The organism is Pseudomonas sp. NPDC088444, from assembly GCF_044900175.1.
Classification (GTDB): Bacteria; Pseudomonadota; Gammaproteobacteria; order Pseudomonadales; family Pseudomonadaceae; genus Aquipseudomonas.
On the sequence record NZ_JBJDNK010000002.1, the window covers coordinates 509,260 to 557,975 of the forward strand.

Below are 48,716 nucleotides of genomic sequence, written 5' to 3' on the forward strand. Positions count from 1 at the left end.
CGGCACGACTGCGCCTTTAGCAAATACCCACTTGGCCATGGTGCTCTGACCATTGTGAATGGTCTGGCGGGTAATACCGGTCCCCATCTGCTCGACCGGTATCTGATTGAAGTCGTAGAGGTCGGGAAGTGTATGGCGGAACGGCGAAATCGTAGCCTGCTCGCCCTTACCAGAGGCATTGGTGACGGGGGATTCAGCCGCGACTGATGCGCCGCTTGCCAGCATTACGCAGGCGAAAAGAGGGAGGATAAATGCTTTCATGGAAGACCTCGTTCAGAGTTGAATGACCTTCAGTATCCCTACCGGTCTGCGTCGTCAGAAAGCGGTTTATCCCCTTAACTCTTTCTCTGAAACCCTGAAAATGAAACCTCGTTCTTAGCGGTGCGCTCCCAGGAGTGAACAGCGAAATGGCCCTTCCGATGCCCGTTCGCCTCAGGCCTCACGCGTTCTCAGCAGCCCCAGCATTGCGAGAACAGCCAGCCCCATGATCACCACCCCAAAGACCTGCGCGGTCACTACGATGTCAGCGCCATTTGCCACTTCGTAGCCCGCTGCGATTGCTGGAACACCCATTCCCAAATAGCAGCAGAGGAAGGAAACCGACAGCACACCTGCCAGTTCCGCCGGGCGAGCGAGCGCCACGACCAGGCGAATGCCCCCCTGAAATCCCGCTCCGAATCCGGCGCCCGCCATGGCGATGCCCAGAAAGAAAAACAGCAGCGAATGGAGGTGCAGCGATACCAATACGGATACCATCCCCATCAATAGCCCGAGACTCCCTGCCCAAGCAAAGGTGCGGGCACTGCGCATGCGCATCGCCAAAATTGCGGCGACGCCACTCCCAGAAAATGCGGCCAACGCCAAGCCGCCAATGGCAGACGCCGGCAGCTCGAAGACGTGCTTGATCAGGCCTGGGCCCAACGATGCATAAAATCCTGCCACGGCCCATCCGGCGATGAAGACAGCTGATGCGATTAACATCGCAGAGCGCACCTGCGCAGGGACGCTGAACTGGGGGATCAGTGAGCGAATCGCTCCAGGTCGGGAGGGCTGAGTGTCCTTCAGCATGACCACGCCGATAAATTGAATGACCAGCACACCCGCGAGCACCGCAAAAACGGTATGGGTTGGAAAGGGAATGAATTGCACCATCACGCTCCCCAGCAGTGCGCCGATCGCACTTCCGCTCACGGGTGCGATGGCGTTCGCGATTGCGCCACGCTGGGCGTGAAGCTGGATCAGCCCCGCGCCCACAGCTGATACTGCAGCACCTGTGGACAACCCCTGAAGAACCCGTCCGGTGATCAAGTCACCCAGCCCATTTGCGGTTCCCAGCGAATACATGGCCACTAACTGCATCGCCGTCGTCACCAGTAAGACTGGGCGTCGGCCTATGTAATCCGAAACCCGGCCGAATACCAGTAGAGCTGCCAGGACCGACAGCGCGTAGACGCTGAAGATCAAGGTGATCGTAACCGCCGAAAAATGCCAGGCACTTTGGTATATGGGATAGATAGGAGTCGGAACGCTGGAGCCCGCAAGAAAGGACAGCGTGATGGACGCTAGCAACCAGAACCGCGTACGAGGAGACAGCCGCTGGTAGGAGTCTGAAGCGTCGGGAATGGAGCCATGCATCGAGACGTCAGTCATGTCGAATTCAACTCGTCAAAATCCACTGATTAACAGGCATGCGCCAAAACCAAATATCGCCATGCCCACTGCGAAACGTACCGCTCGCCAAGAGCGAGCGGTTGCAGCAACAACCGCTGCCATTCCTCAAACTCCTTCGAGCAAGCTGTAGCTGGCAGCTTTGGTGACATCAGCCTTGGGATAAGAAATCGCATCGTGCATCAGCCCCACAACTTGACCGTTGCGGATTAAGGCAGGGACATCATGGCTGGGCAGCAAGAATTTGCTGTCGGCGAGCGCACGCTTGATGGCTTTCTTTTCTTCGAGCGTCGACATCGCACGGTTCGCTGTGATGGTCGGCTCGTGTGCGGCCTGATCGAGAATAGGATCAATCAGTTGATCTTGAAGGTTATAGGCAATATCGCCACAAATGTTGGCCATGCCTTCGTCTGTCTCGACGAGAATCGACAGTGACCCAGGGGTATGCCCCCCCGAGAGCCTGACAGCCACCCCTGGAATGACCTCTTCCTCGAAGGTGCCATCAACATCGAACAGGCGAATGGCGCCACGTGTGTGCAGGCGGTCGATCAGATGCTTGGTATCGGCGGCGGTATACATCAGCGGTCCCATGATGCCTGAAGCTGCAAACTCCAATTCACGACGGGAGATGCCGACCGTGGTCGCCATTGGGAAACGATCCGTCATGCCGACGTGATCGATGTGGGCATGGGTATGCAGGATGTGGCGTATGTCTTTCATCCGCAGACCATGCTGCGCAAGGTGATACTCCAGCGTCATCTCGGGTGTCACTTCGTAAGGCAAGCCGAACGCGGCGTACTGCTCGACACTGCGCGATCCAGTGTCCACCAGGATCGGCTCCTCACCGCCAGTGATCAGGAAACCCAGCACAGGAATCGTCACCTGCTCCCCCGGATTGCGGAACATCACCAAACCACTGGAATCGAGTTGCATGTTGCCAAGATTGATCGGATGAATTTTCAACGCCATGGTAGTTCTCCTGCTGATTGCCCTTGTCGAGGCAAGGCTTCGCCAGCGCCGAGCAAGCGAGCTCGGCGAGACCGTAGGTAGATTGAGGTGTCGGGGAAACCGGGGGCCTAGATTGTGCCCCCTAATCCAGTCGAATGACCGAACGTTTAGAACCGACCGGTTCAATATAGGTCAGTAGCAAGCCGTCAGCAAGATAAAAAACCGATCAGTTTGAAAATAATTGTCAGAGCAGTCGTACCGCCTGCATGAAGTGATCTACCGGGTCGACGGAGTCCGTGGTGTGCAGGTTGCTTTCGACACATACCCCTGAGAAGAACACCATGATGATGTCGGCAATGACCTCAGCAGACAGCTTCGTGTTCTCTGCGCGAACGTTCGCGGCTATTTCGGGCAGCAGGCGCCGGTGGCTGTCGATCAGCAGTTGTCTTATTTCATCAGACAGCGTGGAAAATTCACGCAGTGCATTGACCGAAAAGCAGCCGGTGCATCCGTTATCCTGTGGATCGCCAAGCCGCAAAAATCTCTCGATGTTCCCCCAGCCCAAGGGTTCAGCAGTCAGAATCTCAGGTGCGCCACGATGGTCGTAGTAATAGGCCAGCGCATTGAAGAATAGGTCTTGCTTGTCCAAGAACTCAGAGTAGAGGCCAGACTTATTGACTCCTGTAGCCTGCTCCAGGTGCTGTAGGGAGGTGCCTGCAAAGCCGTGTTTCCAGAACACTGGCAGAGCTTTCTCCAACACTGTTTCTCGACTGAATTTTCTAGGTCTGCCCATGGAATCTCTCGTCAGGCTGTACGCAGCAATAAATTTAATGAACCGATTGGTTTGATATGCTACTACGTCCGTTGTCTGGCGATCCAGCGTCCGCTTACAAAGAGGTGCGCGGCTGATTTTCTTCCTCAGACGGAAACTGTTAATCGAACGCGTGGTTTCGAGCACGAGCTCGTTAGGTCAAAATCGCGCGCTGACCGCGTACAGAACTTCTAGAAGAGATGCACCTCCATGATCCGACTCGACGACCTCGACATTTTCGTTAAGGCAGCCTCGCAGGACAGCTTCTCTGCCGTAGCTCGTAAACTCGATGTGCTTCCAGCTCAGGTCAGTGCTGCAATCAAGCGTCTGGAACGCGAGCTCGATATCCGGCTTTTTGCCCGCTCGACCAGAAGTCTGCGATTAACGGCCGAGGGCGAGTTTTATCTGCCGTATGCCCGGGAAGCGCTCCACGCCCTTTACGCGGGACAGGAAGGCGTGCGTAACGACGAACAACAACTTCAAGGAACGATCCAGATCGCCTGTCCATCGGATCTGGGACGCAACCTGCTGTTGCCCTGGTTGCTGGATTATCGACAAAGCCACCCCGGCTTGAATCTGCGTCTTTCCGTATCCGACAAGGTCGCCGATGTCTATCGAGAACCAGTCGACGTTGCAATACGCTACGGCACCTTGCAGGACGCCAACTTCGTTTGCCTCCCATTGGTTCCAGACAATCGGCGCGTTCTCGCGGCTGCTCCGTCATACATCGCAAAAAATGGGCAGCCAAAAAACCCGGCGGAGTTGGCAAAGCACGCCTGCCTTCAGTTCGAGCTGAGTGGAAAGGTTTACGACCGATGGAGATTTCCGCTAGCGCAGGGGGATGTCTGGGTCAATGTTAACGGGCCAGTAGTGAGTGATGATGCCGACATCATCCGACGCTGCGCGCTTGCCGGACAGGGAATCATCTACAAGTCCTGGCTCGACATCAGTGCCGATGTCAAAAGCGGAGCGTTGGTTCTGTTGTCTACCGATTACGTGGGTGAAGGTTTTCCACTGAATTTCATTTGCCCCCACCGTAAACAGTTTTCCTTGGCCATCCGGCAACTTTATAGGCGGGTAAGGGAGCATTGCATGACACTGGCTCATGAAATGCCGCAATTCACACACGAAAAAACACTGGCGCCGCCCCGTGCCGATATCAAAAGCGGCGTCGCGGTCATGCCGCTGTGAGAGCTTCAACATAAGAGCAAACACTCATGACACCAGCCTGGAGGCCATGCTCAATGCCACAACCCGAGTCCTAACGCTTCTCGGCGAGTGTCATACCATTGGGAGGAAGCGGGAGTGCAGTTTTGTACCTGACCTGCTTCAGCGCAAAGCTTGAGCGTATGTTGGCGACACCGGGGATCTTGCTGAGGTGCTCCAGAATGAAGCGTTCCAGATCTTGTATCGACGACACCAAAACCCGGATCAAATAGTCTGCATCTCCTGACATCAGATAGCACTCCATGACCTCGGGGCGCTCGGCGATGGCGGCCTCGAATCTCGCCAACACTTCTATCACTTGCTTCTCCAGGCTGACGTGGATGAAGACGTTCAAGTGCAGGCCCAAAGGCTCAGGATCCAGAAGCGTTACCTGCTGACGAATCAATCCTTTTTCCTGCATCGCCTTGACCCTGTTGAAACAGGGTGTGGGTGAAAGATTGACCGACCGAGCCAGTTCAGCGTTTGTGATGCGCGCATCATCCTGCAAAAGGTTGAGGATGTTGATATCGGTTCTATCCAGTCGATTCATGAGTCAAATTCTCTTCATAAAGCGGTATTTGAAGAATTTTTATATCGTTAACGAGACAAATGCAAAGAACTTCAGAGAAATTATCTGACGGTCGCAATTTAAAATGTCTCCATTCTTTATTTTGGGGATACGGCCATGGCAAATGCGAGCGATCACTGTACTGGCGAAGGAATAATTGAGCGGCCCAAAGCCTCTGGCCTGAGCCTGTTGTCAAACCGCTCCAAAGGGTTGGTGCTGTTGTTCATCGCGATCCTGATCTGGGGCGCGAATTGGCCAGTCATGAAGACCGGTCTTTCGCACATCACACCGATCTGGTTTTCCGCGACGCGCTTTGTTACCGGCGCAGCATGTCTTCTGGTTTTACAATTGCTCACGGGAACCCTGGCCCTTCCGAAGCGGCGGGACATACCGTTGTTGTTGAGTGTTGGCTTACTGCAAATGCTTGGCTTTACCGTACTGGGCGCAATCGCCATGGCTGACATTCCAGCAGGTCGGTCCGCCGTCCTGGCGTATACCACACCACTGTGGGTGACCCCGGCTGCGGTTCTGTTCTTCAAGGAAAAATTGAGCCGCTCACAATTTGTGGGCACGGTTCTCGGCATTCTCGGCGTTGCTACCCTGTTCAATCCCATGGCACTCGACTGGGGTAATCAGGCAATCATCAAAGCGAACCTGTTGTTGCTCGCGGCCTCATTGTGCTGGGCGATCTGCATCCTTCACCTGCGCTATTACAAAGGCACGTCAAGTGCCTACCAACTGGCGCCGTGGCAGATGTGTATAGCGTCGATTCCTCTGATCGTGCTTGCGCAAGTGACGGAAGGCCCCTTCACGGGAGATGGCTCTCGCTCGTTCTGGGAGGTCATTCTGTTCGTCGGCCCGCTTGCAACAGCATTCTGCTTCTGTGCCGTGAATGCAGCTAGCACATGGCTCTCAACGACCAGCATGTCTTCGGCCATGCTCGGTGTGCCCATCGTCGGCCTGCTGGTATCCGTAGTGACACTTGGCGAGCACTTGACGACATCGCTCACCCTTGGAGTTCTTGCGATTGCCGGCGGCATCATGTTCGTCAGCATGGGATCGAGAAAAAAAGCGGCCCCCGCGAATCCGTCCAACTGAACGGAGGTGATCAACATCGCGGAAGCCGGGAAATGTATCGAGGGAAACCTTCAGGATCTGTTTCTGGGATCGGCCACCTGCGTGGGATGCCCCAACCCCACGCAGGCGTAAACGCCTTGGCAAGTCGGACTCAGGGGCTTGCAGCGTCACACCGCAGGCTTCAATCCTGCGTTTCGGATGCGCTGACGAATGCCGCGATATGGCGGGCGGCTCCCTGCGGAAACTGCAGATGCGGCCCGTGCCCCGAGTCCGGGAATGTAACGATCTGCAGTGTTGGCAGTTGATCGTTGAGGGCGTACCAGTTCTCCACCGGGAACACGATGTCATGATCGGCGCCCAGGTGGAGAACAGGTGTCTTGGTCTGTTTCAACACCTGCAGTACCGCCTCCACCGGGAAGACCGGATTTTTTGGTCCCTCGCCCAACTGGACGCCGGCCCATGCATAAGGAACCTCAGGACTCTGATCGTCCCGATGGACGCTTAGGCGCTGCCATGAACGTTCAGCGGCAGCCCTGGCTGCTGCAGACGAGGGCTCGAAGAACAGGCTTACAAAATCCTCAAAATCGTTGTCCCGTTTGGCTATTTCATAGAACAGCGCCTCACCGGGCTTCACCAGATGGCCAGGCGGCGTGGTGCCGATCAATACGAGATGACTGAGCAACTGCGGCGCCTGCGCGAGCACGATCTGCGCGGCGACGCCACCTACCGACCAACCGCCAAGGATCACTTTTCCCAATCTGAGGACGGTGATTAGCTCGATGGCGTCCTTGGCCAGTGAAGCCGGGTTGTAGGTCCGCTCCCCAGTGGATTGGCCCAGGCCGCTGTAGTCGAAGACTGTTACCTGAAATCCCTGGCCAGCAAGGATGTCGAGGAACAGCGGATCCCAGGAGTCCATAGTGCCGCGGAATCTTACGCACAAGACCAATGGCTTGCCGCTACCAAAGGTGCGATAAGCCAGGCGGCGATCATCCAGTTGAACGAATTGGGTTGCGGCATGAGTGCTCAACGAATGTTCAGTCATATTCGAGCATCCTTCTTGTTTATGGATTCAAGGAACCAGCCATCTTTCACGGAGCGCAACGTCCCTCTAACGCCGAGACATGCAGGGCGCAGGCTCGATGCAAGGCACTTCATGCGTGCCTTTACGACTCAGTGCATTTATCGATGGGATGCTCAGCCCCGTTTGGCCAGGGCGTAATGTGAGCTTCCCAAAAACTCGACCGCACTGCTGATGACGTGGGCGTCGGAGAGAATTCGCCGATGACCAAGTCCGGACGTCTCCATCAGCGTCGACCGGGTCCAGATGACGTGCAGTGCGTTCGATTGCGCCATCGGCACAACAGGGTCATCGACGTCGTGGATCAGCAGGCCTGGATGTTTGAGCCCCATGGACAGGGCTGGGAGATCAAGGGAGTGCAGGCTGGCGCCCATGAAGTCTTCTGCCCAAATGCAGAATGCCTCTGTCTCGCGGTCATTGAGTCCATGCGAGCGCGCGATGTCCAGGACGACAGCCGAGAGCGATGTCGGCCCGCAAATATGAACGCTGCGACGAACGATCAAGCCGTTGGCCAGCGCCCAGAGAGCGGCTGTCGACCCCGCTGAGTGAGCGATGAGTGCATGGATGCCTCCCAGATGCTCGGCCAGCTTTAGCACCACCCTCCCTGTATGAATGATGCTGGAGAACGTGCCAGTGGAGTGACCGTGACCTGGGGCATCGAACAGTACGACCGAGTATCCCGCTGCCAGCAAGGGTTTCACATACCCCGCCAAGTGCGAGCCCCGGCTGCACCAGCCGTGCATCAGTAGAACGATAGGTCCGCTGCCGAACATCCAGAAGGCAATGCGCTGTTCATCGACTTCCAGAAACGCTTGCCAACCCTTACTCAGAACGTTCATTTCCCTAAGAGACGCAGACACGCGCTCAGGCACCGCAAGCGCTCGGCAGACTTCTTCCATCTCGGGATTGGGCACTTGCAATTCGAGGGTTTGGCTCACGATCCAGCTCCTTTGAACGATGAAAGCGCGGGGTCACAGGTCAGTGAGGCTTTGGAAAATCCACCACTGTGTCGTTAATGCGATTGAAGACGTTGGTGAACGTGATCACCGAAATCGCCAGTCCGATGTGAACGATTTGCTCACCGTCATAGCCCGCAGCTTGCAAAGCCTGTACTTCGCTTTCCGGCAGCGTGCCAGGCTTGAGTGCCAGCACGCGTACGAAGCGCACCAGCGCATCACGCTTGGCGTCACCTGTTGCACTGCCCTTGCGCAACTGAGCAATCGCTTCCGGTGACAAACCGACCATCTTGCCGACCATGCTATGGGCGGCGACGCAGTAGTCACACCCAGCCAGTTCACTGATGACCAGCTTTACCGTTTCTTGATCGGGTTTGCTCAGAGGGCCGCCTGCCAACACCTTATCAGCTGCCAACATGGCTTTAAGGGCGCCGGGCGAAAGCGTGCCCAAAGTGGCGTAAGCATTCGGGACCTTGCCCACCGATTGCTTGATAGCTGCGAAAACTTCAGCGGTTGCCCCGCTGGCTTGGTCGGCCGAGATTGCGGTGAAACGAGCCATGAAGGGATCTCCTGTTTGGATATTGAACAGGGAGAACTTTATTGAATTAGACGCTTTGAAACACTCGTACCTGCGGAAGGGCAACCCTACGCTTTTGTATAGGTGCCTTTTGCGGGAGCCAAACGTAATGATGGTGTCGCCGAGTTGACCGGCTGAAAAGGAGGCTGGACAGGGTCCGGCGAAGAAATATCGAGAATGCTACTCACTGCCTGAGCCTGGTTACGCAGCCTATAGCGCATGCGCGAAGCAATGGCGCTGACGCTTCAGGGCCACCGGCTCATCCGACTTGTGTCTGTGGCTTGTCTTGACTGAATTGCACTAACGGGCATTTTCAGAAAAACGATGAAAGTGTTAGCGAGTTCCACCGGTTTTTCTCCGTCGATGCGAAGAACATCCTATGGCCACTACTGACATTTGCCCTCTACTGCTACGGAGTGCCACACCATGAAAGCCATCGCCTACACCCAGCAAGCGCTGCCTATCGAAGATCCCCGCTCTCTAATAGATATGGATTTGCCAAAACCAACCCCAGGACCGCGTGACCTGCTGGTCGAGGTGCAAGCCATCTCGGTCAATCCGGTAGATACCAAGGTTCGTGCACGTTCTGCTGCGACCGAGCCTAAAGTGCTGGGCTGGGACGCCGTCGGTATCGTTCGTGAAACCGGGAGCGAAGTCAGCCTGTTCAAAGCAGGTGATGCAGTGTTCTACGCTGGCTCCCTGGCGCGCCCAGGCAGCTACAGTGAGTTTCATGTGGTCGACGAGCGCATTGTCGGCCGTAAGCCCAAATCTCTGGACAATGCTCATGCCGCCGCATTACCGCTGACCTCTATCACCGCCTGGGAACTGCTGTTTGATCGTCTCGGAGTGGCGCAAGGAGGTGGCGAAGGAGAGAGCCTCCTTATCATCGGCGCAGGCGGCGGTGTGGGCTCAATCCTGGTGCAACTGGCTCGGCAATTGACCAAGCTTACTGTCATCGGCACCGCCTCCCGCGATCAGACCCGGGATTGGGTTAAAGGCTTGGGCGCGCACCACGTCATCGACCACAGCCAACCTCTGGTTGAGCAATTGGAGAAGATCGGCGTTGGCCAAGTCAGCCACGTCGCCAGCCTGACTCACACAGGTACCTACCTGCCTCAGATCGTAGAGGCACTGCGTCCTCAAGGCCAACTGGCAGTCATCGACGATCCGGATGGCCTGGATGTCATGCCGCTGAAGCGCAAATCGCTGTCGCTGCACTGGGAGCTGATGTTCACTCGCTCGCTCTACGAGACGCCGGACATGATTGAGCAGCATCATCTGCTCAACCGTGTTGCCGACCTGATCGACCAAGGCGTTCTGAAAACCACGCTGGGCGAGCATTTCGGCACCATCAATGCGCAAAACCTGCGCCGCGCTCATGCCCTGATCGAAAGCGGCAAGGCAACCGGCAAGATCGTTCTCGAAGGCTTCTAACTTTTTCCACATCATTCAACTGGCCTGCTTCGGCAGGCTGGGGAGCGCTTTCATGTCCATGAAAAACCACTTTTTCGGAACCACTCTCGCCATTGCCATAGCGGCCGCGAGTCAGAACAGCTTCGCGGCTGAGACTCAGCCGCTGCCTGCCAATGCTCCTGCAGAGAAAACGGTTGGCCAACTGGAACAGGTGTTTACGTTCCGTGATGCGATGCCAACGGGTGTCACGGTCACCGAAACCGGTCGCATCTTTGTTAACTACCCGAAATGGGGTGACGACGTGCCGTTCACAGTCGGTGAAATCCGAGATGGCAAGGTTGTCGCTTATCCCGATGCGGCATTCAACAAAGAGGACGCAAAGAATCCAGCCAAAGGTTTGATCAGCGTTCAAAGTGTGGTTGCCGACGGCAAGGGTCGAGTCTGGCTGCTGGATACCGCAGCGCCTGGTTTCGCAGCCCCCAAACGGGGCGGTGCGAAGCTGGTCGCGGTCGACCTGGCGAGCAACAAGATCGTCAAGACACTGGTGTTTCCGTCCAACGTGATTTTACCGACCACGTACGTCAACGACATGCGTTTTGACTTCCGCATCGGCAAGGAAGGGACGGTGTATGTCACTGACTCATCCGTGTCGGGCCCCGGCGCGATCATCGTGATGGACATTGCTAGCGGCAAGGCCGTCCGGAGACTGCACGGCGCTAAATCAACGTCCCCGGATCCTGACTTCATCCCTGTGGTGGAGGGGCAGCAGGCCTTGATCACTAAAGGCCCGGACGGCAAGGCAAAAACACTCACTGTGGCATCCGACGGCATTGCCCTGTCAGCCGACGGCAAGACACTGTATTTCTGCCCGCTCTCCAGCCGTCATCTGTATTCGGTTCCGACCGACCTGCTGCGTGACCCGAATGTCAGCGAAGCTCAGCTAGCCGCTGCCGTGAAGGACCTGGGTGAGAAAGGCGCGTCTGATGGACTTGAGGCTGACGCGAATGGCGCAGTGTACGCCGGCGATTACGAACACAATGGCATCCGCAAGCGCCTGGCTGACGGAACCTGGCAGACCATCGTCCACGATCCACGCGTCCTGTGGCCGGACACCCTGTCCATTGGACCGGACGGATATCTCTACTTCACCGCCAACCAGCTCCAGCGCCAGGCTGGATTCCACGACGGGAAGGACCTGCGCGACAAGCCCTACAGCCTTTTGCGGGTGAAGATTGACGCCGCCCCTGCGCCAACTCATTGATCCGGAGTCGACCATGAAACCCACGATTCGTCTGGGCCATATTGATCTGAGCTTTCACGCCGCCAGCGCGGCCGTGGTGCAACGGATTCTGGAACGTCACGGGTACATCGTGACATCCAGCGCCTCGCCACACGAAAAAATGTTCCAGCGCTACGGCGCCGGTGAAGTAGATATGCTGGTCTCTGCCTGGTTACCCGCCAGCCATGGCGGCTATCTGGCTCCCTTTGCCGACGTAACTCGCAAGCTGGGTGTGCTGTATCAGCCTTACTGCATCTGGGGTGTGCCCGAGTATGTGCCGGTCGAACAGGTCGCCAGTGTCAGCGATCTGTTGCGTCCGGATGTCATCCCGCAGATGAGTTCCCTGATTCAGGGCATCAATCCTGGTGCCGGTATCAGTCGGTTCTCTCGGGCGATCATCGAGCAATATGGCTTGGACGTCGCTGGGTATCATTTCGAGAATGGCACTCAGGAGGAATGTTTCACGCGCTTCGAGAGCGCGGTGGAGCGCGGCGAATGGATTGTCGTGCCTTTGTGGCATCCGCAGTTCCTGCACCACAGATACGATATTCGTGCACTAGCAGAGCCTGAAGGTCTGTTAGGTGGTCAGGACGATGCCACGCTCATCGTGAAAGAGGACGTCGCGCAACAAATGCCCTCTGCGCTCCTGGACCAACTGACTCGCCTGGCACTCGGAAATACTGTAGTCAGCGAGCTCGACTATCTGATTTGTCGTGAAGGCTTGTCCCCATTACAGGCAGCCGATCGTTGGCTCCTCCGGTCTTTTGAATAGATAGACAGGAACCGCTCTCATGGCGGCTACCCAATGTAGCCGCCGCTTTAACGCCCATCTTACCGAACAGCGCCCCCCTTCCCCACCTGTCCCTCCCCTGACTCGATGTTGGAAAAAATCAGCATATTCAGTCGTCGATTTTCATCCCGGCAGTGTAGGTGCTACACCGATTTGCATATGTTCTGCCGCTCATCTTTAGAAGATTATGAACTTGGATCAGAACTAAATCCGGACTCCATAGTGAGCTAAAAGTTGCTAACGCAGGCCACTGAAACGATTGAATTAGCACATCCATTCAAGACGGAATGTGCTGTCTCGCTTAGTTGCGTGGAGACCAAACAGAACCTAGGGGAGCACAATGACAAAGCCGATTACCCGCGCTGAAGCTGAAGTATTCGAGCTTTTTCATGAGTCGGTGTTTGTGAGGGACATGCAGGGGCAGATACATTTCTGGAACTCCGCCTCTGAGACCCTGTACGAGTGGTCTTCCCAACTCGCTGTCGGGAGCAATGCTCGTGCGCTACTGCAATGCCAAGGCACTGGTAGACCTGAAGCAGCGGATGCCAAACTGTTGGCCGATGGTCACTGGCGTGGAGAGTTATGTCGCACTACCGCATCCGGAGGGCGTCGAGATGTGAATGTCCGCTGGTCGCTGCGTCGCGATGCGTCAGGCGCCCCCGTAGGCATCATCGAAACGTCCCATGATATTTCTGCAGCGAAAGAAATTGAACGTCGACTGATTGATAGCGAGTACCGGTACCGCAATCTTTTCCAGGCGATGGCGGCGTCATTTTGGGAGCTGGATTTCACCAAGGTCGGCGCCAAATTGAGGGTACTGCTCGACTCAGGCGTCGAGGATCTGGAAACCTATTTTCAAGACCATCCCGAGGTTGTGCGAGAGTACTTGCGTGACACCCGAGTCATTGATCTGAATGACCACAGTGTGAGGCTCTTTGGTCGGGGCAATCGCGAGGAGATGCTGGGGTCCGTGGATCCGTACTGGCCCGACGCGAGCATTCAGGTTTATGCACGCTGCATCATCAAATCGCTGGCGAGGCATCCAAACAATATCGAGGTCACCCGTCTCCAGACCCTGGATGGCCGAGAACTGGAGTGCCTGTTCACCGCCTGCTTTTCCAAAGAAAACATGGCTCGCGGGATTATTTTGATCGGCATCATCGACCTTTCTGAACAGGTCGCGGCACGTCAGGCTTTGGAGGTCATGCAAACCGAACTTGCTCATGCGGCGCGCATCAGCATCCTGGGTGAGCTTACAGCATCCATTACACACGAAATCAACCAGCCGCTCGGGGCAATTTCAGCTTACGCCGAAGCGGGGTTACGCTGGTTGAGACGCCCAGATCCCGATCTCAAAGAAGTGGAAATGGCGCTGCAATCGATCGTGAGTGAAGCTAAACGCACCGACGACGTGATTACTCGGGTTCGGAATATGGCAGTGAGAAGAGCTCCAGCCGAATGCGTGATTCCGATCAATGACGTCATCAGAGAGTCCCTCCAATTCACGCGTCATCAGCTCCAGAAACACCGAGTAAGGGTGGAGCTTGAGCTTGCTTCTTCACTTCCCGACATAAAAGCAGACCGGGTTCTGATTCAGCAGGTCATGGTGAACCTGGTGATGAATGCGGTGCAGGCTATGGCGCTCAAGGAAAATGCCGGACGTGAATTGTTCATTCAGACCACACATCTGCTTGACGGGAAGATAGCAGTCCACATTGTCGACAGCGGACCTGGGATATCTGAAGACCATTTGGAGAGGCTTTTTGAAAGCTTCTTCACCACCAAAGCGACAGGAATGGGAATGGGTCTGCCTATCTGTCGCTCAATCATCGAAGCCGCTGGTGGAGAGATCAAGCTGGCGAATCGCTCCGATGGTCAACAAGGCGCCGATATCGTGCTGACCTTGCCCGAGGCGACCGCTGATTGCCTGATGGGTGGGGGTAATTCCGTCTAACGAGGACACGTGGCGGCTATTGCGGTGTGAGCAACTGAGAAACCCGCACCAAATCCGCCAATGTGGTGACTCCCATTTTGCGCATGGTGTTCGCCCGATGCACCTTGACGGTTATCTCGCTGATGTTGAGATTGTTTGCGATTTGTTTGTTGAGCAAGCCGTCAACCACTCCCTCCATGACCTGCTTTTCTCTATTGGTCAGCCGACTGAAATGTTCGTGCAGACTTTGCAACTGTTCACGTTTTTCCAGGTCTTCCCGGTAGTGTGATACCGCTTTGGAGACCGAATCAAGAAAGTCCTGATGATTGAATGGCTTGGAGAAAAAATCCACAGCACCCGCTTTCATGGCCTTTACAGACATTGGCACGTCCCCATGCCCGGTCATGAAGATAATGGGCAAACACATACCCAACGCCGTCATTTGCGTTTGTACCTCCAACCCACTATGGCCTTGCAGCCGGACGTCAAGAATCATGCAGTGGGCTGCCCTTGCCTGCGGATGTGCCAGCATATCCAAAGGATTTGAGAACTCTTGAACTGTGTGACCGACCGATCTGAGAAGGCTACTGACAGCGCCTCGAAACACGTGATCGTCGTCAACCACTAAAATTGTAGATGCTGAGTCAGATGAACGAAGTCGGAAAGAAGCGTGGTTCATTCTCTATTCCCTTCCAGAGAAGCCATAAAAACATGCCAAGCACTTGGCTTGGCATGAGGGATAAGACTATTTACTGATTCAACCTACCGGGATCGGGTTGTCGACCAGCGACTGGTTGAAACCGTGAATGACCGCGTGCTCATTTGAACCTGGGTTGTCGCGGAATGGGCGGATAGCCTCTACGATCACTTCAGGAATATCCGTCGCCAGGCCAGCCATGGTTTCTTCGATAAACGCATCCAGCGGCATAGCTCGTGGATCATCACCTTTGTGGATCAGGTCAGTGTTAACCCATGGTGGCGCAATTTCCTGGACTGTCACGGACGTGTCACGCAGCGCGAAACGCTGAGACAGCGAATATGAGTGCAACGCCGCTTTTGTGGCCGAATAGACGGCATTGCCCGCCAGCGGTACAAAAGCCAGAACCGACGTGTTGTTGATGATGACTGAACGAGGCTGGGATTTCAGGTGTTCGATCAGAGCCGAAGTCAGTCGGATCGGGCCGAACAGATTGGTGGTGACCGTGCCCAGCATTGTTTCTTCGTCGATCTGCGCGGCCGGCTCATCAAAAGGCATGATGCCCGCGTTATTGATCAACACGTTCAGTGTTGGATAGCGTGCGATCAGTTGCTGCGCGACATCATGGATGCTGGAGGGGTCGTTGATATCCAGTTCGATCGCGTCCATTCCCGGGTTCGCTGCAGTCACTTCATCCAGCAATGCTTTGCGACGGCCAGCAATAATGACCTTGTTACCCAACTTGTGAAAAGCTTCAGCCAAGCCACGACCGATACCCGAGCCGCCACCTGTGATGAAAATGGTGTTATCCGTAATCTGCATAATCAATAGCCTCAAGTATTTTTAGAAAGTTGAAATAAGCACGGTGCTACTTACGCACTTTAGCTAGCCAGACATCACTTCGTTAATCGCATGGGTGCATTCCTGGAATCTGGACTATTCATCCCTATGGGTCAACTTATACTATCGTTTAGGTCTGCTATCTGCGGAGCCGTTTAGCCTAGCGAAGCTGGCAGCTGAATCGTTTATCCCCTCAGTTTCAAGCAGATAGTAATCTTGTTATCGAGGACAGATAACCCTATGCGGCGCATAAACACCTTCCTCACAAAAGTGAAAATCGCCGTATTGACAATACAGTAGGTGATGAATGAAATTGAAGTCACTCAGCCCTCCCACTTCACAGGCAATTTTCATGAAAAATGATGCCCGCGCTACAGCGCTGCTTTATCTGGTTGCTACATTAAAGGCGACAAAAGGAAATGAAGAGAAATTACAGGTTGCTTTGCAAACATTGGTCCCACCCTCAAGAGCAGAGGCAGGCTGCATCAAATACGACCTGCATGTAGACACAGCCCAACCCGCACTTTTTCTCGTGTATGAGATCTGGCGAGACCAGCGAGCTCTTGATCAACACGCCTCTTCAAACCATTTCCAGACATTCCTCAAAACGGCTGAGCCTTTTTTAGCCGCTCCCTTAGAGCTGAGGGTGCTGGATCGAATCGACGTTTAACGAATCTCAATCCACCGCGTCCGTGAAGGGTGCTGTGGATCGTTGAGATTCCAGATCCGCCAAGCGCTCGGAGAGCTGTTGATGCATCGCGGCGAACGCATCGCTGCCGAGCACCAAGCGCTTAGGCGCAGGCGTTTGGCTCACGCTGTCGATCATGTGTGCAACCATTTTGCCCGTGTCGCCCGGAGGTATGGCTGTACCTGCCTCGATCATCTTGCGCGCCATGCTTGCCGGTGAAATATCATAAGAAGGCAACCTGTCCCCGATTTTCGAGCTCGCGTAGCGGAAGTCAGTACGTGCGCCTCCCGGCTCGACCAGCGTGCAGCCGATGTTGAACACCGCAACCTCACGACTCAGCGCATCGATGAAGCCTTCGATACCCCATTTCGACGCGTGATAGAGCGCTGCGCCAGGAAAGGCAGCTTGACCACCCATGGTGGAGAGCTGAAGGATTCGGCCACCGCCAGCTTGCCGAAAATGAGGTAGAACTGAGCGTACGAACTGAATAGAGCCCAAGAGGTTGGTGTTGATCTGATGGATGACCTGTTCGTCGCTCGCTTCTTCGGCGGCTCCGAATAAGCCGTATCCCGCATTACTAACGGCCACATCAATCTTGCCCATGTGAGCAAACGCACGGTCCACTACACCGCGGATAGCTGCAATCTCATCGATATTCAGTTGCTCCACCCAGAGCTGGCCAGGGTAGCGGTCCAGAAGGTCCTGGACGTTGGAAAGTACGCGAACTGTACCCGCGACGCGATCGCCGCACGCCAGTAGCTGCTCAGTCATGCGGCGGCCGAAGCCACTGCTGATACCCGTGATAAGCCATGTGCGGTGCATTTCAGATCCTTACTGATGTTGGGGATATGTGTATGCTACGACGCACCTCATGGATGATTAGTACGCTAAAGTCTCTATTGCATGAGCGAAAGTCCAAATATGAATTCTGACCCTTTCTCTGATCTGATCCAGTTAATGACCGCTCGCACAGTCGCCTCCGGGGGATTGGTGGCCGGAGGCACCTGGGCGCTCGAAATCCCACCGCCCAATGGCATCAAATTCTGGGGTGTGGCCCGAGGTGGGTGCTGGGTCAAACTCGAAGGTGTCAGTAACCCTTTGCGGCTTGAGGGCGGGGACGTTCTGCTCCTGACCGCTCCTCGGTCGCTCGTGATGGGTAGCGACCTCAGCACACCCCGAACAGAGCTCGATGATCTGCTGAGCAAACGGGATGGTGCGATCTCACACTTGGGCGAAGGTGATGACTTTTTCATGATCGGTGGCAATGTTGCCCTGGCGCACGCGGGCTCGGATCTGATTTTGGATGCGCTCCCACCTTACCTTCACCTGGATGCGAAATCGCCCGTAGCTTCCACGCTGCAGTGGCTGCTGGATCAGTTGGTGAGGGAACGGCAGGAGGATCGTCCTGGAGCAATTGCGGTAGCGTCGCAACTGGCCCAACTGATGTTTATTCAAATCTTGCGCACGCATCTCGAAACAACGCCGAGCGTCGCAGGAGGCGTGTTGAGAGCTGCATGTGATAGACGTTTGGTGCCTGCGTTGCGTTTAATTCACAGTGATACAGCACGCGCTTGGCAACTCAGCGAGCTTGCGGCCTCCAGCGCCATGTCGCGGGCAGCGTTCTGCGCCTACTTTAAGCAGGTAGCCGGGATCGCTCCCATTACCTACCTCACTATGTGGCGAATGCGTCTGGCGAAGCGGGCGCTGGTGGAGGAGCGTGTGCAGGTCTCTGAAATGGCGCCTCGATTTGGGTATGCATCTGAAAGCGCTTTCAGTAATGCTTTCAAGCGCGTGACAGGCTTGTCACCAAAGCATTATCGGGAAAGCGCAACGCTCTGACCAAAAGCTCTCTAACCCATCTTCTGTCGTGTTCCTCGACCCACGCCCGTTCCAACGCTGTGTCGCGAGCTTGTTCCGCGACGCCCAGAAAACGTCCGAACGCCGGGTTGTGATTGGATACACATACGTGTCGGGCCAGGGAGCTGCAAGCCGATTATCAGAGGCTATGCAATTCAGCGGCGATACGAGCAGGACGCTCTGCTAGCAACTGACGCGCGGAGTCGGCAATCATCACCACGCCTCCGGCGAGCATCAACACATCCTTGAGCACCAGCCTTCCCCCGCCTGACAAGTAAGGGAATCCGTAATCCGCATCTCCGAGGTTTTGCACCCACGCTTCTGGCGTTGTGATGAGAAATGACAGCGTCACAAGAGGGGTAAGAAACGCAAGCAGCGATCCCACCATGCCAAAACCGGGTGAGAAGAGGTAGGAAAGCACCAAGAGGCCGATCAGGATCTCCACAGTGCCTAACCCCTGGGAAAAGCTATACGTGTGGTTGGCGGTCTGCCATTCGCGTTTGACCGGATCAAGTTGCCCTTCATGGGTCAGGTGTTCTTTGTATTGCTCGGGGTGAGCATAGAACAGAGACATTACCGGGTTGTTCGCAACGAATGGGGTAATGCTATCTGCTTCGTAAGGCACGAACTTTAGAGCGCCAATCCAAAGGAAGATAATGGCGACGCCGAGACGGATCAAGTGTATGCCGATTTTGTCCAGGTGGCTGGAACGGACCAATAAACTTTGGATGATAGGTCGTGAGCTATTCATGGATGAGTCATCCCGTCAGTTAAGTTGTAGAGAGAGTACGATCGCGAAATGAAGTTGGCATGTTCAATCGTCTCATTTTCTTGTCCGATACGCTCAGCGACTGCAGGCGAGCATGCTCTGGTACAGCGCTGACGCATGGAAACTCTCAAGAATTTCTGAATTGAAGCAATTCCGGCAATGTAGATCTCCGATAATCGCTCATGCCCCACCCTCGACATTACATGGCAATCGTATGAGAAGTAACTATCCTGCAGCACAGGTCACTGACACTAATGTATAAGCCAAGAAATCACATTTTCATTAATGCGAAGAAACTCTTCCTGCGTTGCGTGGCTTTCCGAAGCAGTGCCTGGCGAGCAAGAATCCGATCATCCATTATCGAATCCAGCCAGAGGACCAGCCATGTACACTCCCCGCCGCCATCTCAGCCGAGTCAGGCATCTCGGCAACGCCCTTGGTGCAGCGCTTTTCATCATGTGGGAGATGCAGAGCCGATTTCACTTCGGAGCTCGCACCACGAAAACAGGCAGCACCAGGTCCATGACAAAATCGTGTGATGCTGGATGCTCTGGTCGAATTTGAATCGATTGGCCCAACCTATCCCCTCAGTTGCGGCAGAACATGATGAATTCCATGATTGAAAAAATGCAATGGAAGCGATTGAGCCACGGGGTGATCAACATCGGTCAACTTCTGTTCATCTATATTATTTGGTTAGGCTCCGGACGGGTCGCCACCTTCTTTCACCTTCCGATTTCGGGGGGCGTATCCGGTTTGTTCATCCTTTTACTATTACTGCTGACCCGAATTGTCCGCCCTGCTCTAGTAGAGAAAGGCGCCGAGCTATTGCTTGCAAACATGATGCTGTACTTTGTCCCGCTCGTGGTGTCCGTCATACAATACACGGCGCTGTTTGAAAGTATCGGTTTTAAATTGATGGTTGCCATTTGCGTCGGATTTACAGCCGTCATGCTGGTGACTGCTTTGACAGTAGACTGGTTTTTCCAGTGGACCCGCAAACGCCTTCTTCAGTCGCATTTGGCAACACGCAAACGGCGGTTGACAGTGCCCCGCTTCGACCAAACCAGCTGAGACACGCACCATGTCATCGCATCTCATCGCCTTTCTTTTTCTGGTCATGACCGTGGTTTCTTTCTACTTGGCACAATCGATATATAGACGTCATAGAAAAATCTGGTTAGTACCGGCTGTGTCTTCTTCGTTGTTTATAATTGCGTTGGTAGAAGCCACGGCCACGTCCTACGACCTTTACTTTCAGGACACCCAGTGGCTGGTGTGGTTGCTTGGCCCTGCGACTGTCGCTTTCGCCTTACCGATTTACCAACAACGAAAACTGATTATCCAGTACTGGCTTGCCTTGGTGATGGGAAGCTTGGCGGGAATCGCGGCATCCGTATGCGTAACGCTGATTCTGGGGAAAATGCTCAGCCTCGATCCGCTAATCGCACATAGCTTACTTGCACGCTCAATCTCTACCCCATTTGCGCTTGAGGCCACCACCCATATGGGCGGATCAGCACAACTGACCAGCCTTTTCGTTGTGGTCACCGGCTTGTTGGGTATTATTTTTGGCGAGGTGATCCTCGCGCTTCTACCACTGCAATCCAAAGCCGCGAAGGGAGCCCCCCTGGGCACGGCCGCTCATGGCTTCGGGGTGAGTGTCGCTAAGTCTTTGGGAGCTGAACAAGGCGCGGTGGCCAGCCTTACGATGATCTTCAGTGGAGTGATCATGGTATTGCTGGCACCTGGAATTGCGGCCGTGATCGGTTGAATCAGCGCACCTGAGTCCGCTAATCCGAGCGTAGGCCCCAACCACCTGGGGCTTGAACGCAGACGCGTAGACGGAAGGCGGGCCTCGCTTCTGCTTACAGCTGCGCCAAGTTGAGCACCAGTAATTTGCAGGCTCAGCCGTTGTTCGGCCCCGTAGGCGTGGCTCTGCCGGGGCAGAACCCGTTCACAAGCAAAATTATCGCTGTACTGCAACGCATTTGATCTCCACGAGGATGCCGGGACGAGCCAGTTCAGCGACACCTATACATGTCCACGCACAAGTGATCCTGGGAAAGATTGCATCTTTCACGCGTCTGAAGATGGGCATGTGATGGTGCATATCGACGTGATATGTCGTCATGTCTACCACATCTTCAAATGTGCAGCCCCCGGCTTCCAAGACGAGCCGCAGGTTGTCCCATGCTGCATTAAACTGCTGCTCAGGATCTTCGATAACGGACAAGTCTGGCGTGCGGCCTACCTGACCGGCGCAGTACAGAGTTTTCCCCACCTTTACAGCCGGTGCATAACCAGCACGTTCGCTGAGAAATTTCATAGCGTCTGGAACAATAATCTCGCGGTCAGACATGGTCGGGGAAGCCCTGAATTTAGACGGATACGAACGCTAACCCGACTGCCAGAGCGGCGTCCACTTGGGATCCGCAAGCAGGCATCTGGCGCCAACTGCTTTGAGCCATGGCCAGGATCCCGTCACGGCCCTGGGCACTGCCGAACCCCGGAAGTTCGAGGGAGGCGTCCAGATGCCAGATGTCACGCAGAAGCGCCGCATCGACGCGGTCGAATGCGTTCGCGTAAGCACTGATAAGTCGATCTATTGCAGCGCGGCTTTCTAGCGCCTCGAGTCGAGCGCTCAGAGTTTCAATGTTCAAAATGATCCCCTTACAGGAAATGATCGCCCTGTCCCGACCTTCTTCCCAATGAAATCCGGGCCAAGGTGCGGGCGTGTGACTTTTTCAGTAGACGAAAGTTGGAGTTGGCGGACGGACGGGCACCCTATGGTTAGGCCACCGTCCAAGCCAAGGGTTGCCTCATCGATCATTCGCGAATGCCCAAACAAAACTTCAGATTTGAGACAAGCCACCATCGACCATCAACTCGACGCCGTTCACGTACCTGGCGTCGTCAGAGGCCAAAAACAGCGCGGCGCTGGCGATGTCTTCAGGTGCGGCCATGTAGCCCAATGGCGTGATTTCCTCCACATATTGGAGCAGAGCGGCGATGTCGCTCTCACTCATCTTTAGCCCGTTGTCCATCAGCGGCGTGCGGGTGAAGCCTGGGCTCAATACGTTCGCGCGGATTTTGCGGCCCTTGAGTTCATTGGCCCAGGTGCGTGCGAATGATCTCACCGCCGCCTTAGAGGCGTTATAAAGGCTCAATCCTTCCATGCCGTTGCTTGAACAGATCGAGGCGGTCAGGACAATGGACGCCGCGTCTTTCATCAGGGGCAGCAGCGTCTGAACGCTGAAAAACACGCCTTTGACGTTCACGTCGAACATTGAGTAGTAGGCGGCCTCGCTGGTCTCTCCTGTCGGGTTCTTCTCGCAGATCCCGGCATTGGCGAACACGGCGTCCAACTGATCTTCCTGTGCCTCGATTGTTGCCTTGAGTGCATCGAGATCGGGCTGGTGCGAGACATCAGATACCACGGCGACAGCCTTGTCACCGAGTCTGGCAACCGCCGTCTCCAGCGTGAGTGGCGAACGCCCAGTGATGTAAACGCGTTTGGCGCCCTCGGCGATCAAGGCTTGCGCAATGGAAAATCCGATCCCCGTGGACGCGCCAGTCACAACGGCAACCTGATCGCTGAATTTACCTGACATATCTGACTCCTCAGTCCTGAATAAATGGTCGGTTTATCCATGGTGAGCCTGATCGGAGCAGAACGGCACTGACAGGTATGAACAACAGCCGTGCAGTTTTGTCAGGCGAAAAGCGAAGAGCAATTACCTAAATTCAGGTCATCACTCAAGCGTCGACGCGAGCGATTGAGAAGTTAGCCCGACGGACGCTTGGCCTTTAACTATTCGCCTTTTCGTCGTGAAACCTGAGCGTTCACACAGGATGCCTGTCATGTCTCAAATCCAAACCGAAAAACCCGAGCCGCGGCGCTGGTTGATGTTCGCCATATTGCTCGTAGGTGCGTTTCTTCCACCTCTGGATTTCTTCATCGTCAATGTTGCGCTGCCCTCCATACAGGATGATCTGGGTACGGCATCGTCTGCCGAGCAACTGGTAATCTCGTCCTATGCGGCGCTCTATGCTGTGACGCTTATCACCGGCGGGCGGCTTGGCGATCTGTACGGCCGTGGGCGGATGTTCTTCCTCGGCCTGCTGGGCTTCGCCGCCGCGTCGGTAATGTGTGGTCTGGCGCCTTCGCCGTGGATCCTCATCCTGGGACGCGCCTTACAGGGCGTGACCGCAGCAGTGATGGCACCTCAGGCACTCGCATCGGTGCAAGCAATTTTCCCAGCGTCAGAACGACCTCTCGCACTGAGTTTGTACGGCGCCGTGTTTGGACTGGCGTCTGTGATCGGTCAGGCGCTGGGAGGGGTTCTGATCACGCTCGACGTAATGGGCATGGGATGGAGGGCGATATTTCTGGTCAACTTACCGATTGCATTGCTGGTTATCGCGTTCGGCATTCCCGTGCTCAAAGAAACCCGTGCGCTGCACGCGAACAAGCTGGATCTGCTGGGCACGGGGCTGTCGATGCTGGCTCTGACCGCTTTGGTCGTGCCGCTGATTGAAGGTCGCGAAGCAGGATGGCCCTTGTGGGCTTGGGTGTCGCTCGCCGCAGCCCCGGTGCTGACAGCGATGTTCTGGCGATACGAGACCCGCCTGCACCTCAGCGGGGGTACACCTATCCTAAACCCGGCAGCACTGAAAGCACCAGGCTTGGGCCGAGCGTTGTTGGTCGCGTTGTGCTTCTACGCACTCGGTGTGTTTTTCCTGCTGCTTTCGATCTATGTGCAAGGCGCATTGCACATGACAGCACTGCAAGCCGGTCTGATCTTCCTGCCGTTCGGCGCGGGATTTCTGATGGGACCTCTATCCGTGCCTCTACTCAGACGCGCCATTGGAGAGTACGTGAACCCCGCCGGCATGGGACTGGAAGTACTGGGCCTTCTATGGCTTGCCTGGCTCTTGACCAAGACGCCGACCACCTTCGCCCCGCCCTTCTGGCCTCTGACTGCCATCCTGTTTCTGATAGGGTTCGGACAAGGGCTCGCGCTGCCCACGCTGATGCGAATGGTCACGGGGCGGGTCGCGCCAGCGTATGCGGGGATGATCGCAGGCATCACCAGCGCCACGTTGCAAATCAGTACATCGCTGAGCGTCGCACTCATCGGCGGCGTTTTTTATACCGTGCTGGGGAATCAAGCCTCAGCGGTCAGTATCACTCACGCCTTTACGATCTCTGTTCTGTGTATCGCCGCGTGCCTGGCCGTGGGAACTGCCTTGAGTCTGACCCTGTCGCGGCAGCCAGCGGTGGCGCTAGAAGCGTCCGCTGCTCGCTCGACCTGAGAAGCTTTACCGTTGTCCCCTGTCGCCGATCATGCTGGAGGCAAGGTCGGCCAGTGCGCGAAGCCGATCCATCTGGCGCATGTCCCGGTGATACCCCATCCATATGTCCCGACCTGGCGGTGGCTCGCCCTCATCAAGCAGCCGAAGGCCCGACACTGAGTCGCCGAGGACGCGCGGCAAGACGGCGAGGCCAAGCCCCTTCGCGCACATCTGCGCCTGAACCGTGCGGCTGCTGCTGGTGAATACGGTGTGCGCCAGCGGATAGCGCTGTTGTAGCCACTGCACATCCGGATAATGTGCCTGGGCTATATTCATCAGAATCAGACCCAGACCTTCGCCGTCCAGGTGCGGCGTTGGGGCATTCTGAGCCGCGTAGAGCCCGTACGGCAGGGTTGTCAGCTTGCGGTGGACGATGTCCGGTTCGGTAAAGGGTACGATCCGAAAGGCGATGTCGGCATCTCGACGAGCAAGGTCGAATAAACGATGCCCGGCGATGACTTCGGGAACGATCAACGGATGCCGTCGCACCAGTTCAGTCAGGACCGGCGATAACACATGGCAAGCGAACCAATCAGCCGAAGAGATGCGCAACAGCCCCTCCGCTTGATCGCCATGTCCTGCCAGACGACGCTCTATAGCCAAAGCGCTGTGTTCCATATCCTGGGCCAGACTGAGGATTCTCTCGCCACTGTCCGTGAGCACCATTCCTTGCGCAGTGCGCAGAAAAAAAGGTTGCCCACTGGTTTGTTCAAGCACCTGCAAGCGCCGCCCAACCGTGGGGTGACTGACCCCCAACAGTCTGGCAGCGCCACCAAGCGAGCCGCTGCGGGCGATTGCCAGAAATATCCGCATGTCACTCCAGTCCATGCCCCACCTCGTATATAAAAGAACGACGAGGTTGCAGCAATGGCAGTCTCGCAGCAATCCCCGAGATACAGAGTTTCAATCCATCAAACCCACCGAGAGGCTTCAACATGAACATCGGCTGTATCGGAACGGGCAGCATGAGTTGCGTCATGATTCCCCTGCTGTTCTAAGCAGACCGACAACCGCACCTACGCACGCTTTGACGGGCTTGGAAAAGGCGAAATTCTGATTGGCCCGCTGGTACTGTCGTACGTTTGCTCAAGACGTATGGCCATGGTCGATTCTGCCCTCGCATTTTTGATGTCGCGGGGTGACGCTGTCATTCCTGATCACCACAATCGCCTTTGTCCCGAAGATCTTCCTGTTTGATTTTGAAAGACCTTTAGCGGCCTCCAGCGAGCGGCTGCTATCGGTTCAGGCTGTGTGAAAACGCGCTAAACACCTCGAAAACTGAAAGTCGCTAGGGATGCCTATGGAATCAGATGGCGGAAGCGCGAATTAGCTTAGTCAGTGACATAGACGTTCGTAATGCCGTTTGGGCCGCGTCAGCGGCCCAAACGGCTTCTAACTGGCGGGTCAAGTGGCTGGGTTCACGCCCTGATCGCCTCAAGCGGTCCTGCGATGCCGAAGATGCTCATCATTCGTTTGAGGTTGTAGGCGAGCACATGAAGACTCATCTTAGTGCTCACCCTCGGCTGGGTTTTGGTCAGGAAGTGGGCACTTCCCAGCCAGTACTTTAGCGGTATGCGTCCGGCAAAGTCATCTAGCCCACACTAAAAAGCCAAGACATGGTGTGCACTTAAATTTAAGTGGACACCAGCTCCAGCCTTTTAAGCGGGTATTTCATGCAGCCACAACGCCGTTCCTACTCCAAATCCTTCAAGGCCCAGATCATTCAAGAGTGCGCACAGCTCGGCGCTTCGATTGCCAGCGTCGCCCTCAGCCATAGCCTCAACGCAAACCTCGTCCACAAATGGATTCGGGGGCAAGCGCAGAAAAGCACGGCGCTACAACCTGCATTCATTCCGCTGCCTATCCAGTCGGCAGGAATAAATTCGCAAGCCGCATCATCAAATATCTGCGTTGAGATCCAGCACCCACTTGGCACCGTCAAAGTGAACTGGCCAACTGAAAGTGCTGCTGCCTGCGCGACCTTTCTTCGAGACTTGCTGCGATGATCCGCATCGACTTCATCTGGCTCGCCACGGAGCCGATGGACATGCGCGCTGGTACCGAGACGGCGTTGGCCAGGGTGATCTCGGTGTTTGGTGCGGCGAAGCCGCACTGTGCTTATCTGTTCGCCAACCGCCGCGCCACTCGGATGAAAGTTCTGGTGCATGACGGCTTCGGGATCTGGCTGGCTGCTAGGCGGTTGAATCAAGGCAGGTTTCACTGGCCAGGCATTCGCCAAGGCGCCGAAATAGAGTTGGATACCGAGCAACTCCAAGCCCTGGTATTGTGCCTGCCATGGCAACGCGTGGGTTCCGGCGGCGCGATCACACGGGTTTAACGGCTGCCATTAGCCTATCGATCTATCGCTGCGAGTTGTCTGGTCTGGCAAAATCGGCACCATGACTTCTCTTCCTGCTCTCGACCACCTGACCCCTGAACAACTGCGCGCGTTGGCGGCGCAGTTGATGCAGCGTGTCGAGACGCTCGACCTTCAAGTAGAAACGCTGGATAAGACGGTTGAGACGATGGGCAAGAAGATCAACCGCGACCATACGGTGATTGAGAAGCTGACACACGAGATCGCACAACTCAAGCGTTTGAAGTTTGCCAAGCGCAGCGAGCAGATGAGTCCTGAGCAAGCCAGCTTGCTTGATGACCTGATCGATACCGATATCGCGGCGATTGAAGCAGAGTTTCAAGCCTTGCAAACAGTGCCAGCGGCGACCGAGAAAAAGCAGAAGCCCAGGCGCACTGCATTACCAGCTGAGTTTCCACGCACGCTGATCCATCACGAACCGGACAACACTCACTGCCTATGTGGCTGCGCACTCAAACGCATCGGTGAAGACGTCAGCGAGAAGCTGGACTACACGCCCGGCGTGTTTACTGTTGAACGCCATGTCCGTGGCAAGTGGGTCTGTGATGACTGCGAAACGCTGATCCAGGCGCCGGTTCCGGCGCAGGTTATCGACAAGGGTATTCCGACCGCTGGTCTACTTGCCCACGTCATGATCGCGAAGTTCTCCGACCACCTGCCGCTTTACCGCCAGGAATCGATTTTCGGTCGGGCAGGCTTGGCAATTCCACGTTCAACCTTGGCTCAATGGGTTGGCATGACTGGCGTGCAGTTGCAGCCTCTGGTCGACGCGCTGCGTGACGTAGTGCTCGGGCAGCAGGTCATCCACGCCGATGAAACACCGGTGCAGATGCTCGCTCCGGGCTCGAAGAAAACCCATCGTTCCTATGTTTGGGCATACGCCACCAGCCAGTTCTGCGAAACAGCGGCTGTCGTTTACGATTTCAGCCCCAGCCGCGCCGGTGAACATGCTCGCAATTTCCTGCAAGACTGGAAGGGCAAGCTGGTCTGTGATGATTTTGGCGGTTACAAGGCCAGCTTCGAACTTGGTGTGACCGAGATCGGCTGCATGGCCCATGCGCGGCGCAAGTTCTTCGAACTGCACGCTACCAACAAAAGCACACTCGCCGAGCAAGCCCTGCGCTATTTCCAGTTGCTTTACGAAATCGAGAGCGAAGTCCGCCACCTGAAGCCAGATTTACGGCGCCAAATACGGCAAGAAAAATCCGTACCGGTGATGGATATGCTGCATGCCTGGATGATCGCCCAGCGCAATCTCGTGCCCGAAGGTTCGGTTATCAGTAAAGCACTCGATTACAGCCTGAAACGCTGGGCATCACTGTCGCGCTACCTCTATGACGGGGCCGTACCCATTGATAATAATTGGGCGGAGAATCAGATCCGACCGTGGGCGTTGGGACGAAAGAACTGGCTCTTTGCAGGATCATTGCGTAGCGGCAAACGGGCGGCGGCGATCATGAGTTTGATCCAGTCGGTACGGCTCAATGGGCATGATCCGTACGCCTACTTGAAGGACGTCCTCACGCGCCTGCCGACGCAACGGGCGAGTAAGCTTACCGAACTGCTGCCGCATCAGTGGGTGCCCGCTCAGCACGTTTAGTAACCATGATCGGCAGAGAGCTGCCTATAGACGCTGGAAGAGACAGGCAGAAAGCCAAAAGTGGCCATTCCCGGTCACTCTCGACTAACCAACACAATGCATGAGCGCTGGTGTCCACTGCGCTGCACGTTCCACAGCCGGGCGCCACTACGTCAATCTTTATCCTGCAAAGGCTGCTTGGACGTCGATCATCATTGTCTACTTGCGAACATCAGGACGAAATGCGAGAGATGCCAGTGGCCATGCGCATGAAGCTATCGAAGGCGCGATCAGAGAGGAGTCTGCGCATGAAGATCATGGGCTTGGCACCGAACCCTACCGCATAACGCGTCCTTGGACGGCGGGCACTAACGGCCTTTGCAATCGTGTCGGCGATCAGCTCAGGTGGAGACTGGCGCTTGCGGCTGGCTTCGCCGTCCATCGACTCTGCCATCGCCTTTGCCTGGCCGGCATAGGCCCCTCTGCCAGAGACTTCGCGTAATTTATCGGCGGCAATACCGGCCCACTCGGTCTTGATTCCTCCCGGTTCGAGAACCACTACATCGATGCCAAAGGGTTGCACTTCCATGCGCAGACAGTCACTGATCGCCTCAAGCGCGAACTTGGTGCCGTGGTACCAAGCCCCCAGCGGTGTGTGGATTTTGCCGCCCATCGAGCTAATGTTGATGATAGTTCCTGAGCGCTTCTGGCGCATGTGCGGCAGTGCCAATTGTGTCAGGCGGACAGCGCCGAACACATTGACATCGAACTGGGCGCGGGCCTCGTCCAGGGAGACGTCCTCCACGGCCCCGTATGAGCCGTAACCGGCGTTATTGACTAGCACATCAATACGGCCTGACTTGGCGATAATCTCCTTGATCCCAGCCTCCATCGATGCATCATTTGTCACGTCCATCGCCAGGATTTGGATGCCAGCATTGACCAGTGGCTGCATCCGGTCAATACGGCGTGCGGCAGCATACACCGTATAGCCGAGGCCTTTTAGCTTCAGTGAGGTGGCTTCGCCGATGCCGGAAGATGCGCCTGTCACGAGAGCAACTTTGGAGTTCATTTCGATAGTCCTTGGGAAGGTTTTTTGTGCGGGGTGGCGGATATTAGGCTCGCCTCTGTGCCATCCACTTTATGCAGTGGGCGGCACCATCGCCCTAGCGATCCGCGCCAACTTCTAAGCAAACTGCGCCAAACTCTCGGCTGCCGGTGTCAGGCGGGTATCCTGCTGATCGCCTCCTGAGAGTTTGAGTGTTCCTGGCTGCATACTCACCACTACCTGATTTGGCCTGCCCGTTGAGGTGGAGAATAGAGCCGCCAGGGGAGGTATACATTTGGTAGGGGACGTTTAGACCCTCGGTGTTGGGCGCTTAGCCTCTGCGAATCGTTAGCCTGGGGAGGCCCGCCTTGCCTTCACGCGCAGGTCGGTAGCGACTCCAAGCGACTCAAATCCATGATGTGGACGCGTAGCTTAGGGTGGCTGACGCTCAATGGCCGTCGGCTCAGCGCATGCACCTCAGAGACCGACCGTTCAGCAAGCAAGGCCTGAAGTATCAGGCCACCGATCAGACCTGTTGCATCAGCAACCAGCACCTTTAGTTGATCAGAAAGTATGGGCACGGCGTTTCCCTCAGTTCAGATGCATGACATGACGGGCGCTGTCAGGCGTTTGCCCTGTCCAGTCCTGGAATGCGCGATAGAAGGAATTGGGATCTTCAAAGCCGAGCAGGAAAGCGATCTCTTCACCAGACAACTTGGTATTTCCCAAGTAGTGGCGCGCCAGGTTCTCCCGGGTGCCATTGACTAAGGCGCGAAAGCTCGCTCCCCCATTTTCGAGCCTACGCTGCAACGTACGTTTGCTCATGCCCAAGCGCTCTGCCGTCTTCTCGATAGTGGCTGAATTACTCGGCAATAGCTCCAGCAAAACGGCACGCACACGTTCCGCCATCGTTGCCGTCGAATCGAGTTCGCTAAGTCGTCGACGCAGATCGGGCTCAAATACCCGCCACATGCCTTCGTTGACCGTCAGGAAAGGCCGCAGAACATCTGCGGCGGCAAAGGTGATGCTAGGGCTAGTTCCTTGGTGAATGGGGGCGGCGAAGAAGTTCTCGTAACGCCGGGCGTAAGCGTTGGGCGGGAGTTCTGGAAGCGCCACGCGAAGCGCTTTTACGGGCTCGCGGGTTGCGATACGGGCTAACTGCAAGAAGAAAGCGATTTCGGCCACTTGCAACGAACACGGCACATCGGTCTGTGCCGATAGCCAGCGCGGAGATACCGTCAGTTCGCCCATGTTGCCCACATCGACCTCCAGGCTCATGGGGGCCACAAGTTGCTTGTACTTGGCCAAGCGCTGCACCGCCTGCATCAAGTTGGCGCTGCACAGGGCTGCGAACAGGGGGGGATTGAAAAACTCGGCTGAGACCTTCTCGACCATGCGCAAGGAAAACAGGGGGTCACCTGCTTCGGCTTCGAGGTTACGCCAGAAGCGGAAATACTCTTCAGTAGTAAGTGCATACCCCTCGCGAGTAAATAGATCTTCTGGAAGCCCGGCCTTACGCAGTACATGACTCGGTTGAAAGCCCATATCTTTCAATAAAACCTGCCAACCGAAGTCCAAGTAAAATGATTGATTACGTGTCATCGAATCTCCACCACAGCCCAAGCTTCGAGTTGATCTCTGATTATCAAAAGATAAGTGTAGGGGGTTTGAACTTCAGCAAGCACGCAAATTGCGCCATATCAACAGCAATCTGCGCCAGCAGTCGAAATTTTTGCTCTCGCCAAAAACCTTGTCCAGCCAGATAGATTTGGGTTCACACGACCTACCGATGCAGTGTGCGAGTGAGATTACCGAGCTGTTGCCACACAGGTGGGCGCCCGTTTAATCACGAAAGGTGTGTTGGGCAGACGCTTACCTTTAGCGTTCCGAAAGGATGTTCAACAGTCTGTCGACGGACCCTCATCATCGCTGGATCATGTTCTAGCCGAACCTGCATCGCGTCGACTACAGCCTCATGTTCCCAGCGCTTCACACGGCGCTCCTTACCCGTCGTACATTGCTTTTGCATTTAGCAGGACTGGCAGTCCGAGAAGTAGTAACAATGCAATAACATGCCGTCTTCCATCGACGAATGCCGCCTGGTTAGTAACTGCCCCGCAGGGCATCGATACTCGTCCGACGCCGCAAGATAGATGAGTCCTGCTTACCGAATCGGCCTTCGGCTTTGCTGCCAGATGTGAGGGGTCTCGGTACGAAAGTAGTGATGCCGGCTTGCTCGCAAGCAAGGATTTCCAGACCTTTGTAATAGCCTCGGTCGGCCACCACCATGAGCGATTCAGCCTCGATTTCTTCACGCGCTTGGTTTGCCATATTGCTCAGTTGCCCACGATCATTACCAACGTTGGTCACCTCATGGGCAACGATCAGATGGTGTTTGTCGTCGACAGCTGTTTGACGTTGTATCCCACCGTTCCGGTGCCTCGGCCGCTTGTAGCCATTGAGCGTGCATCTGGGTCTGTGAGGGAGATCTGCTGGTCTGGACTTTGTGGAGCTGCGTCTCGATATCCTTGAGTTTCTGCATCTGCTTTTTCAATGTTTCTATCTTTTCTTTAAGCCGCTCTGCTTTGGCCTTGGCCATTTCGGGCGTTGCCCGATCCGCCAAATCCATCGCCGCCAGATATCGATCAATGCTTTGCTCGATCTGCTGCATGCGTGCCTTCACCTTGCCCTGAGTGAAGTTGCGGTCGCGACTATTGACGGCTTTGAATTTGCTGCCGTCGATGGCGATGATCGATTGGGAGAAGAGATTAAGGTTGCGACAAAGAACTACGAACTGGCGGCATACGCTGCGAATGGCTTTGCCGTTGTCTTTGCCAAAGTCGGCAATGGTTTTGAAGTCCGGAGCCAAACGCCCCGTTAGCCACATTAACTCGACGTTGCGCTCGGCCTCTCGCTCAAGTCGGCGGCTGGACTGAATCCGATTGAGATAGCCGTAGATATAGATCTTCAGCAACACCGCTGGGTGATAGGCCGGACGACCCGTAACGGCAGGATCAACGCCCTAAAAACCAAGTGCGCCCAGGTCGAGTTCATCGACGAAAACATCGACCACGCGCACTGGATTTTCTTCGGCTAAGTAATCGTCCAGACACTCCGGCAGCAAGGTGACTTGCGTCCGAGCCTTACCTTCAATAAATCGCTTCATGATCGCCCCCGCTACGATCTCGACGATCAGAAGATTAGACAATTGCGGGAGTTTTCACACAGCCTGGGTCGAAAGCAGTCGCTCGTGACAGATTGGTTTCGATCCAACGCTGGCGGTGCCGGATTCAGTTGCTATGGAACGAGTGAGCATGCTGCCCCCTTCTCTTCGAATGCTTTGAAAGCAGCTTTTTGGAAGTCTTTTAGAATTGAATTGTTTCGGAGGAGCCATGCCTCGATCCCAGGGCAAGCGCCTTACGATGCATGTCGAAGATCATCCGCTAGTTTATACGACCCTGGAAGGCACATTCCGGAAGGGTAATACTGCGCCATCGACGTCATCGTCTCGTATCGAGGAATCTGATCTATTCGCTCATGCTGACAGCACAATCGACTGGCGCTTCTCCAGGTAGAGTTGTAGACGTTCGGCGTAGTCTTCACCCACTGCGCCCTGCACGCTTGGCCGCAACGACAGGGCTTTCCGCCAGTTCGAGACCTTTGGCAACTTTGCAAACAGATCTCCAAATGCGACCGCGGGCAATAGGTCGAGGTAGCGAAAAACGGGAGCGACCAGCGCATCCACCATGCCGAAACTCCGACCGGCAAAATAGGGACCGTCAGCCAGCACTGATTCGAACCTCTCCAAATCTTGCCGGAACAAACCAGCGTGTCGTTCGGCCGTACCCTGATCTGCGGCAATCAAAAAGCCCCATGCATCAGCCAGCATCGCGGACGCCACGCTACACCAGGAACGTTGCAGTGCCTTCTCCAGTGCAGTGCCTGTATACATGGCTGGCAGCGGCTGGATGTCCTCGACGTATTCACAAATGACAGTGCTCTCGAAGAGTGCCACAGGTGGGCCGGTTTCTGGGGTGACTCGTAGAACCGGGACCTTGCCCATTGGGGATATAGCGACAAACCACTCCGGCTTGTGCTCGAGATTCACGTCCAACCTTTCAAACGGGATGCGCTTCTCGCGCAGCACAATAGCTACCCGTTGGACGAAGGGACAAAGTGGATGGCTTATCAGTGTGAGCATCGCAGGGTTCCAAATCGCGTAGTGGAAAACCCATGCTCAGTGGGCATGGGTTGTTTATCTCGCCAAGTGCAGTCAGCTTCCAGACTTGATGAAGTCCATCGCCGTGAGCCCGTTGCCGTAGAAGGGCAAAATGTCGGTGAGAAACGATGACTGCTGCTCTTCGGAAAAGCCCGCTGACGCGTCATAGATCACGTTCGTGTTGTAGCCAAGATCGTGAGCATTTCGCAGGGTCGATTCCACGCACTGACGCAGGGAGTAGCCCATCAGATAGATGTCTTCGATGTGATTGTTGCGCAGGTAGCTGTCCAGCGAAGTTCCGGCAAAAGCACTGCTTCCGGTTCGCTCACGGATCACGTACTCACCGGCTGTCGGCTCGAAGCCCGGGAAGAATTCCGCCTGTTTTCCGAGGAACGATTTGTATTGAGGCATCATGGCGCGCAGTCCGTATTTGGCCTGTCCGAGCACCTTGAATGAGGGGTCCAGGGTCATGGTCACATAGATAATTTCCATGTGGCGGCGGCGTGCTTCAGCCAGGACAAGCTTTGAGTTCTTCACCGAGTCATCAAACTGTTTGCGGTCCTTAAACTGGGAGTTGATGCCGCCTGTTGAGGCCATCCAGTCATTCTGGTACTCGATCAATATCAGTGCGCTTTTGTGAGTGTCATTGACCAACGTCTGAGCCTGCGCCGAAAGAGACGCCGCGACCACGACGGCTGCCAGGAGGCCGCCAATAAGCTTTTTCATTTTGGGTTTCCTGTTGAAAAAAGTGAAAGTCAGCCGTTCAGCGTGCGACCGCCGTCCACGATGATCTCGGTGCCTACGGTCCACTTGGATTCATCCGACGCCAGGTACACCACTGCCTTGGAAACTTCTTCTGGCGTGCCGAAGCGGCCAAATGGCACGGTAGAGAGGATTTGCTGGTTCACTTGCTCCCGGTACGCGTCAGGGATGCCGAGTTTGTCGTACAGCGGCGTATCCACCGGCCCGGGACTGACCGCATTGATGCGGATACCCGCAGACAGAAGCTCACCAGAAAGCGTTTTGGACATGTTGAGCAAGGCTGCTTTCGTAGCGGCGTACACGGAGGAACTCGGGGCACCCACATGCGCGTTGATCGAGGTGTTTAGCACCACGGAAGCTGGGTTAGCGAACACCGGCAATAGCGCTTGAATCAGGAAATAAGGGCCTTTGACATTGATCGCAAAAGACCGGTCGAACTGCTCTTCGGTCCACTGCTCAATCGGTACCCACACCGACACTCCGGCGTTAAGAAATGCAACGTCCAGCTCGCCGTATTGATCCTGGACATAGCGCGCCAATTTGCGTTGCGCTTCTACGTTGCCCGAATCCGCGCTGAATACTGCAACATCGCTACCCAACTCAGCTTTGGCTCTGGCGATGGACTCGGGATTGACTCCCGTGACAATGACGCGGGCACCTTCTGCGAGAAACTGCTTGGCCGTCTCAAGGCCAATACCACTGGTACCACCGGTAATAAGCGTACGTTTGCCATTCAAACGAGACATAGATGCTCCTGTCGCTGTGTGATGCGTTGCAGATGTGAAGTCAGCGACAGAGTGCATTCATGCCATACAACTGATAAGACGCCCAATCGGTATATACTTCATGCAACGACAGCATGAATGCGAGGTGGGAGTGGACCGGTTTTTGTTGATGTCGTGCTTTGCGAGAGCGGTGGAAACAGGGAGCTTTTCCGCAGCGGGCCGCCAGCTCGGCCTAGGGCAGCCCAATGTGAGCCGATACGTCGCGGCGCTGGAAGAACACCTGCAAACGAGATTGCTGCACAGATCCACGCGCAAACTTGTGCTAACGCCAGAGGGACAACGGTATTACGCCGAGGTACGTCGCATTCTTGATGCCGTCGCGGAATCCGAATCGGCGATGCGCGACAACGTCGCCCCATCAGGGCTGTTGCGCGTTGCCTGTCCAACGGCTTTAGCGCATGCTTTTCTTCTACCTCATCTTCCCGCTTTTCTAAACCAATACCCTGCGTTGTCCTTGGATTTGCAGATCAGTGACAGCTACGTCAACCTGGTGGACGAAGGCGCCGAGCTGGCCATCCGTATTGGCCATCTTGAAGACAGTGCTCTGAAAATTCGTCGTATTGGTTGGTTCGAACGCGTATGTGTGGCCAGCAAAGGGTACATTGCCCAGCATGGTATCCCAGACACTCCACATGGCCTCAAATCTCATCAATGCGTGATCTACACGCTTTTATCCTCCCGTACGACGTGGCATTTCAAAGACGAGGTTGTCGAAGTGGACGGGCGGTTCAGGGTAAATTCGCCGGAAGCAGTCCAGACTGCGGTGGGAGCCAGTTTAGGCATTGGTCATGGGCCACGCTGGTTATTTGATAAAGGCCTGGCTAGGGGGGACCTGCAGGTCATTCTCGGCCAGTTCAATGCACCACCTGTCCCGGTTCAGATCCTCTACGTGGCTAATCGATTACTCCCGAAGCGAGCTAGCGTTTTCATGGACTTCATTGCGGAAACCTTCGCCAAGATTCCTGCGCTGAATGCTGCATACATACCGGCTCAACGGGAACGGGTTTAGTCCTCCGCACCCTCCGGGCGGCCGGCTCCGATAGCTCTCAAATCAACCTGCAGCAAACAAGTCGCGTCTCAATTTCCGATGTGGGCTTGAAATTCAGACGGAGTCATTCCCATCACCTTCATGAAAGCTGCGCTGAATGCTGCAACGCTCGCATACCCTGTGCGATGAGCGATCTGTTTGATCATCATCTTGTCCACATTAAGCATCTGGAGTGCTGCCAGTATCCGCGCACGCTGCCGCCATTTCTTGAAGGTAATGTCTGTCTCTGCCACGAATAGCCGGGCAATCGTTCTAGTCGAGGAACCTGCTTCGGTAGCCAGCTCGTCGATATCCCTGATGCCCCGAATGTCTTCAAGCGCAAGCTCAGCGACACGGCGCGCGCGAGGATCGGTTGGCATTGGAATGAACGTCGTTGCATCGCCTGCCTCCGGCAATTCCAATAAAGCGATATGTGAGAGCAAGTCGAGTCGCTGAGCCGTGAGATTGGGCTGAAACATTGCCAGAATTGACTCGCGTAAAAGCGGGTTGACCTCAATCACAAACTCATCCTGCAAGGCTGTTTCACCACATTGTCTAACGATTCGTGAGGACTCGACGAAGAAGGTTCTCATCTCGATGTCAGCGAGGACATCGATCGCATGCTCCCGAAACGCCGGCAACCATACAGCGCGCTGCGGAGGAACCAGCCATCGCCCGGAAAGGGTCGTGACCTGCATCAAGCCTCGGTAGGCATAAAGCAGCTGACCTTGCCGATGCACGTGATAGCCCAGCTGTGTGCCACGTCGATAGCTGCGCGATAGGAGCGATACCTCCGTTTCAACCGATGGAGGTGAATTAGGGTAAGACGCAATTGGCATTTCCGCGATAGTCCTTGGCCGCACATCGATAACAGGTCAGATTACGCTAGCAGCTATCTGTTTCTGATGAAAGTTTCCTACCATGAACACCCGCGCATCTGTAGATCTTCTGACACCTTCAAACGCCCAGCCCACGCAACTCGCACTCAAGCTTTTTGCAATCGCGCTCTGTGGCTTTTGCCCTTTTCTGGCGGTGTATGTCACGCAACCCCTTTTACCCTTATTGGCAAAGGCCTTTTCGGCATCCGTTGGAGCGGTGAGTATCACTGTCACCGCCACCACCCTGGCTGTGGCACTGACAGCGCCAATCATCGGGCTCATTGCCGATGCCCTCGGTCGCAAACGGGTCATTGTGGTGGCCATCTTCGGTCTGGCCATTCCTATGGCGCTCGCAGCGACATCCAGCACATTGAATCAGCTCATAGTGTGGCGATTTCTCCAGGGCTTGTTCATCCCCGGGATTTTTTCCGTGGCACTTGCCTACCTTGGAGAGGAGTGGAAGGGACCGAACTCCGGGCTAGCCACATCTGCATACATCGCAGGGAACGTTCTCGGAAGCGTGTCCGGACGAGTAGTCGCAGGTTTCGTAGCGACGTGGACTGATTGGCACTACGCCTTCGTAGCCCAGTCAGTGCTATTGGTTTTGGGTGGATTTGCGGTTTGGGCACTCCTGCCTGCGTCGCAAAATTTTGTGGCGCAACGTCATTTTGGCCAAGGCATCAAGGCGATGCTGGGCCACTTTAAGAATCTTCCGCTCATCGCTGTATGGGCCATCGGCTTTAACACGCTGTTCGTCTTCGTTGCCGTGTTTACCTTCATCACCTTCCACCTGGCCGGTGCACCATTCAACCTCACGACTGTGCAGCTCGGATCAATGTTCTTACTGAACCTGTTTGGTGCGGTTGCGACGCCTTTCGCTGGCCGTTGGATCGACAAGATCGGTTCCAGGACAGTGCTGATCATTGCTTTGACGACCAGTGCGGTCGGTCTCCTGCTGACACTGACACCCTACCTGCTGTTGACCTTTCTAGGCTTGGCGCTCATCTCAATGGGCGTGTTCGTAGGCAACTCCGCTGCAAGTACAAACCTTGGCAAAGTCGCTGCGAAAGCCAAGTCTTCTGCGGCAGGACTTTACGTGTGTGCCTACTACGCAGGCGGCAGCGTGGGCGCTTATGTACCGGGTTTCGCTTACGCCATGGGCGGCTGGCCCGCGTGCGTCATCCTCATTCTCTTCGTAATGGCCATCAGTGCCGTGATCGCACTGCGCTTCTGGGCGCATCAGGAAGCCTGAGATGAATAACACAAAGATCGAACATTCAAGCCCCATGACATTTGTGCTTGTTCATGGCGCGTGGCACGGCGGATGGTGTTGGGATAGCGTGGTTCATCAACTGCGCGCACTGGGTCATAAGGTTTATGCACCGACGTTGACCGGATTGGGTGAGCGTTCGCATCTGTTGAATGCGGAAGTTGGGCTGCAAACCCACATACAAGACGTTACGAACGTCATCGAATACGAAGGTCTGTCGGACGTTGTGCTGGTCGGGCACAGCTACGGCGGAGTGCCTGCTATGGGTGCTGCAAGTCGATGCTCCAAAGACCTTCGATGTCTCGTCATGCTCGATGCATTGGTGTTGGATCATGGCGAGAACGTTTTTTGCCATTTGCCGCCTTCACGAGTGAGCGCCCATTTAACCAATGCCCTCCGATTCGGACAGGGTCATTCAATACCGGTGCCAACTGCTGAATCATTCGGCGTGGTATCGCAAGATCACAAGGCGTTGATCGAGGCCCGTTGCACACCGCATCCGCTGAAGACCTACGAGGACTCGCTGGTAGCGCCAAACGCTTCAGAGATGAACGTACCCAAAATATACGTGTATTGCTCCACTCCGTCGTATGAACCACTTGCACGCAGCCGGGCGCGTGTCCAAGCACGGCCGGACTGGGCGTGGACCGAGATCGCCACTGGCCACAACGCAATGATGAGTGCTCCGGATCTGCTGGTTAAAAAGCTGCTGGACGTTGCGGCTGGGCATAGCGCAAATCAGCTTGACCGTGATCCCCCCAACTGGCTTGAGCCTGCTTTCAGCTACACCTTGTCATGACTGTATCACGCGCAGAAAGCTAGCTAATGGCCTCGCACCCCCTCCTATGATCAGCCATTCCGCCGATTGGCTGAACAAGGGCGACCTTTTGTTAGAAGTCATGGCAGTTGTCGGTGCACATACATCTCCTCATGAATCTGCCTGCCTCAGGACTTCAATCACAGGGCTAGCATTCAAATGCTGGTTGACGTGTAAGTACTCCGACACTGACCTTCACCAGAAAACCAGCATTCAAGACATCGAGCTTCAGGGAGGATGGATTCCAGTGGCTCAACTGCTCAAGGGCGACGATTTGCTTGAGTTCGTCATCCGGGTGAATTCCGCGGCCCATCACGTCCAGGTGGTAAAGCCGCTGGCCGAAGCTGAGTACCTGATCCAATACATCTCCACGCTTACGAGTCTCCCGCCGGCGGGTCTTCTGGGTATAGGTGACGTTTATTGCCTGCCAAATGTCTCGCTTGCCGACGATATTTCTGTGCAGATAGTAGGTTAGCGACTGGCAGATATCAGCCAGAAGCGGACACTGCCCGGAACAGGACGGGATGTGACTTGACATCACAAGACACTAGAAGGCCACATGCCCTCGCGATGTTTTCGACTACCCCCCCATCGAACTTGCCCGTTTCTGCACTTTTTTCAAATCTTGCGGCGACATTCCCAGTACGCGCACGAACGCTCGCCGCATTCGCTCGCGATCCATGAAGCCCGTTTCCCTAGCGATCACCTCCAGGGGATGACGGGCCTGCTCAAGCAGTAGTTGAGCAGCTTCAACCCGAAGTTTCTCCACCGCTTTGGCCGGCGTCATGCCTGTTTCCAATTGGAAGCTACGATTGAACTGGCGCAAGCTCAGATGAGCCGCCTCTGCCAGTTGTTCGATGGTCAGCGGTGTGTGCAGGTTGCGCTTGGCGAAATCCAGTGCGGTCTGAATCCGGTCGGATTTGGGTTCGATTTCCAGCAAGGCGGAATGCTGCGATTGTCCCCCGGCCCGTCGGTGGTAGATCACCAGCTTCTGCGCCACCGAGCGAGCGACATCCACGCCCAGGTCTTTCTCGACCATCGCCAATGCCATGTCGATACCCGCAGTCATGCCAGCGGAGGTCCAGACGTTGCCGTCGGTAATGAAGATACGGTCTTCTTCGACAGAGATCTCGGGATAGCTCGATTGCAGCTCTCTGGCGAGCAGCCAATGCGTCGTCGCCCTTCGGCCGTTCAATACGCCGGCTTGGGCCAGGATGAACGCCCCGGTGCATATGGACGCCATGCGGCGAACCTCACCGACTGACTGCTGGATAAACGCAAGCATCGCGGGACTGCCAGAGGGTAGTGCAGTGCCACCGCACACGATCAACGTATCGAAGTGTTCAAGCACCAGGGGGGTGCTATCCACCGATACAGCAGCCGAACCGTTGACCCGCCCTCCCGCTTCGGAAATCACCTGAACCTCGTAGACCGGCGTGCCGTTCGTGAGGTTGGCAATCTCGAACACGGTGGAGGCTGCCAGCCCGATGGACTGAAAGTCGGGATAGACGATAAAGCCGACTCGTTGCATGACTCGCTCCTGGGTAAATGGCCAAAAACGCTGTGTCTGCGACATTTCGCACTTGGGCGGTGGTGCGTACTTTTGCGGTCAGGCAAACACAATCCCACCGGAGAAAACATCATGTTCAAGACTCAAAAGGGTACAGCAGTTGTCACCGGTGCATCGACCGGGATCGGAGAGATTTACGCCGAACGCTTGGCCGACCGCGGTTACGACCTGATCCTCGTCGCTCGCAACCGTGCAAAACTCAATCAGACTGCTGCCCGGATCAGCGATCGAACTGGCCGCGCGGTAGAAGTAGCTGCGGCCGACCTTGCAGATCCGACGGATCTGCTGCGTATAGAGCAGATCCTCAAACAGGACGCGAGTATCACCCTGCTGGTCAACAACGCCGGTGTCGGTGCAACCGCACCGCTGGTGCAGGCTGATGTCGACGAAATGACCCGAATGGTTGCACTTAACGTCACCGCCGTGATGCGCCTGACTTACGCAGTCATACCAGGCATGGTTGCGCGTGGTGAGGGCACCGTCGTCAACATTGCCTCTATCGTTGCTCTGGCCCCCGACATACTCAACGGAGTGTATGGCGGCAGCAAGGCCTTCGTCATGGCGCTGACGCAATCCCTGCACCATGAACTGCATGACAAGAACATTCGTGTTCAGGCCGTGCTGCCAGGCGCCACTTCCACACAGTTCTGGGATGCAGCAGGCCTGCCCGTCAGCAACCTGCCCGACAGCATTGTCATGTCCGCAGCGGACATGGTCGACGCCTCGCTCGCCGCACTGGACGCAGGAGAAGTCATAACCCTGCCCTCACTGCCCGATATCGCCCACTGGCACGCCTTCGAGCAGGCCGTTGACGCACTTCGTCCCTATCTGTCCCTGGCTCAACCCGCTCCGCGCCTCTGGCCCTGAGCGCTTGTTGCAGCCCTGAGAGCCCACCCCAATCATTTGTTGAGGAGAGACACCATGAAAGACGCAAAAGCACTGCTGCTAGACGTACTCGCGGCCATCCCGGATGGCAAGAAAGTCGCCGCGTTGTTCGCGGAGGACGGCGCCGTGGAACTGCCATTCCTGCACTCGGTCGGCATTGAGTCGCGCTTTGAAGGCGCCGCCGCGATTGAAGGTTTCTACGATCTGGTCAAGCAGCTTTACCCAGACTTCGCCTTCAAGCCTGAAGACACCCACGTATTGATCGAAACACCGGATCAGGTTTTCGCCGAATACACCGCGCATACCACTGCGGCAGGGACCGGACGCTTGATTCACCACTTGTTTGCGGCGCGCTTGGTGGCTGAAAACGGAAAAATCAAACTGCTGCGCGAGTCACTCAACGTGGTGGCGGCAGCCCAGGCCCTGAACCCGAACGGATTGGCAGATCTGCCGGCTTTCACAGACGAGATTTTCTCGGTGAAGCCTGGCTATCAGAGCTGAAGTACCGAAGCCACCACCCCTTTTGTGATAGGGCGGCCATTGCCGCCTTCCCGTCAGGTGAAATTTGATGACAGAGCAAGAGCAGCAGAACCTTCAGCGAGTACTCGATGGTTTCGAGACCCTATTCAATCGCAAGGACTTTGAAGCGGCCAAAAACTACTGGTCGGAGCATTACATCCAGCACAGTGCCTTAGTCCCGCCTGGACGCCAAGGCCTGTTCGACCAAGTTGCAAACGATCTGGTGTACGAAAACGCTGTCGCCATGGCCAAGGGCGATCTGGTCATGCTGCATGGCCGCTTCAGCAACACAGGCCACCCGCGAAACTGGATCACCATGGACCTTCTGCGCGTCGTCGATGGGCGGATGGTCGAGCACTGGGACGTGATTCAGAACGAGGCCAGCGAGGCTGAATCATTGGGCGGTCATCCCATGTTCGGCGACGCATTCGCTGACGCCTGACCCTTACCGTCTATCCATATGGCCCGGCGTTAACAGCTATCGCCTGCGCGCCAGGGCCACGCTGAACGAGCGAGAAGTCCAATGCCCAGATTTCATGAAAAGGTTGTGCTTATCACCGGCGCGTCGAAAGGTATCGGGGCCGATATCGCCAGAGGCTTCGGCGCAGAAGGCGCCAAGTTGGTGGTCGACTATGCCAGCGATATGGCAGAGCTGCACAGGTCGTCAGAGATATCGAAGCAGCAGGCGGTCAAGCGGTCGCCATTCAAACAGACGTCTCAGAATCCGGCTACGGCTTCATGTTCCCAGCGCTTTACCCGGCGTTCCTTCCCGGTCGTACATTGCTTGTGCATTGAGCAGGACTGGCATCCCGAGAAGTCATAACAGAGCAATAACATGCTGTCTTTCACTGAGCAATGCCGCCGGGTCAGCAACTCTCCCGCAGGGCATCGATACTCGTCCGATGCGGCAAGGTAGATGAAGTCCTGCTTGCCATATCGGCCTTCGGCTTCGCTGCCTGATGTCAGGGGGTTCGGTACAAAGGTGGTGATGCCAGCCTGCTCGCAGGCAAGCAACAACTGGAGAATCGACCCATGCAATCGGATGTACTTGCCTGGGGAAATGGCCCTCGCGTTTTCGAGGTGTTCCTGGGCCGACATTCATGATTAATGGGCTGGTACAGCCGGGCATGAGCAGTGGCGATCGTGTTTCTGACTGGCTCGCTAATCTAGGTTGAGTAAAGCGGCACTCAGAAGTCGAACCGGTGCCCTAGCTCGCCCTCCATCCACTCCAGAAAACGCCTGACACGAGGGAAGCTGGAGTGGGCCTTGGGAAATACCAGGTGGTGGGCCGCCACGGGCGCACTCAGTGTCTGCGGTGATACCTCCACCAGTTCCCCGCTGGCCAGATACTTCTGGGCCAATAACGAACTTTCGAGCGCGAAGCCCAAGCCGTAGCAGGCGGCTTCAAGGCTCATGTAGGAACGGTCGAAGCTCAACGTATAGGGCTGTTCCGGCCGAGCAAGGCCGTGCTGGGCAAACCAGGCTGGCCACTTCAGCAGTGTCGCTTCGGACAGGATCAAGTCGCTACCGAGCAGATCTTGTGCGCTCCTTATAGGTCTGCGTGCCAGCAGTTTTGGCGACGCCAGTACAGCAAAGCTCTCGTTGCGAACGGTACGGACCTCATAACTGGGCCAGTTCGGCTCGCCGTGGCGGATATCGACATCAATCTTGTCCCGGCTGAAATGTAGGGACTCGTAGGAGCATGAGAGGTTGATCTGGATATCCGGGTGGCTCAGTCGAAACGCTTCCAGTCTCGGCATTATCCACAGCAGACCGAAGCTGGGGGATGAGTGGAGCCTGAGGCAATCCAGGCTGACATCGCTTGTCGCCCGTTCAGTGGCGACTTCCAGGCTGTGCAGCAGTCCCGAAATGTCCTTGAGATACTGCTCGCCAACAGGGGTCAGGGTCACCCCGCGCGCCGCCCTGATGAACAGCTGTCGACCGATCATCGCCTCCAGTTTGGCGAGTTGATGACTTATGGCCGAGGGCGTCAGGTCCAGCACTTCGGCTGCTCGGGCTAAATTACCAAATCGAGCGGTTTGCTCGAAGGCTTGAATGGCTCTCAGCGGTGGCAGGTTCGCGGGCGATGTGTCGTCAGTGGGCATGCGGCTGAACCCTTATTTTTTTATGCGGTTTCGGAATGGGCTCATTCAACCATCGCCCTCCTGTCTTTGCGAGTGCTGAATTTTTTTCATGCACTAGTGAGTGTTGCGCCATTGCTCAGCCCCCGCGCGGAGAACACTCTGGCCCCATCGATCGTTGAATCGAATCATAAAAACAATCAGAGGTATCTCCCATGCTTCTTCAAGGCAAAGTCGCAATCATCACTGGCGCAGCTTCCGAACGCGGAATCGGTCGTGCCACTGCCGTCACATTCGCGCACCACGGTGCTCGCGTCGTAATCCTGGATCTCGATGAGTCTGCAGCACGCGATGCCGCCGCTGCACTTGGCGAAGGCCATCTGGGCTTGGGTGCCAACGTGGCAGATGAGTCGCAGGTGAAAGTCGCTGTCGCCAAGGTTTTGGAACACTTCGGCCGCATTGACGTTTTGGTCAATAACGCGGGAATCACCCAACCGATCAAGACACTGGACATCAAACACAGCGATTACGACAAGGTGCTGGATGTCAGCCTGCGCGGCACGCTGCTGATGTCTCAAGCGGTCATCCCAACCATGCGCGTCCAGTCTTCTGGCAGCATCGTGTGCATGTCCTCGGTTTCCGCCCAGCGTGGTGGCGGCATCTTCGGTGGTCCTCATTACAGTGCGGCCAAGGCCGGTGTACTGGGTTTGGGCAAGGCCATGGCGCGGGAATTTGGCCCTGACCAGATTCGCGTCAACTCCATTGCACCCGGCTTGATCCACACTGACATCACCGGTGGTTTGATGCAGGACGAACGTCGTCACGCAATCATCGAAGATATTCCACTGGGCCGTCTGGGAGCTGCGCAGGACGTCGCCAACGCCGCGTTATTCCTGGCAAGCGACTTATCCTCCTATCTCACGGGTATCACGCTCGATGTCAACGGCGGAATGCTGATTCACTGAGACTCAGTGGGTGGGTCGGCGACGGCCCGCATTGTTCTGGATCAATGATCCGCCAGGCCTGATCGCCTGGTGGTCTATAAAAACAAGAGATCAGACCATCATGATGACCACCATGACCTTGGACGCGGTTTCGGCCGTCCGTTCAAACGCTTATCGCAAGACCGCCTGGCGCCTGATGCCCTTTCTGATGCTGTGCTACCTGTGCGCGTATCTGGACCGCGTCAATGTCGGCTTCGCCAAGCTGCAAATGATGAACGACCTGTCCCTCAGCGAGACCGTATACGGCCTTGGCGCAGGCATGTTCTTCATTGGTTATTTCCTCTGTGAAGTGCCCAGCAATCTGATCCTGCACAAGGTCGGCGCACGCCGCTGGATCGCCCGGATCATGATTTCGTGGGGGATCATTTCCGCCTTGTTCGCCTTCGTCGAAACCGCCTGGCAGTTTTACGCCCTGCGCTTCCTGTTGGGGATCGCAGAAGCGGGTCTGGCACCAGGCTTGTTGCTGTACCTGACCTACTGGTTCCCATCCTATCGCCGCGCGAAGATGACGGTTCTTTGGTTCGTCGCTATTCCCCTGTCGGGCATGATTGGCGGCCCGCTGTCGGGCTGGATCATGAACAGCTTCGCAGGCTTTCATGGCTGGGCGGGTTGGCAGTGGATGTTTGTCATCGAAGCCATCCCGACTGTTGTCGTAGGCCTCATGGTGCTGGGCTATTTGAAAGACGGTGTGCATCAGGCGACCTGGCTTAGCGAGGACGAAAAAGAACTGGTCAACAAGGAGCTGGCCGAGGACAACAGCCGCAAGGTTACCCACGCCTCGCCGCGGGAGTTCATCCGTGACCGCCGTCTGTGGCTGTTGGCGTGCATCTACTTCTGTGTGGTCATGGGCCAGTACGCCATCACGTTTTGGCTGCCGACGCTGATCCGCAACGCCGGAGTATCGGACCCACTGCACATAGGCCTGCTGACCAGCCTGCCCTACATGTGCGCCATCGCCGCCATGCTGTTGATGGGCCGCAGTGGTGACAAGCATCGCGAACGCCGCTGGCACCTGGTTGCGCCGATGATCGCCGGCGCCATTGGCCTGACCTTCGCGGCCTTGCTAGGCGGCAACCTGCTGCTGTCGGTGCTCAGCCTGTGCCTGGCCGCTGCCGGGGTGCTCTCGGCGTCGTCACTGTTCTGGATGCTACCCACCACCTTGCTCGGCGGGGTTTCCGCTGCAGCGGGCATCGCAGGGATCAACAGCTTCGCCAACCTCGCCGGATTCTGCTCGCCCTACCTGATCGGTTGGATCACAACCACAACCGGTTCGAGCGCCATCGGCATGTACCTGATCACCGGCGTGCTGTTAATCGGGGCCTCGCTGGTCCTGCGCATCCCCGCCGCTTCGGTCAATCATTAAGTCCACGGAGTCGTCACCATGACTGTCAACGTCCCAAACACCGCGCTTTCGGCTCTGGCAGAGCGCGCCCATAACATCCGTCGCCATGCCCTGCGCATGGGCAAGGTGCAAGGCCAAGGTTACGTCGGCCAAGCCCTCGGCGCCGCCGACCTACTGGCGGTGTCGTACTTCCACGCGCTGCGCTATCAGCCGCAAAACCCTGAGTGGGAAAAACGCGACCGCTTCTATCTCTCGATCGGTCACTACGCCATCGCCCTGTATGCGGCGCTCATTGAAGCCGAAGTGATTCCACTCGACGAACTGGAAACCTACGGTTCGGACGACAGCCGCCTGCCGATGTCGGGTATGGCGGCCTACACGCCGGGTATGGAAATCACCGGCGGTTCCCTCGGCCATGGCCTGGGCATCGCGGTGGGTGCGTGCCTTGGGCTCAAACGCAAAAAATCCGACTCGTTCGTCTACAACCTGCTATCCGACGGCGAGTTGAACGAAGGTTCGACCTGGGAAGCGGCGATGTCGGCTTCGCACTGGAAACTCGACAACCTGATCGCGATCATCGACGTCAACAACCAGCAAGCGGATGGCCACTCCAGCGAAGTGCTGGCGTTCGAGCCCATCGTCGAACGCTGGCAGGCCTTTGGCTGGTTCACCCAGCGGGTAGACGGCAACGAAATCAGCGCCTTGGTCACTGCGTTTGACGCCGCGCGTAATCATCAAGGTCCCCAGCCTCGGGTCATCATCTGCGACACCAAGATGGGCAAGGGTGTGGACTTCCTCGAAACCCGCGAGAAAACCCACTTCATTCGAGTGGATGAAAACGAATGGGATCTGGCCTTGAATAACCTGAAGCTCGGGAGAACCTTATGAGCCGTGTAAATACCCCCGAAGCAGGCAAGAAGCGCCTGACTACTTCCGCGATGATTGCCTCTATTGCCGCTGAAGGTCAGGCCACTCGTTCTGCGCCTTTTGGCCATGCGCTGGCTGCGCTGGCTGAGCAGCGTTCGGACATCGTCGGGCTGTCGGCCGATCTGTCGAAATACACGGATCTGCACATCTTCGCCAAAGCTCACCCGGATCGCTTCTACCAGATGGGCATGGCCGAGCAACTGCTGATGAGCGCCGCTGCCGGTATGGCTCGCGAAGGATGCGTGCCGTTCGCCACGACCTATGCCGTGTTCGCCTCGCGCCGCGCCTACGACTTCATCTGCATGGCCATTGCCGAGGAGAACCTCAACGTCAAAATCGTCTGCGGTCTGCCAGGACTGACCACCGGGTACGGCCCCAGCCACCAGGCCACGGACGATCTCGCGATCTTTCGCGCCATGCCTAACTTGATGATCGTCGATCCGTGCGACGCCCTGGAAATCGAACAGGCCGTACCCGCCATCGCTGCCCACCAAGGTCCGGTGTATATGCGTCTGCTACGCGGCAATGTGCCGTTGGTATTGGATGAGTACGGTTACAAGTTCGAGATCGGCAAGGCCAAGACCCTGCGCACCGGCAAGGACGTGCTGATCATTTCCACGGGACTTATGACCATGCGCTCGCTGGAAGCCGCTGCACAGTTGCAAAAGGACGGTGTCGACGTAGCGGTGCTGCACGTGCCGACCATCAAACCGCTGGATGAGCAGGCGATTTTGGCCGAAGCACGCAAGTCAGGGCGGCTGGTGGTGACGGCTGAAAACCATTCGATTATCGGCGGACTGGGCGAAGCCGTGGCAGGCCTGCTGCTGCGCAATGGCATAACGCCGACATTCCGCCAGATTGCCCTGCCCGACGCCTTCCTTGACGCTGGCGCCCTGCCGACCTTGCATGATCGCTATGGTATTTCCACCCATGCTATAAGCGTTCAGATCAAAGCTTGGCTCTGAGGCACGTGACGGCACAAAAGAAAGCCGCCACTGGGCGGCTTTTTTGTGGGTGATGTCCCGTCCTGAATAAGGTTTACACCTTCTGACCTTTCCTCAGGAGGAACCAATGGATTCGGGAAAAAGGCGCAGTCAGCGGGATTACACGCTG

At 56.0% G+C, this 48,716-nt stretch carries 50 protein-coding genes and 4 pseudogenes (1 of these 54 running past the window's edge); 26 read left to right on the forward strand and 28 right to left on the reverse strand.

What is annotated here, in order from left to right; genetic code table 11:
* The 4 genes from ACI2KB_RS06725 to ACI2KB_RS06740 form a co-directional block, all read right to left on the reverse strand.
* On the reverse strand, positions 1-261 hold the 5' portion of the coding sequence (locus ACI2KB_RS06725) for a cupin domain-containing protein (protein WP_404632660.1). Its footprint begins 231 nt before the window's first position; 261 of the gene's 492 nt are visible here — the first part of the coding sequence; its start codon is at positions 259-261; its stop codon lies beyond the left edge, outside the window.
* 171 nt (positions 262-432) lie between these two features.
* Positions 433-1,650, reverse strand: a complete 1,218-nt coding sequence (locus ACI2KB_RS06730) for an MFS transporter (protein ID WP_404632662.1) — start codon at positions 1,648-1,650, stop codon at positions 433-435.
* 126 nt (positions 1,651-1,776) lie between these two features.
* Positions 1,777-2,637 (reverse strand): N-acyl homoserine lactonase family protein, encoded by an 861-nt coding sequence (locus tag ACI2KB_RS06735; protein ID WP_404632664.1) that lies wholly within the window; start codon positions 2,635-2,637, stop codon positions 1,777-1,779.
* Between the two features lie 223 nt (positions 2,638-2,860).
* Positions 2,861-3,574: a TetR/AcrR family transcriptional regulator gene (locus tag ACI2KB_RS06740; protein ID WP_404632666.1), complete on the reverse strand. Its 714-nt coding sequence runs from the start codon at positions 3,572-3,574 to the stop codon at positions 2,861-2,863.
* 63 nt (positions 3,575-3,637) lie between these two features.
* Between ACI2KB_RS06740 and ACI2KB_RS06745 the strand changes: the two genes are divergently transcribed.
* A complete protein-coding gene (locus ACI2KB_RS06745) occupies positions 3,638-4,618 on the forward strand; it encodes a LysR family transcriptional regulator (RefSeq protein ID WP_404632668.1) in 981 nt (326 codons plus the stop codon).
* Between the two features lie 70 nt (positions 4,619-4,688).
* Here ACI2KB_RS06745 and ACI2KB_RS06750 read toward each other — a convergent pair whose 3' ends face one another.
* Entirely contained in the window at positions 4,689-5,183 is a 495-nt protein-coding gene (locus tag ACI2KB_RS06750) for an Lrp/AsnC family transcriptional regulator (protein WP_404632670.1), read from the reverse strand.
* A gap of 135 nt (positions 5,184-5,318) precedes the next feature.
* On the opposite strand from ACI2KB_RS06750, the gene ACI2KB_RS06755 reads away from it, so the two are divergent.
* The gene (locus ACI2KB_RS06755; RefSeq protein ID WP_404632672.1) at positions 5,319-6,299 is read left to right on the forward strand and encodes a DMT family transporter; all 981 of its coding nucleotides are present in this window, start codon (positions 5,319-5,321) and stop codon (positions 6,297-6,299) included.
* Between the two features lie 160 nt (positions 6,300-6,459).
* Here the strand turns inward: ACI2KB_RS06755 and ACI2KB_RS06760 are convergent, their stop codons facing one another.
* The 3 genes from ACI2KB_RS06760 to ACI2KB_RS06770 form a co-directional block, all read right to left on the reverse strand.
* Positions 6,460-7,320 carry an alpha/beta fold hydrolase gene (locus tag ACI2KB_RS06760; RefSeq protein WP_404632674.1) on the reverse strand — a complete coding sequence of 287 codons (861 nt, stop codon included), beginning with the start codon at positions 7,318-7,320 and terminating at the stop codon, positions 6,460-6,462.
* A gap of 152 nt (positions 7,321-7,472) precedes the next feature.
* A complete protein-coding gene (locus ACI2KB_RS06765; RefSeq protein ID WP_404632676.1) occupies positions 7,473-8,294 on the reverse strand; it encodes an alpha/beta fold hydrolase in 822 nt (273 codons plus the stop codon).
* Between the two features lie 40 nt (positions 8,295-8,334).
* Complete coding sequence (locus tag ACI2KB_RS06770) at positions 8,335-8,871, reverse strand: carboxymuconolactone decarboxylase family protein (protein ID WP_404632678.1); 537 nt, start codon at positions 8,869-8,871, stop codon at positions 8,335-8,337.
* Between the two features lie 444 nt (positions 8,872-9,315).
* Between ACI2KB_RS06770 and ACI2KB_RS06775 the strand changes: the two genes are divergently transcribed.
* The 4 genes from ACI2KB_RS06775 to ACI2KB_RS06790 all read left to right on the forward strand — a co-directional run bounded on the left by ACI2KB_RS06775 (position 9,316) and on the right by ACI2KB_RS06790 (position 14,325).
* Entirely contained in the window at positions 9,316-10,323 is a 1,008-nt protein-coding gene (locus ACI2KB_RS06775) for a zinc-binding alcohol dehydrogenase family protein (RefSeq protein ID WP_404632680.1), read from the forward strand.
* A gap of 58 nt (positions 10,324-10,381) precedes the next feature.
* The gene (locus ACI2KB_RS06780; RefSeq protein WP_404632796.1) at positions 10,382-11,563 is read left to right on the forward strand and encodes an L-dopachrome tautomerase-related protein; all 1,182 of its coding nucleotides are present in this window, start codon (positions 10,382-10,384) and stop codon (positions 11,561-11,563) included.
* Positions 11,564-11,576: 13 nt separating this feature from the next.
* A complete protein-coding gene (locus ACI2KB_RS06785) occupies positions 11,577-12,353 on the forward strand; it encodes a glycine betaine ABC transporter substrate-binding protein (protein WP_404632682.1) in 777 nt (258 codons plus the stop codon).
* Between the two features lie 358 nt (positions 12,354-12,711).
* Positions 12,712-14,325 (forward strand): ATP-binding protein, encoded by a 1,614-nt coding sequence (locus ACI2KB_RS06790; RefSeq protein WP_404632684.1) that lies wholly within the window; start codon positions 12,712-12,714, stop codon positions 14,323-14,325.
* A 16-nt stretch (positions 14,326-14,341) separates the two neighbouring features.
* On the opposite strand, the gene ACI2KB_RS06795 is transcribed toward ACI2KB_RS06790, so the two are convergent.
* Positions 14,342-14,983: a response regulator transcription factor gene (locus ACI2KB_RS06795; protein ID WP_404632686.1), complete on the reverse strand. Its 642-nt coding sequence runs from the start codon at positions 14,981-14,983 to the stop codon at positions 14,342-14,344.
* Between the two features lie 78 nt (positions 14,984-15,061).
* Positions 15,062-15,823, reverse strand: coding sequence for an SDR family oxidoreductase (locus tag ACI2KB_RS06800; protein WP_404632688.1), 762 nt, complete (start codon positions 15,821-15,823; stop codon positions 15,062-15,064).
* 370 nt (positions 15,824-16,193) lie between these two features.
* Here ACI2KB_RS06800 and ACI2KB_RS06805 point away from each other — a divergent pair, with 370 nt between their 5' ends.
* Positions 16,194-16,511: a putative quinol monooxygenase gene (locus ACI2KB_RS06805; RefSeq protein ID WP_404632690.1), complete on the forward strand. Its 318-nt coding sequence runs from the start codon at positions 16,194-16,196 to the stop codon at positions 16,509-16,511.
* Between the two features lie 6 nt (positions 16,512-16,517).
* On the opposite strand, the gene ACI2KB_RS06810 is transcribed toward ACI2KB_RS06805, so the two are convergent.
* Entirely contained in the window at positions 16,518-17,351 is an 834-nt protein-coding gene (locus ACI2KB_RS06810; RefSeq protein ID WP_404632692.1) for an SDR family oxidoreductase, read from the reverse strand.
* Positions 17,352-17,432: 81 nt separating this feature from the next.
* On the opposite strand from ACI2KB_RS06810, the gene ACI2KB_RS06815 reads away from it, so the two are divergent.
* Positions 17,433-18,368: an AraC family transcriptional regulator gene (locus ACI2KB_RS06815; RefSeq protein WP_404632694.1), complete on the forward strand. Its 936-nt coding sequence runs from the start codon at positions 17,433-17,435 to the stop codon at positions 18,366-18,368.
* A 157-nt stretch (positions 18,369-18,525) separates the two neighbouring features.
* Here ACI2KB_RS06815 and rclC read toward each other — a convergent pair whose 3' ends face one another.
* Positions 18,526-19,137 (reverse strand): reactive chlorine resistance membrane protein RclC, encoded by a 612-nt coding sequence (gene rclC / locus ACI2KB_RS06820; protein ID WP_404632696.1) that lies wholly within the window; start codon positions 19,135-19,137, stop codon positions 18,526-18,528.
* A gap of 633 nt (positions 19,138-19,770) precedes the next feature.
* Here rclC and ACI2KB_RS06825 point away from each other — a divergent pair.
* On the forward strand, positions 19,771-20,229 hold the full coding sequence (locus tag ACI2KB_RS06825) for a CidA/LrgA family protein (RefSeq protein ID WP_404632697.1): 459 nt from the start codon (positions 19,771-19,773) through the stop codon (positions 20,227-20,229).
* A 10-nt stretch (positions 20,230-20,239) separates the two neighbouring features.
* Complete coding sequence (locus tag ACI2KB_RS06830; RefSeq protein ID WP_404632698.1) at positions 20,240-20,929, forward strand: LrgB family protein; 690 nt, start codon at positions 20,240-20,242, stop codon at positions 20,927-20,929.
* A 195-nt stretch (positions 20,930-21,124) separates the two neighbouring features.
* Here ACI2KB_RS06830 and ACI2KB_RS06835 read toward each other — a convergent pair whose 3' ends face one another.
* The 3 genes from ACI2KB_RS06835 to ACI2KB_RS06845 form a co-directional block, all read right to left on the reverse strand.
* On the reverse strand, positions 21,125-21,517 hold the full coding sequence (locus ACI2KB_RS06835; protein WP_404632699.1) for a RidA family protein: 393 nt from the start codon (positions 21,515-21,517) through the stop codon (positions 21,125-21,127).
* A 19-nt stretch (positions 21,518-21,536) separates the two neighbouring features.
* The gene (locus ACI2KB_RS06840) at positions 21,537-21,818 is read right to left on the reverse strand and encodes a nuclear transport factor 2 family protein (protein ID WP_404632700.1); all 282 of its coding nucleotides are present in this window, start codon (positions 21,816-21,818) and stop codon (positions 21,537-21,539) included.
* A 192-nt stretch (positions 21,819-22,010) separates the two neighbouring features.
* A complete protein-coding gene (locus tag ACI2KB_RS06845; protein WP_404632701.1) occupies positions 22,011-22,769 on the reverse strand; it encodes an SDR family NAD(P)-dependent oxidoreductase in 759 nt (252 codons plus the stop codon).
* Between the two features lie 250 nt (positions 22,770-23,019).
* Between ACI2KB_RS06845 and ACI2KB_RS06850 the strand changes: the two genes are divergently transcribed.
* The gene (locus tag ACI2KB_RS06850; protein WP_404632702.1) at positions 23,020-24,474 is read left to right on the forward strand and encodes an MFS transporter; all 1,455 of its coding nucleotides are present in this window, start codon (positions 23,020-23,022) and stop codon (positions 24,472-24,474) included.
* Positions 24,475-24,480: 6 nt separating this feature from the next.
* Here the strand turns inward: ACI2KB_RS06850 and ACI2KB_RS06855 are convergent, their stop codons facing one another.
* Positions 24,481-25,341, reverse strand: a complete 861-nt coding sequence (locus tag ACI2KB_RS06855; protein ID WP_404632704.1) for a LysR family transcriptional regulator — start codon at positions 25,339-25,341, stop codon at positions 24,481-24,483.
* Between the two features lie 590 nt (positions 25,342-25,931).
* Positions 25,932-26,081: pseudogene (locus ACI2KB_RS06860) on the reverse strand (IS5/IS1182 family transposase); the annotation flags it as partial.
* Positions 26,082-26,186: 105 nt separating this feature from the next.
* On the opposite strand from ACI2KB_RS06860, the gene tnpA reads away from it, so the two are divergent.
* From tnpA to tnpC, 3 genes are all read left to right on the forward strand, one after another.
* Entirely contained in the window at positions 26,187-26,519 is a 333-nt protein-coding gene (tnpA, locus tag ACI2KB_RS06865; protein ID WP_404632706.1) for an IS66-like element accessory protein TnpA, read from the forward strand.
* Positions 26,516-26,851: an IS66 family insertion sequence element accessory protein TnpB gene (gene tnpB, locus ACI2KB_RS06870; protein WP_404632708.1), complete on the forward strand. Its 336-nt coding sequence runs from the start codon at positions 26,516-26,518 to the stop codon at positions 26,849-26,851. Before tnpA ends, tnpB begins: the two co-directional genes overlap by 4 nt.
* Before the next feature lie 61 nt (positions 26,852-26,912).
* Positions 26,913-28,490 (forward strand): IS66 family transposase, encoded by a 1,578-nt coding sequence (gene tnpC, locus ACI2KB_RS06875; protein WP_404632710.1) that lies wholly within the window; start codon positions 26,913-26,915, stop codon positions 28,488-28,490.
* A 211-nt stretch (positions 28,491-28,701) separates the two neighbouring features.
* On the opposite strand, the gene ACI2KB_RS06880 is transcribed toward tnpC, so the two are convergent.
* The 6 genes and pseudogenes from ACI2KB_RS06880 to ACI2KB_RS06905 all read right to left on the reverse strand — a co-directional run bounded on the left by ACI2KB_RS06880 (position 28,702) and on the right by ACI2KB_RS06905 (position 35,244).
* Entirely contained in the window at positions 28,702-29,541 is an 840-nt protein-coding gene (locus ACI2KB_RS06880; protein ID WP_404632712.1) for an oxidoreductase, read from the reverse strand.
* A gap of 567 nt (positions 29,542-30,108) precedes the next feature.
* Entirely contained in the window at positions 30,109-31,119 is a 1,011-nt protein-coding gene (locus tag ACI2KB_RS06885; protein ID WP_404632714.1) for an AraC family transcriptional regulator ligand-binding domain-containing protein, read from the reverse strand.
* A 206-nt stretch (positions 31,120-31,325) separates the two neighbouring features.
* Positions 31,326-32,683, reverse strand: a pseudogene (locus ACI2KB_RS06890) (IS1182 family transposase).
* 369 nt (positions 32,684-33,052) lie between these two features.
* Positions 33,053-33,718: a glutathione S-transferase family protein gene (locus tag ACI2KB_RS06895; protein ID WP_404632716.1), complete on the reverse strand. Its 666-nt coding sequence runs from the start codon at positions 33,716-33,718 to the stop codon at positions 33,053-33,055.
* A gap of 72 nt (positions 33,719-33,790) precedes the next feature.
* Positions 33,791-34,462, reverse strand: coding sequence for an isochorismatase family cysteine hydrolase (locus ACI2KB_RS06900; protein WP_404632718.1), 672 nt, complete (start codon positions 34,460-34,462; stop codon positions 33,791-33,793).
* A gap of 29 nt (positions 34,463-34,491) precedes the next feature.
* Positions 34,492-35,244: an SDR family oxidoreductase gene (locus tag ACI2KB_RS06905; RefSeq protein ID WP_404632720.1), complete on the reverse strand. Its 753-nt coding sequence runs from the start codon at positions 35,242-35,244 to the stop codon at positions 34,492-34,494.
* Positions 35,245-35,374: 130 nt separating this feature from the next.
* On the opposite strand from ACI2KB_RS06905, the gene ACI2KB_RS06910 reads away from it, so the two are divergent.
* Positions 35,375-36,292, forward strand: coding sequence for a LysR family transcriptional regulator (locus ACI2KB_RS06910; RefSeq protein WP_404632798.1), 918 nt, complete (start codon positions 35,375-35,377; stop codon positions 36,290-36,292).
* 68 nt (positions 36,293-36,360) lie between these two features.
* On the opposite strand, the gene ACI2KB_RS06915 is transcribed toward ACI2KB_RS06910, so the two are convergent.
* Positions 36,361-37,008, reverse strand: a complete 648-nt coding sequence (locus ACI2KB_RS06915; protein ID WP_404632722.1) for a helix-turn-helix domain-containing protein — start codon at positions 37,006-37,008, stop codon at positions 36,361-36,363.
* A 223-nt stretch (positions 37,009-37,231) separates the two neighbouring features.
* Here ACI2KB_RS06915 and ACI2KB_RS06920 point away from each other — a divergent pair, with 223 nt between their 5' ends.
* Both ACI2KB_RS06920 and ACI2KB_RS06925 read left to right on the forward strand, forming a co-directional pair.
* Complete coding sequence (locus ACI2KB_RS06920) at positions 37,232-38,440, forward strand: MFS transporter (RefSeq protein ID WP_404632724.1); 1,209 nt, start codon at positions 37,232-37,234, stop codon at positions 38,438-38,440.
* Between the two features lies 1 nt (position 38,441).
* Positions 38,442-39,257 (forward strand): alpha/beta fold hydrolase, encoded by an 816-nt coding sequence (locus tag ACI2KB_RS06925; protein WP_404632726.1) that lies wholly within the window; start codon positions 38,442-38,444, stop codon positions 39,255-39,257.
* Between the two features lie 166 nt (positions 39,258-39,423).
* On the opposite strand, the gene ACI2KB_RS06930 is transcribed toward ACI2KB_RS06925, so the two are convergent.
* Both ACI2KB_RS06930 and ACI2KB_RS06935 read right to left on the reverse strand, forming a co-directional pair.
* Positions 39,424-39,813: a hypothetical protein gene (locus tag ACI2KB_RS06930; protein WP_404632728.1), complete on the reverse strand. Its 390-nt coding sequence runs from the start codon at positions 39,811-39,813 to the stop codon at positions 39,424-39,426.
* Between the two features lie 42 nt (positions 39,814-39,855).
* Positions 39,856-40,806: a GlxA family transcriptional regulator gene (locus ACI2KB_RS06935; protein WP_404632730.1), complete on the reverse strand. Its 951-nt coding sequence runs from the start codon at positions 40,804-40,806 to the stop codon at positions 39,856-39,858.
* A 111-nt stretch (positions 40,807-40,917) separates the two neighbouring features.
* Between ACI2KB_RS06935 and ACI2KB_RS06940 the strand changes: the two genes are divergently transcribed.
* The 4 genes from ACI2KB_RS06940 to ACI2KB_RS06955 all read left to right on the forward strand — a co-directional run bounded on the left by ACI2KB_RS06940 (position 40,918) and on the right by ACI2KB_RS06955 (position 43,072).
* The gene (locus ACI2KB_RS06940) at positions 40,918-41,712 is read left to right on the forward strand and encodes an SDR family NAD(P)-dependent oxidoreductase (RefSeq protein ID WP_404632732.1); all 795 of its coding nucleotides are present in this window, start codon (positions 40,918-40,920) and stop codon (positions 41,710-41,712) included.
* Positions 41,713-41,766: 54 nt separating this feature from the next.
* Entirely contained in the window at positions 41,767-42,231 is a 465-nt protein-coding gene (locus tag ACI2KB_RS06945) for a nuclear transport factor 2 family protein (RefSeq protein WP_404632734.1), read from the forward strand.
* 67 nt (positions 42,232-42,298) lie between these two features.
* Positions 42,299-42,691, forward strand: coding sequence for an ester cyclase (locus tag ACI2KB_RS06950; protein ID WP_404632736.1), 393 nt, complete (start codon positions 42,299-42,301; stop codon positions 42,689-42,691).
* 81 nt (positions 42,692-42,772) lie between these two features.
* The gene (locus ACI2KB_RS06955; protein WP_404632738.1) at positions 42,773-43,072 is read left to right on the forward strand and encodes an SDR family NAD(P)-dependent oxidoreductase; all 300 of its coding nucleotides are present in this window, start codon (positions 42,773-42,775) and stop codon (positions 43,070-43,072) included.
* Positions 43,073-43,112: 40 nt separating this feature from the next.
* Here the strand turns inward: ACI2KB_RS06955 and ACI2KB_RS06960 are convergent.
* A pseudogene (locus tag ACI2KB_RS06960) lies at positions 43,113-43,263 on the reverse strand (IS5/IS1182 family transposase); the annotation flags it as partial.
* A 74-nt stretch (positions 43,264-43,337) separates the two neighbouring features.
* On the opposite strand from ACI2KB_RS06960, the pseudogene ACI2KB_RS06965 reads away from it, so the two are divergent.
* Positions 43,338-43,424, forward strand: a pseudogene (locus tag ACI2KB_RS06965) (thioredoxin); the annotation flags it as partial.
* Positions 43,425-43,436: 12 nt separating this feature from the next.
* Here ACI2KB_RS06965 and ACI2KB_RS06970 read toward each other — a convergent pair.
* Positions 43,437-44,354: a LysR substrate-binding domain-containing protein gene (locus ACI2KB_RS06970; RefSeq protein WP_404632740.1), complete on the reverse strand. Its 918-nt coding sequence runs from the start codon at positions 44,352-44,354 to the stop codon at positions 43,437-43,439.
* A 191-nt stretch (positions 44,355-44,545) separates the two neighbouring features.
* On the opposite strand from ACI2KB_RS06970, the gene ACI2KB_RS06975 reads away from it, so the two are divergent.
* The 4 genes from ACI2KB_RS06975 (at position 44,546) to ACI2KB_RS06990 (ending at position 48,568) form a co-directional block, all read left to right on the forward strand.
* On the forward strand, positions 44,546-45,295 hold the full coding sequence (locus tag ACI2KB_RS06975) for an SDR family NAD(P)-dependent oxidoreductase (protein WP_404632742.1): 750 nt from the start codon (positions 44,546-44,548) through the stop codon (positions 45,293-45,295).
* A gap of 100 nt (positions 45,296-45,395) precedes the next feature.
* Entirely contained in the window at positions 45,396-46,697 is a 1,302-nt protein-coding gene (locus ACI2KB_RS06980; protein WP_404632744.1) for an MFS transporter, read from the forward strand.
* Between the two features lie 18 nt (positions 46,698-46,715).
* A complete protein-coding gene (locus tag ACI2KB_RS06985; protein WP_404632746.1) occupies positions 46,716-47,564 on the forward strand; it encodes a transketolase in 849 nt (282 codons plus the stop codon).
* Entirely contained in the window at positions 47,561-48,568 is a 1,008-nt protein-coding gene (locus ACI2KB_RS06990; protein WP_404632748.1) for a transketolase family protein, read from the forward strand. Before ACI2KB_RS06985 ends, ACI2KB_RS06990 begins: the two co-directional genes overlap by 4 nt.
* The last annotated feature ends 148 nt before the right edge of the window (positions 48,569-48,716 follow it).

Excerpts from the sequence above, each read along its gene's own strand:
- ACI2KB_RS06730 (WP_404632662.1), bottom strand. The coding sequence starts at position 1,650 with ATGACTGACGTCTCGATGCATGGCTCCATTCCCGACGCTTCAGACTCC.
- ACI2KB_RS06735 (WP_404632664.1), bottom strand. The coding sequence starts at position 2,637 with ATGGCGTTGAAAATTCATCCGATCAATCTTGGCAACATGCAACTCGAT.
- ACI2KB_RS06745 (WP_404632668.1), top strand. The coding sequence starts at position 3,638 with ATGATCCGACTCGACGACCTCGACATTTTCGTTAAGGCAGCCTCGCAG.
- ACI2KB_RS06750 (WP_404632670.1), bottom strand. The coding sequence starts at position 5,183 with ATGAATCGACTGGATAGAACCGATATCAACATCCTCAACCTTTTGCAG.
- ACI2KB_RS06755 (WP_404632672.1), top strand. The coding sequence starts at position 5,319 with ATGGCAAATGCGAGCGATCACTGTACTGGCGAAGGAATAATTGAGCGG.
- ACI2KB_RS06760 (WP_404632674.1), bottom strand. The coding sequence starts at position 7,320 with ATGACTGAACATTCGTTGAGCACTCATGCCGCAACCCAATTCGTTCAA.
- ACI2KB_RS06770 (WP_404632678.1), bottom strand. The coding sequence starts at position 8,871 with ATGGCTCGTTTCACCGCAATCTCGGCCGACCAAGCCAGCGGGGCAACC.
- ACI2KB_RS06775 (WP_404632680.1), top strand. The coding sequence starts at position 9,316 with ATGAAAGCCATCGCCTACACCCAGCAAGCGCTGCCTATCGAAGATCCC.
- ACI2KB_RS06780 (WP_404632796.1), top strand. The coding sequence starts at position 10,382 with ATGAAAAACCACTTTTTCGGAACCACTCTCGCCATTGCCATAGCGGCC.
- ACI2KB_RS06785 (WP_404632682.1), top strand. The coding sequence starts at position 11,577 with ATGAAACCCACGATTCGTCTGGGCCATATTGATCTGAGCTTTCACGCC.
- ACI2KB_RS06790 (WP_404632684.1), top strand. The coding sequence starts at position 12,712 with ATGACAAAGCCGATTACCCGCGCTGAAGCTGAAGTATTCGAGCTTTTT.
- ACI2KB_RS06795 (WP_404632686.1), bottom strand. The coding sequence starts at position 14,983 with ATGAACCACGCTTCTTTCCGACTTCGTTCATCTGACTCAGCATCTACA.
- ACI2KB_RS06800 (WP_404632688.1), bottom strand. The coding sequence starts at position 15,823 with ATGCAGATTACGGATAACACCATTTTCATCACAGGTGGCGGCTCGGGT.
- ACI2KB_RS06805 (WP_404632690.1), top strand. The coding sequence starts at position 16,194 with ATGAAAAATGATGCCCGCGCTACAGCGCTGCTTTATCTGGTTGCTACA.
- ACI2KB_RS06810 (WP_404632692.1), bottom strand. The coding sequence starts at position 17,351 with ATGCACCGCACATGGCTTATCACGGGTATCAGCAGTGGCTTCGGCCGC.
- ACI2KB_RS06815 (WP_404632694.1), top strand. The coding sequence starts at position 17,433 with ATGAGCGAAAGTCCAAATATGAATTCTGACCCTTTCTCTGATCTGATC.
- rclC (WP_404632696.1), bottom strand. The coding sequence starts at position 19,137 with ATGAATAGCTCACGACCTATCATCCAAAGTTTATTGGTCCGTTCCAGC.
- ACI2KB_RS06825 (WP_404632697.1), top strand. The coding sequence starts at position 19,771 with ATGATTGAAAAAATGCAATGGAAGCGATTGAGCCACGGGGTGATCAAC.
- ACI2KB_RS06830 (WP_404632698.1), top strand. The coding sequence starts at position 20,240 with ATGTCATCGCATCTCATCGCCTTTCTTTTTCTGGTCATGACCGTGGTT.
- ACI2KB_RS06835 (WP_404632699.1), bottom strand. The coding sequence starts at position 21,517 with ATGTCTGACCGCGAGATTATTGTTCCAGACGCTATGAAATTTCTCAGC.
- ACI2KB_RS06845 (WP_404632701.1), bottom strand. The coding sequence starts at position 22,769 with ATGTCAGGTAAATTCAGCGATCAGGTTGCCGTTGTGACTGGCGCGTCC.
- ACI2KB_RS06850 (WP_404632702.1), top strand. The coding sequence starts at position 23,020 with ATGTCTCAAATCCAAACCGAAAAACCCGAGCCGCGGCGCTGGTTGATG.
- ACI2KB_RS06855 (WP_404632704.1), bottom strand. The coding sequence starts at position 25,341 with ATGGACTGGAGTGACATGCGGATATTTCTGGCAATCGCCCGCAGCGGC.
- tnpA (WP_404632706.1), top strand. The coding sequence starts at position 26,187 with ATGCAGCCACAACGCCGTTCCTACTCCAAATCCTTCAAGGCCCAGATC.
- tnpB (WP_404632708.1), top strand. The coding sequence starts at position 26,516 with ATGATCCGCATCGACTTCATCTGGCTCGCCACGGAGCCGATGGACATG.
- tnpC (WP_404632710.1), top strand. The coding sequence starts at position 26,913 with ATGACTTCTCTTCCTGCTCTCGACCACCTGACCCCTGAACAACTGCGC.
- ACI2KB_RS06880 (WP_404632712.1), bottom strand. The coding sequence starts at position 29,541 with ATGAACTCCAAAGTTGCTCTCGTGACAGGCGCATCTTCCGGCATCGGC.
- ACI2KB_RS06885 (WP_404632714.1), bottom strand. The coding sequence starts at position 31,119 with ATGACACGTAATCAATCATTTTACTTGGACTTCGGTTGGCAGGTTTTA.
- ACI2KB_RS06895 (WP_404632716.1), bottom strand. The coding sequence starts at position 33,718 with ATGCTCACACTGATAAGCCATCCACTTTGTCCCTTCGTCCAACGGGTA.
- ACI2KB_RS06900 (WP_404632718.1), bottom strand. The coding sequence starts at position 34,462 with ATGAAAAAGCTTATTGGCGGCCTCCTGGCAGCCGTCGTGGTCGCGGCG.
- ACI2KB_RS06905 (WP_404632720.1), bottom strand. The coding sequence starts at position 35,244 with ATGTCTCGTTTGAATGGCAAACGTACGCTTATTACCGGTGGTACCAGT.
- ACI2KB_RS06915 (WP_404632722.1), bottom strand. The coding sequence starts at position 37,008 with ATGCAGGTCACGACCCTTTCCGGGCGATGGCTGGTTCCTCCGCAGCGC.
- ACI2KB_RS06920 (WP_404632724.1), top strand. The coding sequence starts at position 37,232 with ATGAACACCCGCGCATCTGTAGATCTTCTGACACCTTCAAACGCCCAG.
- ACI2KB_RS06925 (WP_404632726.1), top strand. The coding sequence starts at position 38,442 with ATGAATAACACAAAGATCGAACATTCAAGCCCCATGACATTTGTGCTT.
- ACI2KB_RS06930 (WP_404632728.1), bottom strand. The coding sequence starts at position 39,813 with ATGTCAAGTCACATCCCGTCCTGTTCCGGGCAGTGTCCGCTTCTGGCT.
- ACI2KB_RS06935 (WP_404632730.1), bottom strand. The coding sequence starts at position 40,806 with ATGCAACGAGTCGGCTTTATCGTCTATCCCGACTTTCAGTCCATCGGG.
- ACI2KB_RS06940 (WP_404632732.1), top strand. The coding sequence starts at position 40,918 with ATGTTCAAGACTCAAAAGGGTACAGCAGTTGTCACCGGTGCATCGACC.
- ACI2KB_RS06945 (WP_404632734.1), top strand. The coding sequence starts at position 41,767 with ATGAAAGACGCAAAAGCACTGCTGCTAGACGTACTCGCGGCCATCCCG.
- ACI2KB_RS06950 (WP_404632736.1), top strand. The coding sequence starts at position 42,299 with ATGACAGAGCAAGAGCAGCAGAACCTTCAGCGAGTACTCGATGGTTTC.
- ACI2KB_RS06955 (WP_404632738.1), top strand. The coding sequence starts at position 42,773 with ATGCCCAGATTTCATGAAAAGGTTGTGCTTATCACCGGCGCGTCGAAA.
- ACI2KB_RS06970 (WP_404632740.1), bottom strand. The coding sequence starts at position 44,354 with ATGCCCACTGACGACACATCGCCCGCGAACCTGCCACCGCTGAGAGCC.
- ACI2KB_RS06975 (WP_404632742.1), top strand. The coding sequence starts at position 44,546 with ATGCTTCTTCAAGGCAAAGTCGCAATCATCACTGGCGCAGCTTCCGAA.
- ACI2KB_RS06980 (WP_404632744.1), top strand. The coding sequence starts at position 45,396 with ATGATGACCACCATGACCTTGGACGCGGTTTCGGCCGTCCGTTCAAAC.
- ACI2KB_RS06985 (WP_404632746.1), top strand. The coding sequence starts at position 46,716 with ATGACTGTCAACGTCCCAAACACCGCGCTTTCGGCTCTGGCAGAGCGC.
- ACI2KB_RS06990 (WP_404632748.1), top strand. The coding sequence starts at position 47,561 with ATGAGCCGTGTAAATACCCCCGAAGCAGGCAAGAAGCGCCTGACTACT.